Raw genomic sequence first — 43922 nt, forward strand, 5'->3', positions numbered from 1 at the left:
CGGGTCTGGACGCCCGCCGGGCGGAGCTGGCGGAGGCGGCCGAGCGGGAACTCGCGGCGGCCCGCCACGAGGTGGCCGAGGCCGAGGCGGAGGCCGGGCGCCGCGACGAGGAGGCCCGGGAGCGGGCGGCCGAGCTGACCGGGGCGGCCACGGCGCGGGCCCGGGAGAGCGCCCGGGAGACCGAGCGGGTGCTGCGCGAGCACGGGGAGCTCTGGGACGCGGTGCAGGCCGAGATGGACACCGTGCGGGCCCGCCTCCAGGCGCTGTCCGGCCGGGCGGAGGAACTGGCCGAGCGTCACCCCTGACACCCGCGGGACCTCCCCGGTCCACCGCCCCGGACGGTGGATTCTCCTTCTTCCGAAGGATTTTGACGTGACGTCAGGATGGAGGCCGGGTGCTACCGGCGGGGGAGGCGACCCCGAGACGAGGTACACCGAGGGGCTGACTGCCCCTAGGGGATGCTCCGTACTGCGGGTGGGGGAGAGGTCGTACCGGCGGAGGACGTGGGGAGGGCGGTGGTCTCCCTAGTCTGGTGACGCACGGCGGGGGGCGGTGAACCGGAGCCGCGGGGGTGGGGTTTTCCCCCGGTGAAGAGTGCGCCGAGCACCAGCGCGGAGGACCCCCCGCCCCCGGCAGACTCTTCCGTGCGGGGACGGGCCCGGGACACCACCGGGACGGCGCCCACCGCACCGCGGGACCGGACGGGACCGCCGCGCACGGCGGCGGCACCGGCCGGCGCCGCACCCCCCGGCCGCACCGGCCGGAAACGCACCGACCGGACCCCGGCACCGACCAGGCGCCGGCCGCACCGCCCGCGCGGAGCGGCCGGACGGCACCGGCGGCCCGTCGGACAACCGATATAGGAGACATGAGATGACATCGGCCGTGACCATTCCCAGGCAGGGGAGCACTGGAGGGCCTACGGCCGTCGCCGCGAGGGCCCGGCAGATAGTCAAGGCGTACGGCTCGGGGGAGACCCGGGTCGTCGCCCTCGACCACGTGGACGTGGACATCGACCGCGGCCGGTTCACCGCGATCATGGGGCCCTCGGGCTCCGGCAAGTCCACCCTGATGCACTGCCTGGCCGGTCTGGACACCGTGACGTCCGGCAGCATCCATCTCGACGACACCGAGATCACCGGCCTGAAGGACAAGAAGCTGACGCGGCTGCGCCGGGACCGGATCGGCTTCATCTTCCAGGCGTTCAACCTGCTGCCGACGCTGAACGCCATCGAGAACATCACCCTCCCCATGGACATCGCCGGCCGCAGGCCGGACCAGGCGTGGCTGGACCGGGTCGTGGAGACCGTGGGCCTGGCCGGCCGCCTCAGGCACCGCCCGAACCAGCTCTCCGGCGGCCAGCAGCAGCGGGTCGCGGTGGCCCGGGCACTGGCCGCCCGGCCCGAGATCATCTTCGGGGACGAGCCGACCGGCAACCTCGACTCGCGGGCCGGGGCCGAGGTGCTGGGCTTCCTGCGCCGCTCCGTCGACGAACTGGGCCAGACCATCGTGATGGTGACCCACGACCCGGTCGCCGCCAGCCACGCGGACCGGGTGCTCTACCTCGCCGACGGCCGCATCGTCGACGAGATGCACCGCCCCACCGCGGAGGCCGTCCTCGACCGCATGAAGGACTTCGACGCCCGGGGGCGCACGTCATGACCGTGGTGAGAACCTCCCTGCGCAACTTCTTCGCGCACAAGGGCCGCATGGCGCTGTCGGCGGTGGCGGTGCTGCTGTCGGTGGCGTTCGTCTGCGGCACCCTGGTGTTCACGGACACCGTCGGCACCACCTTCGACAAGCTGTTCGCCGCCACCGCCTCCGACGTCACGGTCCTGCCGAAGGACGCCGGGAACGACGAGGGGGCGCAGGGCCGGGGCAGGCCCGAGTCGCTGCCCGCCTCGCTGCTGGAGCGGGTCCGCTCCGTCGAGGGCGTCGCGTCCGCCGAGGGCGCCGTCGTCTCGATGGACGTGACCGTCGTCAACGGCGACAACAAGGACGTCGGCCCGACCAGCGGTGCCCCCACGATCGCGGGCAACTGGGGCAGGGGCGAGCTGCGGTCCATGAAGATCGAGTCCGGGCACGAGCCGCGCGGCCCGGGGGAGGTGATGGTCGACGCCGACACCGCCGACAAGCACGGTCTGGAGATCGGCGACGAACTGCGCACCATCGCGCAGACCGGCGACTTCACCGCCCGGATCGTGGGCGTCGCCGCCTTCAAGGTCACCAACCCCGGCGCCGCGGTGGTCTACTTCGACACCGCCACCGCGCAGCACCGCCTGCTCGGCGCCACCGACCGGTACACCCAGGTCAACGTCACCGCCGCGGACGGCGTCGACGACGCGCTGCTCAAGCGGGACGTCACCGCCGCCCTGGGCGCGGGCGCCTACGAGGTCCAGACGGCCGAGGAGAACGCCGACGCGAACCGCGCGGAGGTCGGCGAGTTCATGGACGTCATCAAGTACGCCATGCTCGGCTTCGCCGGGATCGCCTTCCTGGTCGGCATCTTCCTGATCGTCAACACCTTCTCCATGCTGGTCGCCCAGCGCACCCGGGAGATCGGCCTGATGCGGGCCATCGGCTCCTCCCGGCGGCAGGTCAACCGCTCGGTGCTGGTCGAGGCGCTGCTCCTCGGCCTGGTCGGCTCGCTGCTCGGCGTCGGGGCCGGTATCGGCATCGCCGTCGGCCTGATGAAGCTGATGGCGATGACGGGCATGGAGCTGTCCACCGACGACCTGACCGTCAGGGCGACGACCCCCGTGGCCGGCATGGTCCTCGGCGTGGTCGTCACCGTGCTGGCCGCCTACCTGCCCGCCCGCCGGGCCGGCAAGGTCTCCCCGATGGCCGCCCTGCGCGAGGCCGGCACCCCCGCCGACGGCCGGTCCGGGCTGGTCCGGGGCATCATCGGCCTGGTCCTCACCGGTGCCGGCGCCGCCGCCCTCTACGCCGCCGGCACGGCGGACTCGTCGAGCACGGGCGCGTCGATGCTCGGACTCGGCGTGGTGCTCACCCTGGTCGGCTTCGTGGCGATCGGCCCGCTGCTGGCGGGCGGGGTCGTCCGGGTGATCAGCGCGGTGCTGCTGCGGGCCTTCGGCCCGGTCGGCCGCATGGCCGAGCGCAACGCCCTGCGCAACCCGCGCCGCACCGGCGCCACCGGCGCCGCGCTGATGATCGGCCTGGCCCTGGTGGCCTGCCTGTCGGTGGTCGGCTCCTCGATGGTCGCCTCGGCCACCAGCGAGCTGGACCGCTCGGTCGGCGCGGACTTCATCGTCGAGGGCCGCCAGCCGATCGTGCCGCAGGCCGAGCGGGCGATGCGCGACACGCCCGGACTGGACCACGTCACCCGGTACAAGGTGATCGACGCCCGGCTGACCCTGGCCGACGGCCGCAGCGACGACGACGGCCTCACCGCCGCCGACCCGACGTACGCCGAGGATGTGCGCCGCGCCACCACAGGGGGCACCCTCGCGGACGCCTACGGCACCGACGCCATGTCGGTCGGCTCGGACTTCGCCGAGAAGTACGGGGTGCGCGTCGGCGACACCGTCACCGTCGCCTTCAAGGGCGGCGACACCGCGAAGCTGAAGGTCGCCGCGATCACCGACGACGACGTCGCCATCGACCAGGGGGCCCGGTACATCAGCATCGACACGCTGCGGAAGTACCTCCCGGCCGAGAAGGTCCCGCCGAACCTGATCATGTTCGCCAAGGCCGCGGACGGCCAGGAGACGCAGGCCTACGCCGCGCTGAAGAAGTCCCTCCACGACTACCCGCAGTACCAGGTGCGCGACCAGAGCGACTACAAGAAGGAGCTCCGGGACCAGGTCGGCCAGCTGCTGAACATGGTCTACGGCCTGCTCGCCCTGGCGATCATCGTGGCGGTCCTGGGCGTGGTGAACACCCTGGCCCTCTCGGTGGTCGAGCGGACCCGGGAGATCGGCCTGATGCGGGCCATCGGCCTCTCGCGCCGCCAGCTCCGCCGGATGATCCGCATGGAGTCCGTCGTGATCGCCCTCTTCGGCGCCCTGCTGGGCCTGGGACTGGGCCTGGGCTGGGGCACCACGGCGCAGAAGCTGCTCGCCATGGAGGGCCTGAACGTCCTCGACATCCCGTGGCCGACGATCATCGGCGTGTTCGTGGGCTCGGCCTTCGTGGGCCTGTTCGCCGCGCTGGTCCCGGCCTTCCGGGCGGGCCGGATGAACGTCCTGAACGCCATCGCCACGGACTGACCGCGGGGGTGCGTGAACGAGCCCGGCGCCGGGTCCCACGGGACCGGCGCCGGGCTCACGGCCGTCACGGGGCGGGTGCGGCGGTGCGGCGGTGCGGTGGCGGGGCCGGTGCGGTGGCGGGGGCGCCACGGGAGCGGCGGCGGGCGGGGGCGCCCCGGCCGGCCGGGGGCTGCCGGTCCCGGTGCCGGGGGGCGTGTCCCGGCGGACCCCGGGCGGCCCGGCCGCGGGGCGCGCGCCACGGGGCCCTGTCCGCGGGGCGGGTGCGCGGAGCCCTCGCCCGGCGGGGCGGGCGTCCGGGCACGCCGTTCCGCGGGGGCCGGGGGGAGTACGGCGGCACGGGGCGCGCGGCCCGGGGGAGCACGGCCGCACGGGGGTGCGCGGCCCCAGGGGGTGCCTACCGGAGCGGTAGGCCGCGGGGCGCGCGCCGGGGAGCCCGGCCGCGGGGCGCGCTCCGGGGGGCGGAACCCGTTCGCCGGACCCGGGCCCGGGGCGCGCGGTGGCGTTGTCCACAGGCCCCCGCGCCGGGGCGGGCGGCGTCGTACGCTGGAGAGCCCCCGGCCCCTTCATCCCGCGTCGGGTTCTTCGTGTTGTCCACGGACGGAAAGCGCCCCTTCATGAGCCTGCACGGTCTGCTCGACGCCGTCGTCAAGGACACCGCCCTCGCGGAAGCGATCGCGGCGGCCTCCGACGGCACCCGCATGCACGTCGACCTGGTCGGTCCGCCCGCGGCCCGCCCCTTCACGGTCGCCGCGCTGGCCCGCGGGACGGGCCGCCCCGTGCTGGCCGTCACCGCGACCGGCCGCGAGGCGGAGGATCTGGCCGCCGCCCTGCGCTCGCTGCTGCCCCCCGAGGGCGTCGTGGAGTACCCCTCCTGGGAGACGCTGCCGCACGAGCGCCTCAGCCCCCGCAGCGACACGGTCGGCCGCCGGCTGGCCGTCCTGCGCCGGCTGGCCCACCCGCGCCCCGACGACCCCGAGACCGGTCCCGTCTCCGTCGTCGTCGCCCCGGTGCGCTCCGTGCTCCAGCCGCAGGTCAAGGGCCTGGGCGACCTGGAGCCGGTCTCCCTGCGGACGGGGCGGCGCGCCGATCTCGGCGAGGTGGTCACCGCCCTCGCGGCCGCCGCCTACGCCCGGGTGGAGCTGGTCGAGAAGCGCGGCGAGTTCGCCGTCCGGGGCGGCATCCTCGACGTCTTCCCGCCCACCGAGGAGCATCCGCTGCGCGTGGAGTTCTGGGGCGACGACGTGGAGGAGATCCGCTACTTCAAGGTCGCCGACCAGCGCTCCCTGGAGGTCGCCGAGCACGGGCTGTGGGCCCCGCCCTGCCGTGAGCTGCTGCTGACCGACGAGGTCAGGCGGCGCGCCGCCGTCCTCGCCGAGCGCCATCCCGAGCTGGGCGAGCTGCTCGGCAGGATCGCGGAGGGCATCGCCGTCGAGGGCATGGAGTCCCTGGCGCCCGTCCTCGTCGACGACATGGAGCTGCTGCTCGACGTCCTGCCCGAGGGGTCGATGAGCGTGGTCTGCGACCCCGAGCGGGTCCGCACCCGGGCCGCCGACCTCGTCGCCACCTCGCAGGAGTTCCTCCAGGCGTCGTGGGCGGCCACGGCGGGCGGCGGCGAGGCCCCCATCGACGTGGGCGCGGCCTCCCTGTGGTCCATCGCGGACGTCCGGGACCGGGCCCGCGAGCTGGGCATGATGTGGTGGTCGGTGTCTCCGTTCGCCGCCGACGACGCCCTGGAGGAGGCCGACACCCTCACCCTCGGCATGCGCGCCCCCGACACCTACCGGGGCGACACCGCCCGGGCGCTGGCCGACACCAAGGGCTGGCTCTCCGACGGCTGGCGCACGGTCTACGTCACGGAGGCCCACGGCCCCGCGTCCCGCACCGTCGAGGTGCTCGGCGGCGAGGGCATCGCCGCCCGCCTCGACAAGGACCTCGACACCCTCGCCCCGTCCGTGGTGCACGTCTCCTGCGGCGCCATCGACCACGGCTTCGTCGACCCCGGGCTCGGGCTCGCGGTGCTCACCGAGACCGACCTGTCCGGCCAGAAGGCGGCCGGCCGCGAGGGCGCCCGGATGCCCGCGCGGCGCCGCAAGACCATCGACCCGCTCACCCTGGAGGCGGGCGACTACATCGTCCACGAGCAGCACGGCGTCGGCCGCTACATCGAGATGGCGCAGCGCACCGTGCAGGGCGCCACCCGTGAGTACCTCGTGGTGGAGTACGCCCCGGCCAAGCGCGGGCAGCCCGGCGACCGGCTCTACATCCCCACCGACCAGCTGGAGCAGATCACCAAGTACGTCGGCGGCGAGGCGCCCACTCTGCACCGCCTGGGCGGCGCGGACTGGACGAAGACCAAGGCCCGCGCCAAGAAGGCGGTCAAGGAGATCGCCGCCGACCTGATCAGGCTCTACAGCGCCCGGATGGCGGCCCCCGGCCACGCCTTCGGCGGCGACACCCCCTGGCAGCGGGAGCTGGAGGACGCCTTCCCCTACGCGGAGACGCCGGACCAGCTCACCACCATCGCCGAGGTCAAGGAGGACATGGAGAAGACGGTCCCGATGGACCGCCTGATCTGCGGCGACGTGGGCTACGGCAAGACCGAGATCGCGGTCCGGGCCGCCTTCAAGGCCGTCCAGGACGGCAAGCAGGTGGCCGTGCTGGTGCCGACGACCCTGCTGGTGCAGCAGCACTTCGGCACGTTCGGCGAGCGGTACGCGCAGTTCCCGGTGACGGTGCGGGCGCTGTCCCGGTTCCAGAGCGACGCCGAGGCGAAGGCCGTGCTGGAGGGCCTGCGGGAGGGCTCGGTCGACGTGGTGATCGGCACCCACCGGCTGTTCTCGTCGGAGACGAAGTTCAAGGACCTGGGCCTGGTCATCGTCGACGAGGAGCAGCGCTTCGGCGTCGAGCACAAGGAGCAGCTCAAGAAGCTGCGGGCCAACGTCGACGTGCTGACCATGTCGGCGACCCCGATCCCCCGGACCCTGGAGATGGCGGTCACCGGCATCCGCGAGATGTCGACGATCACCACGCCGCCGGAGGAGCGCCACCCGGTGCTGACCTTCGTCGGCCCCTACGACACCCGGCAGATCGGCGCCGCGATCCGCCGCGAGCTGCTGCGCGAGGGGCAGGTCTTCTACATCCACAACCGGGTGGAGTCCATCGACCGGGCCGCCGCCCGGCTGCGCGAGATCGTGCCCGAGGCGCGGATCGCCACGGCCCACGGCCAGATGTCGGAGCAGGCCCTCGAACAGGTCGTCGTCGACTTCTGGGAGAAGAGGTTCGACGTGCTGGTCTCCACCACCATCGTCGAGTCGGGCATCGACATCTCCAACGCCAACACCCTGATCGTCGAGCGCGGCGACAACTTCGGCCTGAGCCAGCTGCACCAGCTGCGCGGCCGGGTCGGGCGGGGCCGCGAGCGCGGTTACGCCTACTTCCTGTACCCGCCGGAGAAGCCGCTGACGGAGACCGCCCACGAGCGGCTGGCGACCATCGCCCAGCACACCGAGATGGGCGCGGGCATGTACGTGGCGATGAAGGACCTGGAGATCCGCGGCGCGGGCAACCTGCTCGGCGGCGAGCAGTCCGGCCACATCGCGGGCGTCGGCTTCGACCTGTACGTGCGGATGGTCGGCGAGGCCGTCGCGGACTACCGGGCCTCCCTGGAGGGCGGCGTGGAGGAGGAGCCGCCGCTGGAGGTGAAGATCGAGCTTCCGGTCGACGCCCATGTCCCGCACGACTACGCGCCCGGCGAGCGGCTGCGGCTGCAGGCGTACCGGGCCATCGCCTCGGCGGGCAGCGAGGAGGACATCGCCGCCGTCCGCGAGGAACTGGTCGACCGGTACGGGAAGTTGCCGGAGCCGGTGGAGAACCTGTTGCTGGTCGCCGGGCTGCGGATGCTCGCGCGGGCCTGCGGCGTCGGCGAGATCGTCCTCCAGGGCGCCAACATCCGTTTCGCGCCGGTGGAGTTGAGGGAGTCCCAGGAGCTGCGGCTGAAGCGGCTCTATCCGGGCTCGGTCATCAAGCCCACCGCCCACCAGGTGCTGGTGCCCCGCCCGAAGACCGCGAAGGTCGGCGGCAAGCCGTTGGTCGGGCGGGAACTGCTGGGCTGGGTGGGGGAGTTCCTGACCTCGATCACCGGGTCCTAGCCCCGGCCGGCCCCCCGGCACGTTGGCCCGGCAGGCTCTCCGGGTCGCGAGGCACCAACCGGTCTCCCCGGTCGTGAGGCGCCGGCCGGTCTCCCGGTCACGGGGCCCGTACCGGGTGACGGATGCCCGTACCGGCCGCCGGTGCCCGCGGCCCGTACCCGGGCCCGTCCCCGGCGTGACGGCCCGGGGCCGTACGGCGACGCGCACCGCCGTAGGGCCCCGGGAAGCCGCACCGGGGGCGGGCCCGAAGCCGTGCGGGGAGGTGGGTCCCCGCTCCCGGCCGTAGGGGGCGGGTCCGGTCGTCCCCGCGTGGTCCCGGAACGCCCGGCCCGTCCCGCGGGCCGGGCGGTCTCAGTGGTCGCCGGGCCGGTCCCCGCCGCGGCCGCGGTCCATGCCGAGCCGCTGCTCCGCCTTCTGCTGCGCGGTGTCGACCTGCTGCTCGTGCTTGCCGCCGGTTCTCTCGTTGATCTTCCGCTCGACGGCGTCGGACGCCTGCCCGGCCTTGTCCCTGGCGGCCTTGTTGTTCTTGAACCTGTCGAGGATGCCCATGCGGGGCTCCTTCCGGACGTGACTCCCTCCGACGATACGCCCGAGTCCCGGTGTATGCCCGTCAACGCCCTCTATGCCCTGGTCCGCTGGGAGGCTACGGTATTGCCGACGTTGATCGATCAGGGGAGGGGCACGCGTGAGGCGGCACCACAGGGCGGGCAGAATACGGCTGATGGGCACGGGGGCGGCGCTGTGCGCGACCCTGGCGCTGGTCACCGGCTGCGAGGGGCTGGACGACGACCCCTCGGCGGCGACGAGCGGCGGCGCCGCGGCCGCGCCCGGGGCACAGGACGGACGGGCCGTCAGCCCGCTGGTCAATCCCGACGGCACCAAGCCCGGCCTCGCCGTGCTCACCGCCGACGCCGACCGGTCCGGGGCGCTGGCCCTGATAGAGAGCGTGGGCACCAAGGGCCGCGGCCCCAAGACCGGTTACGCCCGGGACAAGTTCGGCTACGCCTGGATGGACACCGCCGACGGTGTCCCGCTGGCGCGCAACGGCTGCGACACCCGCAACGACCTGCTCCAGCGGGACGGCGAGAAGCTGCGCTTCCGCGAGGGCTCCAACTGCGTGGTCATCTCCATGACCCTGCGCGACCCGTACACCGGCACGACCATCGAGTGGCGCAAGGAGAAGGCGAGCGCGGTCCAGATCGACCACGTGGTGCCGCTCTCCTACAGCTGGCAGATGGGCTCGTCGCGGTGGGCGGAGGCGAAGCGCAAGCAGCTCGCCAACGACCCGCTCAACCTGCTGCCGGTCGAGGGCCGGGCCAACTCCTCGAAGGGCGACTCCGGTCCGGCCTCCTGGCTGCCCCCGGACAAGGGCATCCGCTGCGCGTACGCGGCCCGGTTCGCCCAGGTCGCCGTCAAGTACGCGATGCCGGTGACCACGGCCGACAAGGACGCCATGCGGGAGCAGTGCGCCGCCTGACGCCGTTCCGGGCGGGGGTGGCGGTCAGCCGCTCTTCTTCCAGTCGCCGCAGCCGGCGGTCTTGAAGTAGGCGTCGGAGGCACTGACCGTCACCACCGCCGTACCGCTCACGTTGTCGTTCGCCAGGATCGAGTCGAGCCCGTGCTCGGCGTCCTTGGTCCGCTCCCAGTAGCAGCCGTCGTCGGTGTTCCCGGTGGACCGGTAGGTCCCGGGCGCGATGTCGCGGCCCACGGCGAACATGCCCCCGTCGCCCGCCATGGTGGTGACGGGGGTGCCCTTGGCGGCCGGGTCGACGGCCTCCCAGTCGCGGCAGCCGCTGGACTTGAAGAGCTTGTCGCCGTCCTTGACGGTGACGTAGGTCGTGCCGGTCACGTTGTCGTTGGCCAGCAGCGAGTCCAGCTCGCCGGAGGCGTCCTTGGCGCGCTCCCAGTAGCAGCCGTCGTCGGTGTTGCCGGTGGAGCGATAGGTGCCGGGCTTGATGTCCGCGCCCACCCGGAAGTCGCCGTCGCCCCCGAAGGCCGCCTTCTTCTTCTCTTCCTTCTTCTTCCCGCCGGCGTCCCCGGAGTCCTTTCCGGTGTCCTTCGCGCCCCCCGCGCCCTTGTCCGCCGCCGCGGCGGGGTTGCGGTCGCCCGAGCCGCCGTCGCCGTCGTCCCCGCCGGCCACCGACACGGCGCCGATGACGACGATCCCGACGACGGCGCCCAGAGCGATCCTGCCCTTCATGCCCATGACGGATTCCCCTCCCGATGCGGCGACGCCTTCTGGACGGCCATCGCTCGTTCGCGAGGTCAATAACAACAGACCGTGTGAACCGAGTCAACACGGTTCACGTATGAGTGTGAGTACACGTGCGTGAATGGGTTGGGGCGGTGTTCCTCGGTATGCTCGGCGTCACACGGGGGACGGGCGCCCCGCACAGGGACGAGGGGAGCCGGGCCGGTGCAGGACAACGCGACAGAGGTGACCGCCGCCGGGATCGCACGGCTCGCGGGCGTCGGCCGCGCCGCCGTGAGCAACTGGCGCCGTCGCCACACCGACTTCCCCCGGCCCGTCGGCGGCACCGAGGCCAGCCCCTCCTTCGCCCTCGCCGAGGTGGAGGAGTGGCTGCGCGAGCACGGCAAGCTCGCCGAGGTCCCGCTGCGGGAGCAGGTCTGGCAGCAGATCGCCGGTCACCCCGACGGCCCCGTCACCGCCCTCGTCCACGCCGGCTGCCTGCTCCTGCTGCTCCACGACCGGCCCGCCCGCTGGCTGCGGATCAGCGACACCCCCGACGACCGGCTCGCCGGGGCGCTGGGCGAGGCGCTGGAGGACCTGCTCACCGCCCGCCTCGGCGGCCCCCCGGCGGACGGCGTCCCGGACGGCGCCGCCCCGGACGGCCACCACGGCCCGGCGGACCCCGTCGCCCCCGCCGTCCGAGTACCGGACCCCGACGCGCTCCGGGGCTCCCTGCCCCTGCTGCGCGGCACCGCCGAACTCGCCGCCGAGCAGGGCACCCGGCAGACCTTCGAGTTCCTGCTCGGCCGCCACCTCGACGCCAACCCCCGCCAGTACCACCTCACCCCCGCCGACCTGGCCGCCCTCATGGCCGACCTCGCCGGACCCGCCCGCACCCTCCTCGACCCCGCCTGCGGCACCGGCGCCCTGCCCCGCGCCGCCGACCGGCCCGGCACCGGCGCCCCCGGGCGCACCCTGTACGTCCAGGACGCGGCCCCCGACCTCGCCGCGCTCACCGCCCTCCGGCTCGCCCTGCACACCAGGGCCACCGTCCGCGCCGCCGCCGGGGACACCCTGCGCGCCGACGCCTTCCCCGGCCTGCGCGCCGACGCCGTGCTGTGCCACCCGCCGTTCAACGAACGCAACTGGGGGCACGACGAACTCGCCTACGACCCCCGCTGGGAGTACGGCTTCCCCGCCCGCACCGAGTCCGAGCTGGCCTGGGTGCAGCACGCGCTGGCCCGGCTGCGGGACGGCGGCACCGCCGTCCTGCTGATGCCGCCCGCCGCCGCCTCCCGCCGCTCCGGCCGCCGCGTCCGCGCCGACCTGCTGCGCCGGGGCGCCCTGCGGGCCGTCGTCGCGCTGCCCACCGGCGCGGCGCCGCCGTACAACCTCCCGCTCCACCTGTGGGTGCTGCGGCGGCCCGGACAGCCCCCCGCGCAGCCCGAACTCCTGCTCGCCGACGCCGGGCGGTTCGCCGGGGAGGGGCGCGGCGGCCCCGACTGGCGGGCCCTGCGGGAGGCCGTCCTCGACGCCTGGCGCGGCTTCGACCGGACCGGTCACCTCGACGAACGGCCCGGTCTGGCCCGCTCGCTGCCCGTCATCGACCTCCTCGACGACGACGTCGACCTGGCCCCGGCCCGCCATCTGCCGCCCCCCGCCGCCGGCGGCGGCACCGCGCGCCTCGCCGAGCTGCGCGACCGCCTCGGCGAGACCCTCCGGCTGACCACCGGCCTCACCCCCGCCCCGGCCGCGCCCGCCGGGCCCGCCCCCCGCCTGCCCCTGACCACCGTCGGCGAACTCGCCCGCGGCGGCGCCCTGCTGATGCGCACCGGCACCAGCGGCGGCCACGCCCGGGTGCCCGTCCTCACCGACCACGACGTCCTCGCCGGCACCGGCCCCTCCGGCACGCTCCCCGAGAGCGACGACGAACCCGTGCTGATCGAGGCCGGGGACGTCGTCGTGCCCGTCCTCGGCGGCGGCTCGGTCACCCGCGTCGCCGACCCGGCCACGGCCGGGGCCGCCCTGGGCCGCAACCTCGTCCTGCTCCGCCCCGACCCGGCCGCCCTCGACCCCTGGTTCCTCGCCGGGTTCCTGCGCGGCACCGCCAACAACCGCCGCGCCAGCAGCTACGCCTCCACCGCCACCCGGCTCGACGTGCGGCGGCTGCGGCTGCCCCGCCTCCCGCTGGACGCCCAGCGGCGCTACGGCGAGCACTTCCGCGCCCTGGACGAGTTCGAGCGGACGCTCAGGCTCGCGGGCCGCCTCGGCGAGCAGCTGGTCCGGGGCATGTACGACGGGCTCACCGACGGCACCGTGGCCCCCGACTGACCCCCGGGACACGGGACATGACCAGTGCCACAACGGTTCGGTACAACCCCGGGCCACCTGTCCGGGTCGCCCTATACGCTCGACGCGACACGTACGTCCCCCTCCCATGTTCCAGGAGCAGCCATGCACGGCCCCGGCTACCCGCCGCCGACGAAGCGGCCGCCCGCGACGGGGTGGCTGGTCCTCCTGCGCGTGCTGTTCGTGGCCATCGCGGTGTTCAGCATCGGCATGCTGGCCTGGGCGGCGATGCTGCGCCTGGCGATCGTCACCCGCCGGGCCCTGGACTGGTCCCTGTTCGTCGGCGCGTTCCTCGCCGACGGCGTCGCGCTGGTCCTGATCGGCCGGGAGCCCGGCGACGAGATACACACGGCCGCCGGATGGTCCGGGATGGCCCTGCTGCTGGGCACGATGGTCGCCGTCATCGCCTACTACCTGGCCGCCGACGTCCGCCACTTCCACCGGCTCCGCCACGGCGGCCCCGCCCCGGCCGCCCCGGCGTACGGCTACCCGCACCCCGCGGGGCCGTACACGGGCACCACCGTCCCGCAGACCGGCGGCCACCCCGCCGTCCCGGCGCCCGCCGCGCCGTACCCCCCGGCCCCGGCCCCGGTGTCCGCGCCCGCCGCGCCCCGCACCCCGCCCGCGCCGCACACCCCCGTGCCGCACGCAGCGCCGCCCGCCGTGCCCCAGGACCCGTTCGCGCCGCCCCGGATGACGCCCCCGGCCCCCATGGCCCCGCCCGCCCCGATGCGGCAGCAGCCGCCGGCCGCCCCCGGGGCGCCCGCCCGCATCGACCAGGTCCGCGCCGAGCTGGACGAGCTCAGCGACTACCTCCGCCGGCACGACTCCACCGGCGACGGCCCGCGCGAGGGCGGCAGATGACCGGCGCGACCGGCCGTGTCGTCGCCGGCCGCTACGCCCTGTCCACCGTCATCGGCCAGGGCGGCATGGGCCAGGTCTGGACGGCGTACGACCAGCGGCTCGACCGGCGCGTCGCCGTCAAGCTGCTGCGCCCCGACAAGGTGGCCGGACAGGAGGCGGACGAACTGCGCCGCCGGTTCGCCCGCGAGTGCCGGGTGACCGCGCAGGTCGACCACCCCGGCCTGGTCACCGTCCACGACGCGGGCAGCGAGGGCGAGGAGCTGTTCCTCGTCATGCAGCACGTCGACGGCGCCGACCTCTCCGACCACCTCGCGGAGCACCAGCCCTACCCGTGGCAGTGGGCGGTCGCCGTGGCCGCCCAGCTCTGCGCCGTGCTGAGCGCCGTGCACGCCGTGCCGATCATCCACCGCGACCTCAAGCCGCGGAACGTGATGGTGAAGCAGGACGGCACCCTCACCGTCCTGGACCTCGGTGTCGCCTCCGTCATGGACAACGACACCACCCGCCTCACCCACACCGGCTCGCCCATCGGCTCCCCCGCCTACATGGCCCCCGAGCAGGCCATGGGCGGCGCCGTCGGCCCCTACACCGACCTCTACGCGCTCGGCGTCCTGCTGCACGAACTGCTCAGCGGCGACGTGCCGTTCGCCGGGTCCACCGCCCTCGGCGTGCTCCACCGGCACCTGTACGAGCCGCCGCCCGCGGTGCGCCGCGTCCGGCCCGAGGTCCCCGAGGCGCTGGAGACCCTCGTCCTGCGCCTGCTCGCCAAGGACCCGCAGCACCGCCCCGCCTCCGCCCAGGAGGTCTACGAGCAGCTGGCGCCCCTGCTGCCCCCGCGCGGCACCCCCACCGGGGCGCCCCTGGACCCCACCCGGCCCTTCCTGCGCCCGCACGCCCCCTGGCCCGACCGGGCCCGCGTCCCCGCGCCCCGCCCGGCCGCCGCGCCGCCCGCCGCCGGGGACGGGAAGCCGGACGTCGCCCGCGCCGTCGACGACGTCAAGCGCCTCCTAGGGGAGGGCCTCATCACCCAGGCCGTCGACATCCTGGGCGCCATCCTGCCCGTCGCCGCCGAACAGCACGGGGAGCGCTCCCCGGTCGTGCGCACCCTGCGCAAGCAGTACGCCGCCACCCTCATGGACGACGGCCAGTACCGGCGCGCCCTGCCCGAGCTGCGCCGTCTCGCCGACGAGCGGGCCGCCGAGGCCGGTCACGCCGACCCGCAGGCCCTGCGCCACCGCTACGACGCGGCCCAGTGCCTGGAACAGCTCGGGGAGCCCGCCGCCGCCCTCGCCGAGTACCGCACCCTGCTCCCCTACTACGAGAACCGCTACGTGGCGGGGGACCCCGACCTCGCCCACGACGTGCGCCGCCGGATCGGCCACCTGCTGCTCGCCCTCGGCGACCGGGCCGCCGCCCACGACACCCTGGCCCGGCTGCTGCACGACGTGGAACTGCTGCACGGCCCCGGGCACCCGCTGGCGTCCGAGGTCCGCCGGACCCTCCAGTGGCTGGGCCAGGTGCGCTAGTGACCTGAGTCAGAGATATCCGGGTAGTTCTCGCGAGCTGCCCGGCGTGCCGGAGGCCGGATGTCAGCAGGCCGGGCCGCACCTGCCGGCCGCACGGCATCCGGCTGATGGCCGCGATCTGACGAAGAATCTCTGACTCAGGTCACTGGGGCCTCTCGTTCGGATCATGCCGGGCTCGCGGCCCTGGGGCCGCACCTCGCCGCGTTGTCGTCGGTCGCCGGGGCTCCGCCCCGACTCCCTTCTTCGCCTCGCGACGCACGGCGCCGGACCCCGCTCCCTGATCCGGCCCGATCCAAACGAAAGGCCCCAGCCGCCCCCAGCGGCCGGGCCGGGTGGGCCGGCCGCCCGGCGGGGCGGGTGCCCGGAGGGCGGCCCGGGGCCTCCGGACGCGGCCCCGGCACGGGGCGGACGCGGGGGATGGGCCGTTTGCTCCCGGTCAGCCCGGGATGCGCCGAAAGGGGCGGCCCGGACCCGGCGGTGCCCGAAGTCGGCGTGAATCGTTGGTCGAATGGGTTGGCCAGAGCTTGCCCACTGCCTACCATCGATCATCGCAAGACTTTGTGCACCGCCGCACAATCTCCTCGGGAGGTTTCCTTGCACCGCCGCCGTCGCACCGCGCTCCTTCTCACCGCCGCGATCGCCGTCGCGGCACCACTGCTCACCGCGTGCGGGAACGACGCGCATCCGGGGGCGGCGGCCGTCGTGGGCGACCAGCGGATCACCGTGGCCCAGCTGGAGAACCGGGTCGACGAGGTGCGCGAGGCGCAGCGGGCCGCCGTGCCGGACGAGGAGCAGTACCGGCAGGTCCTCGCCCGCACCGGCAGCCTCACCCGCGACACCCTGCACAGCATGGTCCTGGACCGGGTGCTGGACGGTGCCGCCCAGGAGGCGGGCGTGACCGTCACCCGCAAGGAGGTCCAGCGGATGCGGGCCGGCATGGAGCAGCAGGCGGGCGGCGCGAAGGAACTGGAGACGGCCTGGCTCCAGCAGTACGGGGTCGCCCCCGAGCGGCTCGACGACAACCTCCTGCTCCAGCTCAAGGCCCAGAAGCTCGCGCGCAGCCTCGGCACCGACACCGGCCAGCCGCAGTTCTGGAAGGCGCTCACCGAGGCGTCCGAGCGGCTCGGCATCGACATGAACCCGCGCTACGGCACCTGGGACGCGGAGCGCAGCGGACGCGTCGACGCGAAGACGCCGTGGCTGCGCGAGGTCACCGCGGCGGGGTCCGAGCAGCCGGTGTGACGGCGCCGTCCGGCGTCCGGTGATCCCGGGCGCGCCGGACGGTCCGGGAGGCGCCGGACGACGGCCCGGAGCGACCGGCGCCCTGGGGCGACCGACGGGCCGGGTATCCGACGGGCCGGGTATCCGACGGGCCGGGTGACCGACGGGCCGGTATGCCTGTCGGTCCGGGCCTGTGGACGGCCGGGGCCGGGGCCTGTGGACAACCCGGGGGCCGGTCGGCGGGGTGGGTTACGTTCTGATGGTGAACGCGACCAGTCCCCAGACCACCCCCGCCGAGGGCCGCATCGTCCTCCTCACCACCAGTCACCGTGTCGCCCCGGGGCTGCTCTCCTGGCCCGCCTGGCAGGCGCTGCGCGCGGCCGACCGCGTGCTGTGCGCCGACGGGACGCATCCGCAGCTCCCGTACCTGAGAGAGGCCGGCATCGAGGTCGAGCAGGCGACGCCGGACGCCGAGGAGCTGGTCGGCGCCTGCGCGGGCGGGCTCTCGGTGGTGGTCGTGGCGACCGGCGCGGGCGAGCCCGCCCTCACCGACGGCCTGGCCCGCCTCGCGGGCTCCGGGCGGGTGCGGATGCCCGAGCTGGAGCTGCTCCCCGCCTCCTACGACCTGCCGGGTGCCCGGCTGCTGGATCTCGTCCAGGTGATGGACCGCATCCGGGTGGAGTGCCCCTGGTCCTCCCGGCGCACCCATGAGGATCTGGCCAAGCACGCCCTCGAAGAGGTCTACGAGCTGGTCGAGGCGATCGAGGAGGGCGACCGCGAGGAGATGCGCGAGGAGCTGGGCGATGTCCTGCTCCAGGTCGTCTTCCACGCCCGGATCGCCGAGGAGCACCCCGAGGCGCCGTTCTCCGTGGACGACGTGGCGGGCACCCTCGTCGACAAGCTCGTCCACCGCCACCCCCATGTCTTCGGGGACGCGACGGCCACGACCCCCGAGGAGGTCCGGGAGCACTGGCTGCGCACCAAGGCGGTGGAGAAGCGGCGCACCTCGGTCACCGAGGGCGTGCCGATGGGCCAGCCCGCCCTGGCCCTCGCCGCCAAGCTGGCCTCCCGGGCGCGCACGGCGGGGCTGGACGTGCCGCTGCCCCGGGGCGAGGGCGTCGGCTACGAGCTGCTGTCCCTCGCCGCCCGCGCCGAGGCCGAGGGCGTCGACCCCGAGGCCGCGCTGCGCGCCGCCTCCCGCGCCTACCGCGACGCCATCCGGGGGGCCGAGGGATGACACCTCCCACGGACGGCCCGGCGGCCGACGGCCACGGGGCCGCGGCGGGCGGCTCCGGCTCCGGCTCCGGCGCGGGAGCGGGCGGCCGCGGCGCGGGGGCGGAGGACGGGGCGGGGCCCGGGGGCGCGGGGCGGGGTTCCGTACCGGCGCCCGGGCCGGAGCCCGAGCCCCGGTCCCTGACCGAGCCCCGGCCCGGTCCCGGTCCGGACGGGTGGCCGGAGTCCGGTCCCGGTCCGGACGCGGTGCCGGGGCCGGTCCCCGGGCCGGACGCGCCGGTGGAGTCCGGTCCCGTGCCGGGGTCCGGATGCCCGGTGACGGGTGGTGGCGCGGGCGCGCACGGAGCCGATGGTCCCGGAGCCGGAGCCGGAGCCGGAGCAGGGCCAGCCGCGGCGGGCGGCACCGGCACCGGCGCCGATACCGGTGCCGATGCCACCGGTCCCGTTCCCGCCCTGTTCAGCCGGGAGTTCGCCACCGACCCGTATCCGGCCTACGCCTGGCTGCGGAAGCACGCGCCCGTGCACCGGACCGAGCTGCCCAGCGGGGTGGAGGCCTGGCTGGTCTCCCGGTACGCGGACGCACGGCAGGCCCTCGCCGACCCCCGGCTGTCCAAGAACCCGGCCCACCACGACGAGCCCGCGCACGCCCGGGGCAGGACGGGCATCCCCGGTGAGCGCAAGGCCGAGCTGATGACGCACCTGCTGAACATCGACCCGCCGGACCACACCCGGCTGCGGCGGCTGGTCAGCACGGCGTTCACCCCGCGCCGCGTCGCGGAGTTCGCCCCCCGGGTGCGGGAGCTGGCCGACGGGCTCGTCGACCGGTTCGCCGGGACCGGCTCCGCCGACGTCATCCACGAGTTCGCCTTCCCCCTGCCCATCCACGCCATCTGCGACCTGCTCGGCGTCCCCCGCGAGGACCAGGACGACTTCCGGGACTGGGCGGGCATGATGATCCGCCACGGCGGCGGACCGCGCGGCGGTGTGGCCCGGTCGGTGAAGAAGATGCGCGGCTACCTCGCCGACCTGATCCACCGCAAGCGCGCCGCCCTGCCGGCCGGGCCGGTGCCGGGGGAGGACCTGATCTCCGGTCTGATCCGCGCCTCCGACCACGGTGAGCACCTCACCGAGAACGAGGCGGCGGCGATGGCCTTCATCCTGCTCTTCGCGGGCTTCGAGACCACCGTCAACCTGATCGGGAACGGCACCTACGCCCTGCTCACCCACCCCGGCCAGCGCGACCTCCTCCAGTCCTCGCTGGCCGTCGGGGACCACGCCCCGCTGGAGACGGGGGTGGAGGAGCTGTTGCGCTACGACGGCCCGGTGGAGCTGGCCACCTGGCGGTTCGCCACCCGCCCGCTGAGCCTCGGCGGACAGGACATCGCCGCCGGTGATCCGGTGCTGGTCGTCCTGGCCGCCGCCGACCGGGACCCGGAGCGGTTCGCGGACCCGGACACCCTGGACCTGACCCGTCGTGACAACCAGCACCTCGGGTACGGGCACGGCATCCACTACTGCCTCGGCGCCCCGCTCGCCCGGCTGGAGGGCCGGACCGCGCTGGACACCCTGTTCACCCGGCTCCCGGACCTGGAGCTGGCAGCGGACCCGGACGAACTGCGGTGGCGCGGCGGGCTCATCATGCGCGGACTGCGCACCCTGCCGGTGTCGTTCACCCCCGTCGGGCGGGCCGGGGACAACACCCCGCCCGCGCCGGAAAAGTGACAGCTGTTCAACTTTGTGATCCTCATGTGATCTGTGCGGCATGAACTTGTGACAAGTGATTGACTGCCTATACGTTCACGGATCAATGTGCGGCGGCAGAGCCGTTGTTCCGCCGCGCGCCCCTCGCTGTCTCGCGAAAGGTAGTCGCATGCTTTCCGGGAACGGTCGTCACCGTCGCCCCCGCCAGGCCCCGGCCCTCGTCGTCGCGGCCGGAGTGACCGGCTCCGCCATCGCCCTCCCGCTGCTCGGCGCCACCGGCGCCCACGCGGCCGACGGCGCGAACTGGGACCGGGTCGCGGAGTGCGAGACCGGCGGCGCATGGAGCCAGAACGGCGGCAACGGGTACTACGGCGGTCTCCAGCTCTCCCAGGAGGACTGGGAGGGCTACGGCGGTACGCAGTACGCGCCCAGCCCCGACCAGGCCAGCCGCGCCCAGCAGATCAGAGTGGCCGAGAAGCTGCTCGCGGACCGGGGCGTCGCCGCCTGGCCGACCTGCGGCCCGCAGGCGGGCCTCGGCAAGGGCGGGTCCTCGGAGGAGGGGACGGACAAGGACGGGAAGTCCCGGGGCGAGTCCCGGGACGAGGGCGGGTCCCAGGATTCGGACGCCTCCGGGGCGGACCGTGCGGAGGACGCCGGCTCCGACGCCTCCGCCGACCCCGGCTCCTCCGCCTCTCCCGGCGCCTCCGACACGCCCGGGTCGTCCGGGCGGTCCGGCGGGAAGGACCCGGCGCCGTCCGGGCGGGAGAGCGGGTCGCCCTCCCCGTCGGCGGCCTCTGACGGGACGTCGGCCGATGACCGGGACGAAACGCCTGATTCCGGCGCCTCGTCCGATCCCGGGGCGGCGCGGGACTCCGCGTCCGGCGCCGGCGGCTCCGAAGGCACCGGCGCCTCCGAGGGGACGGACGACCGCGGGTCGAATGCGGTCGAGTCCGGTGAATCGGACAAGTCCGGCTCCGGTGGGGGTGCTTCGGGCTCCGCCGGTGAGGAGGCGGCCGGCGGTGGGCGGCACCGCGGCGGCAGCGCCGACGAGGGCGCGGCGGACGGCCGCGCCGACGGCTCCTCCGGCCGTCACGCCTCGCGCGGCGGGAGCGCCGCCCGGGACGCCGTGGACGGCTCCTACACCGTCCGTCCGGGCGACAGTCTGTGGGGCATCGCGGACTCCCTCGGGGTCGACGGCGGATGGTCCTCCCTCTATGAGGAGAACAAGGACGTCGTGGGCGCCGACCCGGACTACATCCTGCCCGGTCAGGAGCTTGCCGTCGGCGGTGAATCGGAGCCCGGGCAGGGCTAGTTCACGTCATGGTTCGCGGCTGTATGTCCGTTTTGGATCTCGTGAGATATAGGTCTCATAAGCCGTGATCGTCTTTGAAAATCCGCGGAGCGCGTGGCTACGGTCAGGGTCGCTCGCCATCGCGGGCCCCGGTTGCCGCAACGCCGAATCCTGCCAGCGGCCCTCCGGGAACAGTCGTCGCGTCAAGCGCCGCAGGCAGGAGCGGGGGACCCAAGGTAAGTCGCCGCACCGGGCAGTTGAGCCGGAGCGGCTAGGGGTGGAGCCGAGTTCCGTGAGGAACCCGGCCGGGCAACTCAACCGGCCCGAACCCGACAGCTCACCTCGCAGGCGTCGGTGAGGGGATCAACCATGCTGTTTTCCGGCAAGGGCAAGCACCGTCGCCCGTCCAAGGCCACCCGCGTCATCGCCGTCGCCGGCGTCACCGGCGCCGCTGTCGCCGCCCCGCTGATGGCGGCCGGCAACGCCTCCGCCGCCACCGCCGCCGAGTGGGACGCCGTCGCCCGCTGCGAGTCCGGCGGCAACTGGTCCATCAACACCGGCAACGGCTACTACGGCGGTCTGCAGTTCTCCGCCTCCACCTGGGCCGCCTACGGCGGTACGCAGTACGCCGCCACCGCCAACCAGGCGAGCAAGGCGCAGCAGATAGAGATCGCCGAGAAGGTGCTCGCGGGCCAGGGCAAGGGCGCCTGGCCGGTCTGCGGTGTCGGCCTGTCCCGTGCCGCGTACACCGGCGGCGGCTCCACCGCCCCGCAGAGCCAGGGCGGCTCCTCGCAGAGCACCCAGCAGCAGGGCACCGGCTCCTCGCAGAACACCCAGAAGCAGAGCACCCAGAAGCAGAGCACCGGCACCTCCCAGAGCGCCCCGCAGCGCTCCCAGGGCACCTCGGACCGCTCCGCCGAGCAGAGGTCGACCCGCTCCGCCGAGCGTCCGGCCGCCAAGAAGACCGTCACCACCCCGACCGGCAAGAAGGTCAAGAAGGGCGACGGCGAGTACCGGGTCGTCGCGGGCGACACCCTCAGCTCCATCGCCGCCGACCACGGCGTCAAGGGCGGCTGGGCGAAGCTCTTCAAGCTCAACGGCGACATCGTCGAGGACGCCGACCTGATCTACCCGGGCCAGCAGCTCCACCTCAAGTAGGCCGCCGCTCCCCCCGGCCCCCGCCCCGGTGCGTGTTCCCCCGTACGCACCGGGGCGGGTTTTTTCGCGCCCGCGCGCCGGGCCGGGACCCCGCCCCGCGCCCCGTCCGGCCCGCGCCCCGGTTTCCCCGAACCGTTTTGTTCCGTTCGGAAACAATTTCCCGCCGGTTCTGTCCACGGGGTGGGCCGAAGGCCGACCGATCGCCCGGAGCCGGTTAGGCTCATCCCGCAGAGCAACACGGAACGGACCGCCAAGCCATCGCGGCCCGGCCGCCCGCGTCACACCCCAAGAAGGAGATGCTCGTGCCGTCCATCGACGTCGTCGTAGCCCGGGAAATCCTGGACTCCCGAGGCAACCCCACGGTCGAGGTCGAGGTCGGCCTCGACGACGGCAGCACGGGTCGTGCCGCCGTGCCGTCCGGCGCCTCCACCGGCGCCTTCGAGGCCATCGAGCTGCGCGACGGGGACCCCGGCCGCTACCTGGGCAAGGGCGTCGAGAAGGCCGTGCTCGCGGTCATCGAGCAGATCGGCCCGGAGCTGGTCGGCTACGACGCCACCGAGCAGCGCCTGATCGACCAGGCCATGTTCGACCTGGACGCCACCGACAACAAGGGCTCGCTCGGCGCCAACGCCATCCTCGGCGTCTCCCTCGCCGTCGCCCACGCCGCCTCCGAGGCCAGCGACCTGCCCCTGTTCCGCTACCTGGGCGGACCCAACGCGCACCTGCTGCCGGTGCCGATGATGAACATCCTGAACGGCGGCTCGCACGCCGACTCCAACGTGGACATCCAGGAGTTCATGATCGCGCCGATCGGCGCGGAGTCCTTCTCCGAGGCGCTGCGCTGGGGCACCGAGGTCTACCACACCCTCAAGAAGGTCCTGAAGAAGAAGGGCCTGGCCACCGGTCTCGGCGACGAGGGCGGCTTCGCCCCGAACCTGGGCTCCAACCGCGAGGCCCTCGACCTCATCCTGGAGGCCGTCAAGGAGGCCGGCTACATCCCGGGCGAGCAGATCGCGCTCGCGCTGGACGTCGCCGCGTCCGAGTTCTACAAGGACGGCTCCTACACCTTCGAGGGCAAGGAGCGCACCGCCGCCGAGATGACCGAGTACTACGCGGAGCTCGTCGACGCGTACCCGCTCGTGTCCATCGAGGACCCGCTGTTCGAGGACGACTGGGAGGGCTGGAAGACCATCACCGACAAGCTCGGTGACCAGGTCCAGCTCGTCGGTGACGACCTGTTCGTCACCAACCCCGAGCGTCTGGCGCGCGGTATCGACGAGGGCATCGCCAACGCCCTGCTGGTGAAGGTCAACCAGATCGGTTCGCTGACCGAGACCCTGGACGCCGTGGAGCTGGCCCAGCGCAACGGCTTCAAGTGCATGATGTCCCACCGCTCCGGCGAGACCGAGGACGTCACCATCGCCGACCTGGCCGTCGCCACCAACTGCGGCCAGATCAAGACCGGCGCCCCGGCCCGCTCCGAGCGCGTCGCCAAGTACAACCAGCTCCTGCGCATCGAGGAGATCCTCGACGACGCCGCCGTCTACGCGGGCCGCAGCGCCTTCCCGAGGTTCCGCACCGCCAACGACTGAGCGCCGCGGGAGACGAAGCCCGCGCGCCCACCGGAAGCGTCGTACGTACGTCCCCGTACTCGGTCCCGTACCGTGTGCGGGGACGTACGCACGTATGAGGACGCACGAACGCGGAGGCGGGCACATGGCGGTGAAGGACCGGGACCGTTTCTCCACCGCGACCAGGATCCGGCTGATCGGCGAGCAGACGGCGGCCCGGGTCTACCGTTCGCAGACCCGGCGCCAGGACCGCCGCTCCCGGCTGACCGGCCGCGCGGCCCTGCTGGCGATGGTGCTCTGCTCGCTCGTCGTGGCCCTCGCCTACCCGATACGGCAGTACGTCGCCCAGCGCGCCGAGATCGCGGACCTGCGCACCCAGCAGCGCGAGACCCGGCAACGGGTCGAGGACCTGCGCGACCTCAAGGCGCGCTGGCAGGACGACGCCTACGCCGAGCAGCAGATCCGGCTGCGGCTGCACTACGTGATGCCGGGGGAGACGGGCTTCGTCGTCGTCGACCCGGGCGCGGTCCGGCCGTCCCGCGGCGGCCTCGGATCGGGCGCCCGCCCCTGGTACCGCAACGTCTGGGACGGCGTCGACAAGGCCGACGCCGCCGGCCGGCCGTGAACCGGCCGTGCCGGCGGTGACTCAACAGGAAGACCAGCGGAAGACAGTCATGCAGAATCCCCCGCCGACCACCGAGCGCACCGCGCCCACCGACGAGGACGTCGAGGCGTTCCGGCAGCAGCTCGGACGCCCCCCGCGCGGACTGCGCGCCATCGCGCACCGCTGCCCCTGCGGCCGGCCGGACGTCGTGGAGACGGCGCCGCGGCTGCCCGACGGCACGCCCTTCCCCACGCTGTACTACCTGACGTGTCCGAGGGCGGCCTCCGCGATCGGCACGCTGGAGGCGAACGGCGTGATGAAGGAGATGACCGAACGGCTCGCCGCCGACCCGGAGCTGGCCGCCGCCTACCGGGCCGCCCACGAGGACTACGTCCGCCGCCGGGACGAGATCGAGGAGCTGACCGGCTTCCCGAGCGCGGGCGGCATGCCCGACCGGGTCAAGTGCCTGCACGTGCTGGTCGCCCACTCGCTGGCCGCCGGCCCCGGCGTCAACCCGCTGGGCGACGAGGCCCTCGCCATGCTGCCCGAGTGGTGGCGCAAGGGCCCCTGCGTGACCACCCCCGGACAGGAGGACGCCCAGTGACCCGGGTCGCCGCCGTCGACTGCGGAACGAACTCCGTCCGGCTGCTCGTCGCGGACGCCGACCCGGCCACCGGGGAGCTGACCGACCTGGACCGGCGCATGACCATCGTGCGGCTCGGCCAGGGCGTGGACCGCACCGGGCGGCTGGCGCCGGAGGCCCTGGAGCGGACCTTCGCGGCCTGCCGCGAGTACGCCGGGGTGATCCGGGAGCACGGCGCGGAGCGGCTGCGCTTCGTGGCCACCTCCGCCTCCCGGGACGCCGAGAACCGGGACGAGTTCGTCCGGGGCGTGGTGGACATCCTCGGAGTGGAGCCCGAGGTGATCACCGGTGACCAGGAGGCCGCGTTCTCCTTCACCGGCGCCACCGGCGAGCTGGTCGGCCGCACCGACCTGGAGCGGCCGTACCTGGTCGTGGACATCGGCGGCGGCTCGACCGAGTTCGTGGTGGGCGACGACCGGGTGCGCGCCGCCCGCTCGGTGGACATCGGCTGCGTCCGGATGACCGAACGGCACCTGGTGCGCGACGGGGTGGTGGCCGACCCGCCCTCCCCGGAGCGGGTCGCGGCGATGCGGGCCGACATCGAGGCCGCCCTGGACGAGGCCGAGCGCACCGTCCCGCTGCGCGAGGCGCGCACCCTGGTGGGGCTGGCCGGGTCGGTGACCACGGTCTCCGCCATCGCGCAGGAGCTGCCCGCCTACGACCCGGCCGCCATCCACCACTCCCGGGTCTCCCGCGGGGAGGTCCGCGCGATCACCGAGCACCTGCTGCGCTCCACCCACGCCGAACGCGCCGCCATCCCGTCCCTGCACCCGGGCCGGGTGGACGTGATCGCCGCGGGCGCGCTGGTGCTCCTCGCGATCATGGAGCGCATGGACGCCCACGAGGTCGTCGTCAGCGAGCACGACATCCTGGACGGGATCGCCTGGTCGATCGCGTAGGCGGAGGGGGCGGGGCGCTACAGGTCGCGGTGGACGTCCCGCCGGTCGTCCACCTTGACCACGAGGACGAGGAGTTCTCCGTCGTCGATCCGGTGGGCGACCCGGTGGCTCCCCGCCCCAAGGCGACAGAGGCCCGACGGGCCGGTGAGCTTCTTGACGTCCGCGTCCGCACGGTAGGGATCATCGCCGAGCGCGGTCGGCGCCGCCAGGATGCGCATGGCGTCGGGCCGACCGATGGCCCGGAGCTGTCGCTGCGCCGCCGTGGTGAAGCGGGAGGCGTACGTCACGCCGTTGCGTCGTCGTGCTCGGCGAACGGGTCGGCCAGGAGTTCCGCCATGGTCAGGGTGGGGCCCCCTTCGGCGAGGACCGCTTCCGCCTCACGCGCCAGCATGACGTCGGCGGCCTCCTCCGGCGCCTCGAAGTCCGCGATCGGGACCATCGCCGCCACGGGAGTGCCGTTGCGCGTGACGACTGTGGGAATGCCTTCCTCGGCCCGGTTGATGTGATCCGCGATATGGGCGCGGGCGTCCCGTACGGTCACGCTGTTCTCGGTCATGGGTGCGGTGTGCATCCTGGGATGTACACATGGGGGGGATCGAGGTCTTCCCCGGAGGTGCCCCCGGGGGGCTGCCGCCCGGTCGATCGCGCGGACGGGGAAGGCCCCCGGGAGTCGGTCCGGGTGGCCGGGGGCGAGCGGTCCGGGGCGTCCGTGACCGCTGTTGCTACCCATGGGTAGCCTTCTGCTGAGCAGGGCGGATGGCGTTTGAGCGGGGTCCGGAAGGGCCTTTCGGCCCCTCCCGGTGACGTCCCGTCGGGAAAGTTCGTGAAGTTCTTCACAAGGAAATGCGCTCCGGCGGGCGAGGAAAGTGAGCCGGCTGACCCTTTTGGGGGTTCAACTGCCCTTTGAACGTGTTCAGTACGGCGCCGGAAAAAGGCCTCGCGGCGGGCGGCGCCGGGGCTGGTCCAGCCCGTCCCGCGGGACGGAGCAGCAGCTCACGCGGCATTGACAACGGGGCAAGAGGGGCTCCGGTTCCCCCCTGTTCCATGATCCACGTCACGTGGGTCGCGGATGGTAGCACAGTGGCTGGTCGACCTTGTGAAGGGGCGCACGAACCACCCCCCCGGGGCAGGGGGATACTCGATGGCATGAGCACCACGGAGCGTCCCAGGATCCTCGTAGTAGGCGGTGGGTACGTAGGCCTGTACGCAGCTCGACGCATCCAGAAGAAGATGCGTTACGGCGAGGCGACCGTCACGGTCGTCGACCCGCGGTCGTACATGACCTACCAGCCCTTCCTCCCCGAAGCCGCCGCCGGCAACATCTCCCCGCGGCACGTCGTCGTCCCCCTGCGGCGCGTGCTTCCCAAGGCGGAGGTCCTCACCGGCCGGGTCACCACCATCGACCAGGACCGGAAGGTCGCCACGATCACGCCGCTGGTCGGCGAGGCGTACGAGCTGCCCTTCGACTACCTCGTCATCGCGATGGGCGCGGTCTCCCGCACCTTCCCGATCCCCGGCCTCGCCGAGCAGGGCATCGGCATGAAGGGCATCGAGGAGTCCATCGGCCTGCGCAACCACGTGCTGGAGCAGCTCGACAAGGCCGACTCCACCACCGACGAGGAGATCCGCCGCAAGGCCCTCACCTTCGTCTTCATCGGCGGCGGCTTCGCCGGCGCGGAGACCGTCGGCGAGATCGAGGACATGGCCCGCGACGCGGCCAAGTACTACAAGAACGTCTCCCGCGAGGACATGCGCTTCGTCCTCGTCGACGCCGCCGACAAGATCCTTCCCGAGGTCGGGCCGAAGCTCGGCCAGTACGGCAAGGAGCACCTCGAGAGCCGCGGCATCGAGATCTACCTGTCCACCTCGATGGACTCCTGCGTCGACGGCCACGTGGTGCTCAAGAACGGGCTGGAGGTCGACTCCAACACCCTGGTGTGGACCGCCGGCGTCAAGCCGAACCCGGCGCTGACCCGCTTCGGGCTGCCGCTCGGCCCCCGCGGCCACGTCGACGTCGCCCCCACCCTCCAGGTCACCGGCACCGACTACATCTGGGCCGCGGGCGACAACGCCCAGGTCCCGGACCTCGTCGGCCGCCGGGCGGGCAACGAGAACGCCTGGTGCCCGCCGAACGCCCAGCACGCGCTGCGCCAGGCCAAGGTCCTCGGCGACAACGTGGTCTCCGGCATGCGGGGCTTCCCGCAGAAGGAGTACAGCCACGCCAACAAGGGCGCGGTGGCGGGCCTCGGCCTGCACAAGGGCGTCGCCATGATCGTCATGGGCAAGATGAAGATCAAGGTCAAGGGACGCCTCGCCTGGTACATGCACCGGGGCTACCACGGCCTGGCCATGCCGACCTGGAACCGCAAGATCCGCGTCTTCGCGGACTGGACCCTCGCCATGTTCCTCAAGCGCGAGGTCGTCTCCCTCGGCGCGATCGAGACCCCGCGCGAGGAGTTCTACGAGGCCGCCAAGCCGGCCCCGGCCGCGCCGAAGGCCGCGGACACGAGCGGCCCGAGCGCCGCGGAGAAGACCGGCGAGAAGGCCAAGGCCTCCTGACCGGACCTCCCGTCCGACGACCCCGAAGGGGCCGCCCGCCATCCGTGGTGCGGGCGGCCCCTTCGCCGTGCCCGGCGCGGTGACGCCGCCTCACCCGCCGGGGCGGAGGCGACACGGTGACGCCCGTCGCCTCCGGCCGGGCGGGAGCGGCGCGGTGACGCCGCGTCACCGGGAGCGGCCGGGCCGGTCCCCCCGGCCCGGCCGAACGGCTGCGCACCGGCGCCTTCTTCGTTCTCGCCGCCGGGCGGGGCCTCCTCGCACGATGCCCCGGGGCAGGAACCTCGCGCGCCGGAACCCGCCTGTCCGAACCCGCGTGCCGGAACCCGCCTGTCCGAACCCGCGTGCCGGACCTCGCGCGCCGGACCTCGCGCGCGGGAACGTCCCGGACCGGCCGTCCCGGACCGGCCCCCGTCCCGGACCCCCGCCGGGCGGCCCCGCCGGAATGCTCGCCTCCGGGGGTCGCGGACCCGGCCCCCGCACCGCCTCCCGGGCCGGGCGCCGGGCGCGCGCCGCCGCAGGTGGCCGGGGGGTGCGGCCGGATGGCCGACACGCCGCGAACGCAGGGGGCGTGCGGGCATTTTGCCCAGTCGTGACGCGTGCCGGGGACTGTACGGGGCCCCTCCTGATGTTTACGTGGTATCGGACTTTTCCGGGATCACTTGTCACGGAGGTACGCCATGCCCGACGCCGCGCAGCGGCTGCAGAACCTCTTCGAGCAGTTGCTCGGAACGCCCCTCCCGGTGCGGATCCGCGCCTGGGACGGGTCGCAGGCGGGACCACCGGGCGCGCCCGCCCTCGTCGTCCGCAACCGCCGGGCCCTGCGCCGTCTGATGTTCAAGCCGGGCGAACTCGGCCTGGCCCGCGCCTGGGTGGCCGGTGACCTCGAGGTCGAGGGCGACCTCTACACCGCGCTCGACCTGATGGCCGGCTTCGTCTGGGAGCGCGACGAGGACGCCCCCGGCCTCCTGGCGTCCCTGCGCGACCCCGCCGTCCGCTCCGCCGCGCTCGGCCTGGTGCGGCTCGGCGGGCTGCCGCTGCCGCCCGCGCCGCCGCCCGAGGAGATCCGCCGTGCCGGGAGCCGTCTGCACACCCGGCGCAGCGACCGGCGGGCCATCAGCCACCACTACGACGTCGGCAACGACTTCTACCAACTCGTCCTCGGTTCCTCCATGGTGTACTCCTGCGCCTACTGGAGCGCCCCCGAGGAGGAGGGCGGCACCCTGGAGGACGCCCAGCGCGACAAGCTCGAACTGGTCAGCCGCAAGCTGGCCCTGAGACCCGGTCAGCGCCTGCTGGACGTCGGCTGCGGCTGGGGCTCCATGGCCGTCCACGCCGCCCGCGAGCACGGGGTGAGCGTCGTCGGCGTGACCCTGTCGCAGGAACAGGCCGCCCACGCCCGCAAGCGCGTCGCCGACGAGGGGCTCACCGACCGCGTCGAGATCCGCGTCCAGGACTACCGCGACGTCACCGACGGTCCCTACGACGCGATCTCCTCCATCGGGATGGCCGAACACGTCGGCTCCGAGCGCTACCTGGAGTACGCCGTCGACCTGCACCGGCTGCTGAAGCCCGGCGGGCGGCTGCTCAACCACCAGATCGGCCGCCGCCCGCGGCGCGACGAGGATGCCTACGACCTCGACGCGTTCATCGACGCCTACGTCTTCCCGGACGGCGAACTCGCCCCCGTCGGCACCACCGTGACCCAGTTGGAGCGCGCCGGGTTCGAGGTGCGGGACGTGGAGTCCCTGCGTGAGCACTACGCGCTGACCCTGCGCCGCTGGGTCACCAACCTGGAGGCCGACTGGAAGCGCGCGGCGGGCCTCGCCGGCGTCGGCCGGGCCCGGGTCTGGCGGCTCTACATGGCCGCCTCCGCGGTCGCCTTCGAGCGCAACCGCATCGGCGTCAACCAGGTCCTCGCGGTGCGCACCCCCGACTCCGGGGCGGCCGGGCTGCCGCTGCGCGCCCGCGCCTGGAACTGACCCCCGCACCGGCACCGACGCGCGAGGGACCCCGCTCCGACTCCCGGAGCGGGGCCCCGTGCGGGTGCGGCCCGTGCGTGATCCCGGCCCCGCGCGGGGCCGGGGCGGCTACTCCGCCTTGATGGCCAGCAGGGTGTTCAGCCGCGCCGCGCGGCGGGCCGGCCAGAGCGCCGCCAGGACGCCCACCGCGGCGGCCAGCAGCAGGAAGACGGCCATCCGGCCCCAGGGCAGGACCAGTTCGTAGGTCGCCAGCGTGGTGCCCATCAGCTCACCGGCGGCCCAGCCGAAGAACACGCCCAGGCCGATCCCGAGCACGCCGCCGAACAGGGAGATCACCAGGGACTCCAGGCGCACCATCCGCTTGACGGCCCGGCGGTCCAGGCCGATGGCGCGCAGCATGCCGATCTCCTGCGAGCGCTCGAAGACGGACATGGCCAGGGTGTTGATGACGCCGAGGACCGCGACGATCACCGCCATGGCCAGCAGGCCGTAGAGCATGTTCAGCATCATCGTGAACATCTGGGCGATCTCGTTGGAGATGTCCTTCTTGTCCTGGATCTTGATGGCCGGGTTGCTGCCCAGCGCCTTCTCCAGGGCCTCCTTGGCCTGTCCCGAGGTGCCGTCGGCCGTCTTCACCATGACCTGCATGTCGACGGGGTCCGACAGGTGCGGGGTGAGGGTGGCGTTGTCGACCATGATGCCCTGGATCATGGCGTTGCCCTCGTAGACCCCGGCGACGGTGAGACGCTGCTTCTTCCCGTCCTCGTAGGAGACGGTCAGCGCCGACCCGGCCTTCCAGCCGTGCCGCTCGGCGGTGTCGCCGTCCACGACGATCCGGGTGCCCGTGACGGTGAAGGTCCCGTCCTCGACGGCCAGGTCGGTGAGGGCGCCGATCGTGGCGCCGTCGACGCCGGTGAGGTACTCGGTCTCGCCGCCGACGCGGGAGGGGGAGTTGCGCAGCGGGCTGACGGCGGTGACGCCCTCGGCACGCCCCAGCTTCTCGCCGACACCGGGGGAGAGCGGGTTGCCGTTGGCCATGGAGACGACGTAGTCGGCCCGGATGGCGGACGACGCCATCCGGTCGATGGACTTCTGCAGGCTGCCCGCCATCACGGTCATGCCGGTGATCAGGGTGAGCCCGATCATCAGCGCCGAGGCGGTGGCGGCGGTGCGGCGCGGGTTGCGCACCGAGTTCTGCCGGGCCAGCTTGCCGGCGATGCCGAAGACGCGCAGCAGCGGAGCCGCGGCGGCGATCAGCGGACGGGACAGCAGCGGCGTCAGGATGAAGACGCCGATGATCAGCAGCACCGCGCCGAGGCCCATCGGGGCCTGTCCGTCGGATCCCTTCATGGTGGTCGCCGCCAGGACCACGGCGACACCGGCGGCCGAGAACAGGGCGCCGAGGGTGTTGCGCAGTACCAGGGACTTGGCGGTCGCCGTGGCGTGCACGCTGTTCATCGCCGCCACCGGCGGGATCCTCGCCGCGCGGCGGCCGGGCAGCCAGGCGGCCAGCATGGTGACCAGGACGCCGACCACGAGGGCGGCGGCGACGGTGCCGGAGGAGACCACCAGCGGGCCGTCGGGCAGGGTCCCGCCGATGGAGCCCACCAGCGAGCGGAGCCCGGCGCCGATGCCGATGCCGGCGGCGAGACCGGCGACCGCGGCGACGGCGCCCACCACGAACGCCTCGATCAGCACCGACCGCGTGACCTGGCCCCGGGAGGCGCCGACGGCCCGCATCAGGGCCAGTTCCCGGGTGCGCTGGGCGACCAGCATGGTGAAGGTGTTGGCGATGATGAAGGTGCCGACGAACAGCGCGATCCCGGCGAAGACCAGCAGGCCCTGCTTCATGCCGCTCATCGACTCGGCGATCACCTCCGCCTGGTCGTCCGCGAGCTGCCGGCCCGTGGTGGTCTCGTAGAGGCCCTCGGGCAGCGCCTTGTCGAGCTGCGCCTTGAGCGCGCTCTCGGTGACCCCGGGCTTCGCCTTGACGTCGATCTCGTCGAAGGTGCCGGGCTTGCCGAACAGCCGCTGGGCGGTGTCCGTGTCGAACAGGGCGAGGGTGCCGCCGGCGGCGACGGCGCCGTCGTCGGTGCGGAAGACACCGGTGACCTTCGGGGTGAGCACCGGGCCGTCGACCGACAGCCGCACGGTGTCGCCGACGCCGTAGCCAGTGCGCTCGGCGGTCTTCGCGTCGATCAGGATCTCACCGGCGCCCCGGGGGGCGCGGCCCTCGGCCAGGGGGTAGCGGGGGTCGTCGGTGCCCCAGTAGTTGCCGCCCTGGGTGCTCCAGCCGTCGCCGATCAGGCCGCCGTCCTTGTCGGCGATGGCGGTGAAGCCGCGGACCACGCCGATGGCGGAGGCGGCGCCGGGCACCCGGGCGCTCCGGTCGAGGACGGAGCCGGGCAGTTCGGGGACCTTGCCGGGGGCGTCCCCGGCGGCCTTCTGGTACGCGGGCCCGATGGCCACGTCGACATGGCCGAAGCCCTTGGCCGAGCTGTTCTGGAGGGCGCCGGAGACGGAGTTGGTGAAGACCAGGGTGCCCGAGACGAACGCCACGCCGAGCATCACGGCGAGCACGGTCATCAACAGCCTGGCCTTGTGCGCGAGAACGTTGCGCAGGGCGGTACGGAGCATGGGTCTTCTCTGTCGGTGGAGGAGGGCGGCGGCGCGGAGGCGGCGGCGGGGGAGTGCGGGGCGCGGTGTGCCCCGGCGGGAGCACGGGTCCGGGGTCCCGGGGTCGGGGTCCGGTGCCGGTGCCGGAGGTGCGCGGTCGGGTGCGGTGCCCGGTGCCCCGGCGGGGCGGGACCGGGCGGGGGATCAGCTCGTGCGGCCCTTGGCGTCGAAGCGCTTCATCCGGTCCAGCACGGAGTCCGCGGTCGGCCCGCGCAGTTCGTCGACGATGCGGCCGTCCGCGAGGAAGACGACGCGGTCCGCGTAGGCCGCGGCCACCGGGTCGTGGGTGACCATGACGACGGTCTGGCCCATCTCCCGCACCGAGTTGCGCAGGAAGCCCAGGACCTCGGCGCCCGAGCGGGAGTCCAGGTTGCCGGTGGGCTCGTCGCCGAAGATGATCTCCGGCCGGGAGGCCAGGGCGCGGGCCACGGCCACGCGCTGCTGCTGGCCGCCGGAGAGCTGGGCGGGCCGGTGCCCGAGCCGCCCGGACAGGCCCACCATGTCGATCACGGAGTCGAGCCACTCCTTGTCGGGCCTGCGGCCCGCGATGTCCATCGGCAGGGTGATGTTCTCCAGCGCGGTCAGCGTCGGCAGCAGGTTGAACGCCTGGAAGATGAAGCCGATCTTGTCCCGGCGCAACTTGGTGAGCTGCTTGTCCTTGAGGGAGCCCAGCTCCGTGTCGCCGATGCGCACGGAACCGGAGGAGAAGGTGTCCAGCCCGGCGACGCAGTGCATCAGCGTGGACTTGCCGGAGCCGGAGGGCCCCATGATCGCGGTGAACTCGGCGCGGACGAAGTCGACGGAGACGCGGTCCAGGGCCACGACCTGGGTCTCGCCCTGGCCGTAGATCTTGGACAGCTCCGTGGCGCGCGCGGCCACGGTGGTGGCCCGGTCGGCGGTGGGTGCGGTGGTCACGGGGGTGCTCCTGTCGGTACGGCGTGCTCGGCTACTCCTTCATCGTGCCGTGCGGAAGCGCCGCCGCCGTCAGCCCTTGTTCCGGTTCCGGGGGGCGACCTCGGTCGGACGGCACCGCCGGACCGTCCTACCTGAGGATGACACCGGCCCCGACGGGCACGGTTCACGAACCGTCCGACCGGGATGTCGCCCATGCAGGTTCGGGCGCTTCTGTCGAGACGGTGAAATTACGTCATTCCGTATGCGGGGTCCGTTCCCGCACGCAAGGCTGTTGGCAAGTGCGGATGGCCTGCCCACGGAGCTGATGCCCCCTCAGGCGCCAATAAAATAAGACAACATGGGTCCTCCCGGCCTCGGTCGGGACGAGCCGTCCCGATAGGCTCGGGACGCTCGATGCGGTGCCCATGGCCTGCCCGGATGGTGGAATGCAGACACGGCGAGCTTAAACCTCGCTGCCCCTGTGAGGGCGTGCCGGTTCAAGTCCGGCTCCGGGCACTCGGCGCTCCACGGCGCCTGACCAGCGAAATCGGCTGGCAGGCGCCCATCATCTTTCGTGGCGTGGGAACACGGTGGGAACACGCTGCCCTACGGTGCCGTCAGGGCATCAGTTGTGACCCGCCGGAGCAAGGCGGGGGTGGTCACGAGCCACCAGGTGAAGTGGCGCCCCGGCGGCGACCGTACGCGGCTCGCGGGTGGCTGCTGCTGGCCGCCATGACGAACACCCCCGCCACACCCGCCCCGTTCTCCCGGATCAAGATCCGGACCGGGGCACTGGTGTTCTGCGGCGGCGACGTCGCCCTCGTCCGCCGCGACCGCGCCGACTCCACCCACTACACCCCGCCCGGCGGCAACGTCGAGGACGGCGAAGACCTCGACGCCGCCCTCGCCCGTGAACTCGCCGAAGAACTCGGATTGGACACGGCACTCGCTGAAGGCGGGGACCTGATGTGGGTCGTCGATCAGCGCGTCACCCGGCCCGGCCCCACCCCGCCCCCGCGCAAGCTCCACCTGATCTCCGGCGTTCACGGAGGGCGGTGGCCGGGAGAGCGGAGGAGCTTCGGTGATGGCCACGGTCCCGGTGCCGGCGCTGTCGCCCGGCACGCTCCCGCCGCCCGCCGGGGCTGAGCGGGCGTGCTTGCTTCACGCAGCGGTGACGGCCGATGACAGAGCGTCGAGCCGGTGGGCCAGGCGCCGGGAGTTGACGGTGTCGATGAGCCGTTCGGCCTGGTTGAGGAGTTCCCGTGCGTGGTCGCTGTCGCCGCACCGGTGGACGGTGTCGGCTAGGTCGAGTGTGGCGTGGAGGTGGTCGCGCGGGTAGTCGGGTGCGGTCGCTTCGACGCGGCTGCGCAGGAAGGGGACGGCTCGTGAGGGCTGGTCGCATGCGAGCCAGGCCCGGCCGGTGGCGGCGTCCACGGAGTCCTTCGTGAGCCAGGTCGCCCACCACGGTGTGCGCTCGTCAGGAGAGCCGAGGTGGCCCAGGGCTTCGTCGCGGAACCGGAGGACTGCGTCGGGATCACGCCGCTGTCCTGCGGCGTAGACGCGCCGGTCGGCGATGACCGCAGCGGCTACCGACGGAAGATCTGGGGTCCGTGCGGCGATGTCGAGGAGTGCGGCGGCGTCGTTGTGGTGGCCCAGCCACGCGGCCTGGTATGCGGTGGAGGCGACGAGGTTGGCGGTTGCGTGACGGGTGGACAGTGAGGTGCCGCTTTCGCGGGCCAGGCGCATACCGGTGTGGTAGATGCGCTGCGCCTGCGGGTGCTGGCGGGCATCGAAGCACATCCAGCCGATCTGCTCGCTCAGTTCGATGTAGGCGGTGTGGAGGCGGTCGGCGAGGGCCCCTTGACCGCGGGCCTGTGCCACGACCCGGGAGGCGCTCTGCCAGATGCCGAGACCCCAGGTCAGATCGCCGCTTGCACTGCCAGTGGAGTCGTCGATCTCCCTCAGGTCGTGCACTGCCCTTTCGATGGACCCGACGAGCCGTTCGTTCAGCTGGCCGGAAGAGGCGGCGGAGGCTTCCGCTGCCGGGCCGAGCAGCAGCGCGAGGGCGGGGGCGGTGGCTGCGGCCCCGGTGAGCATGAGCAGGTTGCGGCGGTCCATCAGGTCTCCTTGGCTGATCTCCTGGAACAGGGCCTCAAGGGGGGCGTCGCCGGGCGCGTCGAGGTGGCGGTGGCGGGCCCTGGAGCGGGGAAGGTCCCATCCGGCATCGGCCGCGGTGATGCACCGTCCGGCCCTGGCGGTGAGGACGGCCAAGGCGTCCGCCTGGTTGTCGGGCTGCGGCAGCGAGGGGGTCTCGCGCAGCCAGGGGTAGGCCGCCTTCGGGCTGAGGGGGGAGCAGCCGCGGCGGGAACGCCGCTGGTTGATGCGGGCAATGAGCTGTTCCGGCCGTATCTCCAACTGCTGTAACAGGGCGCCGAGCGCGTTGGCCGGCGGGGCGTCAACCGCTGCTGGCTCCATGGGCACTCCAAGTCCGGCGGGGTCCTTGCCGGAAGGTACCACCGCCCGGGGGCCGCCAGAAGACGGGACGAATGGGGCCTGGTGTACGTACACCAGGCCCCAAAACCGGTTCCTGTACACCGACTTGGTGCATGCACCGGGTACACCGCGGCGACCTCTCCCGATCACGCCTCCGCCTCCGCTTGTCTGTCTCACATCGCAGAAACGTGGAGGTGAGGGATGCGAGCAGTGATCTTCGGTGCGTCCGGGCTCTTGGGCCGCTCCGTGATGCGGGCCTTCGGTGACATGACCGTGACGGGCACCGCTTTCAGCCGGGCCGTCGGCGGCCTGGTCGCGGTCGATGCGACGTCGGCCGACGCCATCGAGCGGCTGCTCGGCCGGGTGCGGCCGGACGTCGTCGTGAACTGCGTGGGCGAGCGCCGCCCCGCGGTGTGGGCCGGTTCACCGCAGAGGGCCCGCGCGGGAAATGTGGACGCGGCCCGGCTGATCGCCGAGGGCGCGCGCCGGTGCAGGGCCCGGCTGGTGCACATCTCCAGCGACTACGTCTTCGACGGGACAGCGCCGCCCTACCGGCCCGGCAGCCTCCCGAACCCGCTGAACGCCTACGGCCGGTGGAAGCTGCTGGCCGAGCACGCCGTGAGTGCCGCTTGCCCGGACGCGGCGATCCTGCGGCTGCCCGTGCTGTACGGGCCCGTGCGGTTCGCGGCCGAGACGAACCTGACCGAGATCGCCTGCCAGGTCGCCTCCGGTGCCCCGGTCGAACTGGACGACGTGTGTGTCCGCTACCCCACGCACGCGGACGAGGCCGCCGAGGTGTGCCGCCGGCTCGCCGGGGCCCTCCTGCAAGGGCAGCGCTTGGGCTCGGTCGCCCACTGGAGCGCTGAGCAGGGCCTGACCAAGTACCGGATGGCCCTGCTCATCGCGCACAGGTTCCACCTGCCCGCCGATCATGTCCGCGCCGGGGCGGCGGATGCGGAGTCCGGGGACCGGCCGGTCGACTGCCGCCTGGACTGCCAGGGGCCCGCGGCCCTGAGACCGGTCCGCCGCCTGTTCGACACCGAGTTCCCGCCCGTGGTCGAGCCCTGGCTGGCCCCCGCCGGGCCCGCTGCGGACCGAAGGAAGGACCCGTCGTGACCCCGCTTGTGTACAAGGACTTCGCCCACGCCTACGTGACCGAGGTGGGCGCCGCCGTCCGCCGCATGCTCACCCGCCACGCCGAGGCCGTCGACCTGCTGGCCAAGGCCACCGTCGCCGGCGGCGAGATCCGCGCCTTCGGCAACGGCGGCTCCTCCGCGATCGTCCGCTCGGTTCTCCTCCAGCTCCACGCGCAGGCCGGGGGACCGGTGAACGACGCGATGATGAGCCCGGCGACCCTGGCCTACAGCGCCCAGCGGGACGAGTACCGCACGGCCTTCGCGCGGTCACTCGCCAGAGGCATCGGCCGGGTGGACCTGGTCATGGTGGCCAGCGTCAGCGGCCGGTCGGCGAACATCCTTGAGGCCGCCCGGCTCTGCGTCGAACACCGCGTGCCGGTGCTGGCGCTGGTCGGCGGCGACGGCACCCAGATGGAGCCGGCCGACGGCATGGTCTGGGCGACCGGAACCACGGACCAGCAGATCAGTGAGGACGCCATGCTGACCGTGCTGACCCTGGCCGCCGCCACCGCACTCGGCCCCGGCACGGAGCCGCTGCCGGTCCGAGCGGAGCGGCACCTGAACGCCCTGGCAGCGGTGGACACCGAACTGCTGGGGGCCTTCCTGCGGGAGGCCACCGAGGCCGCCCGGGACGCGATCCGCAACCAGCGCCGCATCTACGTGCTGTGCCCGGATGGCGGGCCCCTCGCCCTCGTCGGCGAGCACTTCGCACACAACCTGCGCTGGGACGCGCCGCTCGGCGTCGAAGACGTACAGCCTCCGCTCGTCGTCTGCGACCCCTCGCTGGCCGACATGAGCGCGATCTACAACGACCACCCCGACCCCGCCCACGGCGTCCGCCACCAGCTCAGCAGCGCCAGCCCCCAGGACGTGGTCTTCCTCCTGGCCTACGACTCGGCAGGCAGGACGACCCGCGAGGCCGTCAACGCCGCCACCGTGGCGGGCACCCGGCCGTTCCTCCTGCACCGGGACGGCCCCAGTCGCTCCAGCGCCGGGCCGCGTGGCTTCCGGCTGCCGCGCGTCGACGACTTCGGCCTCGCGGCCCTGGTGCAGTCCCTCGCCCATCTGCTCTGCCGGACCACCCGCGCCGCCCTGGCCGCCGAGCAGGCCGGCGGGCTGTCGACCGACGACCTCATGGCCCGCGACCTCGCGCCGCTCCGCGAACTCTCCGACACCCCCTCCCTCTGAACGAAAGGCATCAACCATGCCCGTACGCGAGATCCGCACCGACATCGTCCGCCCCGCCCGCAGCGAGATCGCCGCCCTGTCCCGCATCCCGGTCGCCTCCATCGTGGACGCCCTCGGCAAGACCGGCACTCTCTCCCACTGCCTGCGCCTTCAGACCCCCGGCCTGGTCCTGTGCGGCAGCGCCGTCACCGCGCTGGGCCCGGACGTCACCGTGCGCCGCGCGGCGATCGACCTGGCCCTGCCCGGCGACGTCGTCGTGGTCGCTGCCGGCGGCGGCAAGGAACGCTCCTGCTTCGGGGGCGTGACCGCCGCGCACATGGAGACCCGGGGCATCGCCGGTGCCCTGGTCGACGGCATGGTCCGCGACCTCGCCGAACTGCGCCGCATCGCCTTCCCCACCGTCGCCCGCGGCGCCACCCCGCTGAACTACGACTACCCCGCCAGCCGCCATGACGGCGCGGTCAACGTCCCCGTGGACATCGACGGTGTCCGCATCACCCCCGGGGACGTCGTGGTCGGCGACGAGGACGGCACGGTGATCGTCCCCCGCGAGAAGGCCGCGGCCGTCATCGCCAAGGCCCGCGCGTCCCAGGCCGCCGAGGAGGAGAAGTGGTGGGCCCGCCGGGGCCAGAGCCTCGGCGCCGTGCAGCAGCTCGCCGACTGCGGCTACAAGATCGTCTGAGGAGACCCCCCGATGACCTACCGCACCCAGCTCGCCGAGACCTTCCGGCGGTTCGCCGACCAGCAGGCCGCCGGACCGTCCCCGCTGTACGCCGTCCTGTCTCGAGCCATCGCCCGCACCCCCGAGCTGCTCGACCTCGCGGCCCTCACCCAGCCGGGACAGCCCGCCCCCAACATGCTGCTCGGGGCCGTCCACCACATCCTGCGCCGCGGCGTGAAGCACACGCTCGCCCCCTACTTCACCGGCCGCGAGGACCTGACCGAAGACCGAGCCGCCGACCTGCTCACGGACTTCTGCCGCCACCACGCCGAAGCCGTCCGGCAGATCATCTCGACCCGGGCCGTTCAGACCAACGAGGTCAACCGCTGTACCGTCCTTCTGCCCGCCTTCGCCGCGCTCCAGCAGCAACTCGACGACGGCCGGCCGATCAGGATCGTGGACGTCGGCGCCAGTGCCGGGCTGGCCCTGCTCTGGGACCGCTACACCTACGACTACGCCGGGCAGCAGCTCACCCTGCCGGACAGTGACCCGGACACAGTCCTGCACTGTGAGGTCAGGGGCGGGACGCCGCCCCTGACACTGGACCCGGCGCGGTTCGTCCTGCCGGTCGGGATCGAACCGCATCCGGTCGATGTCACCGACCCCGTGGCCACCGAGTGGCTGGTCAGCCTCACCTGGCCCGAGCAGACCGGGCGGATGCGCACCCTGAACTCGGCCCTGGCGCTGGCCGCCCGCACTCCGCCGACGATCCTGTCCGGCACGGCACAGGACCATCTCGCCGACATCGTCGACGAGACCCCGGACGAGCAGCACCTGGTCTTCGTCTTCTCGTGGTCGATCTACCAGATCTTCGGCTCACCGAGCGGCCGAGAACGCCTCGTCGACACCCTCGCCGAGCTGAGCAGGCGCCGCCCGCTGCACGAGATCTCCATCGGGCACTTCAGCAACACCACCCCCCGCCTGATCATGGCCAGCCACGACGGCGGCGTGAGCCGCTCCCACACCGTGGCCCACTGCGACGTCTACGGAACCTGGATCGACTGGCTGGCCAACCCGCCCGCCCGGACGGGCGCCTGAAGACAGGGACTTCATGCCGCACACGATCAACAGGGCGGTCGTGGCCGCCGGCGGGGTCGGAACCAAGATGGACCCGATCACCCGCATCCTTCCCAAGGAGATGCTGCCCGCCGCGGGGCGGCCGATTCTGGAGCACCTCGTCCACGAGCTGCGGACGGCAGGGATCACCGACGTCCTGTTCGTGATCTCCTCGCACAAGCCGCAGATCCCGGCCTACTTCGGCAGCGGCACCGCGTACGGCATGGACTTCTCCTACCGGGTCCAGGATGACGGCGCCGGTCCCGGAGCCCCCGTTCTCGCCGCCGAGACATGGACCGGGGGCCAGCCATTCGTCCTCGCGTTCGGGGACAACCTGATCCGCGGCGCCGCCGACGGCGAGACACCGCTCAAGCGGCTCGTCTCCGGCACATCGGACTGCTCCGTCCTGACCCGCGTCTTCCCGACGGACAGCATCCCCGCGCACGAGACTCTCCTGGGCGCGGCCGACGCGCCCAGGAGCGGCCCCGGGCCGGTCGCGGTCGCCTTCGGCAGAGACCTTCTCGACCACGCCGGTGCCCAGTGGGTGCACGCCTGCGCCGCCCGCTGGGTGCTCGGCCCGTTCGTCTTCGACGCCCTGCGCACGTGCCCGCCCCGCCCGGGCGGCGAGCTATACCTCATCGACGCCGTCCGGCGCTGGATCGCCGCTGGCAACCACCTCACGGCGCTGCCGCTCCGTCCGGACGACCTCCGGTTCAACTGCGACAACTGGGAGACCTACCACGATGCCGTCGCCGCCCTCCGCCCATGAACACCTGCCCGCGGGCACCCGGTTGGTCCTTCTGGAGAGCCCGTTCCAGAGGCCCGGAACGCAGGTCACCCTGATCTGGCCCGAGCAGCCGGTGCGCAGGGTTGTGGTCGCCCTGCCCGTGGAGAAGGGCGACGGGCGCAAGTACGGTCACAGCCTTGCCGAGATCGGACGGCTCCCGGCTCACCTGCGCGAGGGAACCGTCTTCGCCGCACCGACGTTCAGCGAGTCGCCCTGGCTGGTCAACCACGCCACCCGGGCCGACTGCCAGCAGGAGGACCACCTCGTCCGCGTGGTCGTGCCGACGGTCCTGGCCCTGCTCGGCCCACAGGTGCGGCCTCCGGTGCACCTGCTGGGATTCAGCAAGGGCGGCTTTGCCGCCCTCAACCTGCTGACCCGGCACCCCGGCCTCTTCGCCGTCGCCAGCGTCTGGGATGCCTCACTGCTCAGCGACCGGCCACCCCACCCGCAGCTCGTGGACATCGCCGGCAGCACCACACAGCTCGACGAGTACGACGTGCGGCAGAACCTGCACCGCCGCGTCCAAGCCCTCCAGGGATCCCGCCGCATCGCGTTCGGGGGCATCGGCACGCTGGAAGCCGACTGGACCGCCGGCCGCCGGCTCCTCGAAGAACTCGGCATCCCCCACCACGCCTACCAGGATGCCCCGGCAGAGCACCGGTGGGACACCGCGTGGCTCGCCCCCGCCATCCGGCACCTGATCGCCCTCGAAACAGGATTCCTCCCGGGCGCTCGGACCCGGGAGGAGTGAAGGCGGGGAAAGGGCTCAGTCCTTCAGCAGCTCGTCGCGCACCGGGATCCAGTCCAGGGCGGAGCGGATGCCGTCCTCAAGGGACAGCCTCGGCGTCCACCCCAGCAGCTCGGCCGCCCGGTCGCTCTTGGTGTAGCCGCCGGCCACATCACCGGGCCGCGGATCGGCGTCGACGGTGGTCAGCGGGGTGCTGACGACGTTGTTGAACGCGGCGCACAGCTCCCGGACCGTGGTGCCGGAGCCCGTGCCGAGATTGATCGCGATCGAGCGCTTCGGCCCCGTGAGGACGGAGTCGAAGCGCTCGATCGCCGCGATGTGGGCCGCGGCGAGATCCCAGACGTGCACGTAGTCCCGGATACCGCTGCCGTCGCGCGTCGGGTAGTCCGTCCCCGTGATCGGGAACGGGCGGCCCTCCTGGTGCGCCTGGATCAGCACGCCCAGGGCGTGGCTGGGCCGCTTGAGCTGGAGCCCGGTACGCAGCTTCGGGTCGGCCCCGACCGGGTTGAAATACCGCAGCGACAGCACGCGCGGACCGGCCACGGCGATGTCGGCGAACATCTCCTCGCACACGGCCTTGGTCCGCGCATACGGGCTCTGCGGCGCCAGCGGCGAGTCCTCGTCGACGGGCGAGCCGTCCTCGGCCCGGTAGATGGAGGCCGAGCTGCTGAAGATGATGCGGTCGCAGCCGTTGCGGTGCAGGTGGCTGACGAAGGCGAGGCTCTTGGCCACGTTCGCCTCGTAGTAGCCGATCGGGTCAGCGACGGACTCCGGCACCACGATCAGCGCCGCGCAGTGCACCACGGCGGAGATGTCCGGGTGCTCCGAGAAGATCCGGTCGACCAGCTGACCGTCCGCGATGTCGCCCTCGTAGAAGGTGCGGCCCACGGTGAACTCGCGGCGACCCCGGACGAGGTTGTCGAGGAGCACCGGGGTGATGCCCGCGTCCAGGCACGCTGAGGCGACCGTGCTGCCGATGTAGCCGGCTCCTCCGGCGATCAGGACCTTCACCACGCTGATTCTCTCCCGGCCTCGTTCCAGCCCCAGTAGGCGACCGGGCAAGGCTAGCGGAGAACCCGGGCAGGGAGAGCAGCCCCGCCCCGGTGCCCAGTCAGCGGCTCCCGAAGAACCCGCAGGGGCCGTCAAGCCTGTGACCTGTGCGTTTCGACCGCAATCGCGGTTCGGGCCGGCTGAGGTCCGCTCGACCACCAGGGCTCTGAGGTCGACGTCCGGCCGCTGCCGTCGCTCATCGGGGTGATCCCGATCTCGTGAGCATGCATGCCGAACCGGTTGATCTGCTCCATCGCGAGGTCACGAGGCGGGAGCCCAGGGCCGGCGCTACGCAGGCGTCGGCTGGGGAGGCCCTCCCGCCAGGAGCGGGCGCCGGGGGACCCACAACTCGCGTGCACGTAGCTCCGCATGACGGACCGGGCTTCGCCACGGAACACTTTCCGGGGACTACTTCACGGTACCGTCCCGTACCGGCCCCGGCGGGAAGACAAGCCGGTCGAGCCGCAGGTCGCTGGGCACCCAGCGGGATGCCCGAGCGCCGAGGCCACGTCCAGTGCGCCCACGCCCGATCCGTCCCCACCGCTTGGGAGCCCAAGTCCCGCGCGCGCCAAGGGCCTGACGATCAGCTCATGGCGCCCGACTGTAGCGGCGCGTGGCCGTCCGCTCCCCTGGATTGCCCGCATACCGCCGGGCCCTGCCCTTGTGCGGGGCAGGGCCCGAGGCCACCCGGTCGGGACCCCCGTTCGATCGGCAGACCCCGTGGTCGGTACGGCAGCGGCTACTGACGGGGCGAGCGCGCCGGTGCGCCGACGGTTCCCGCCCGGGAGAGCAGGCATCGCGCCGATGTGTGCACCGGAGCACCGCGCCCCCGTCCCGTGGTGCGGGGCGGGGGCGTGGTGGGTGGTGCGGGGCGGGGAGGGTGCCCCGCGTGTTGGGGCCCGGTGGCCGTGGGGTTGTCGCGGTCACCGGGTCGGGGTGGCGGGTGTCAGGTGCGGCGTCGGCGTCGGGTGATGGCCAGGGCGGTGCCTCCGGTGATCAGGAGTGCG

The 43922-nt window shown here is 73.4% G+C and carries 34 protein-coding genes, 1 tRNA gene and 1 riboswitch (1 of these 36 only partly in view); of the genes, 27 read left to right on the forward strand and 8 right to left on the reverse strand.

The features are described from left to right. The 4 genes from ACZ7LB_RS25240 to mfd form a co-directional block, all read left to right on the forward strand. On the forward strand, window positions 1–305 hold the 3' portion of the coding sequence (locus tag ACZ7LB_RS25240) for a cellulose-binding protein (protein WP_471471409.1). Its footprint begins 598 nt before the window's first position; the window shows 305 of its 903 coding nt (coding positions 599–903); its start codon lies beyond the left edge, outside the window; it ends in the stop codon at window positions 303–305. Between the two features lie 568 nt (window positions 306–873). Beyond that, window positions 874–1662: an ABC transporter ATP-binding protein gene (locus ACZ7LB_RS25245; protein ID WP_471471411.1), complete on the forward strand. Its 789-nt coding sequence runs from the start codon at window positions 874–876 to the stop codon at window positions 1660–1662. Continuing rightward, a complete protein-coding gene (locus ACZ7LB_RS25250) occupies window positions 1659–4229 on the forward strand; it encodes an ABC transporter permease (RefSeq protein WP_471471412.1) in 2571 nt (856 codons plus the stop codon). Before ACZ7LB_RS25245 ends, ACZ7LB_RS25250 begins: the two co-directional genes overlap by 4 nt. A gap of 614 nt (window positions 4230–4843) precedes the next feature. Next, window positions 4844–8377: a transcription-repair coupling factor gene (gene mfd / locus ACZ7LB_RS25255; protein ID WP_471471414.1), complete on the forward strand. Its 3534-nt coding sequence runs from the start codon at window positions 4844–4846 to the stop codon at window positions 8375–8377. A 351-nt stretch (window positions 8378–8728) separates the two neighbouring features. Here mfd and ACZ7LB_RS25260 read toward each other — a convergent pair whose 3' ends face one another. After that, window positions 8729–8926, reverse strand: coding sequence for an antitoxin (locus ACZ7LB_RS25260; protein ID WP_471471415.1), 198 nt, complete (start codon window positions 8924–8926; stop codon window positions 8729–8731). Window positions 8927–9098: 172 nt separating this feature from the next. Here ACZ7LB_RS25260 and ACZ7LB_RS25265 point away from each other — a divergent pair, with 172 nt between their 5' ends. Then, window positions 9099–9854 carry an HNH endonuclease family protein gene (locus tag ACZ7LB_RS25265; protein WP_471471417.1) on the forward strand — a complete coding sequence of 252 codons (756 nt, stop codon included), beginning with the start codon at window positions 9099–9101 and terminating at the stop codon, window positions 9852–9854. A gap of 24 nt (window positions 9855–9878) precedes the next feature. On the opposite strand, the gene ACZ7LB_RS25270 is transcribed toward ACZ7LB_RS25265, so the two are convergent. Continuing rightward, the gene (locus ACZ7LB_RS25270) at window positions 9879–10583 is read right to left on the reverse strand and encodes a hypothetical protein (RefSeq protein ID WP_471471419.1); all 705 of its coding nucleotides are present in this window, start codon (window positions 10581–10583) and stop codon (window positions 9879–9881) included. A 210-nt stretch (window positions 10584–10793) separates the two neighbouring features. On the opposite strand from ACZ7LB_RS25270, the gene ACZ7LB_RS25275 reads away from it, so the two are divergent. The 12 genes from ACZ7LB_RS25275 to ACZ7LB_RS25330 all read left to right on the forward strand — a co-directional run bounded on the left by ACZ7LB_RS25275 (window position 10794) and on the right by ACZ7LB_RS25330 (window position 25628). Then, window positions 10794–12899, forward strand: a complete 2106-nt coding sequence (locus ACZ7LB_RS25275) for an N-6 DNA methylase (protein ID WP_471471421.1) — start codon at window positions 10794–10796, stop codon at window positions 12897–12899. Window positions 12900–13022: 123 nt separating this feature from the next. Beyond that, window positions 13023–13781 carry a hypothetical protein gene (locus tag ACZ7LB_RS25280; protein WP_471471423.1) on the forward strand — a complete coding sequence of 253 codons (759 nt, stop codon included), beginning with the start codon at window positions 13023–13025 and terminating at the stop codon, window positions 13779–13781. After that, window positions 13778–15307, forward strand: a complete 1530-nt coding sequence (locus ACZ7LB_RS25285; RefSeq protein ID WP_471471425.1) for a protein kinase domain-containing protein — start codon at window positions 13778–13780, stop codon at window positions 15305–15307. Before ACZ7LB_RS25280 ends, ACZ7LB_RS25285 begins: the two co-directional genes overlap by 4 nt. A gap of 594 nt (window positions 15308–15901) precedes the next feature. After that, window positions 15902–16549 (forward strand): SurA N-terminal domain-containing protein, encoded by a 648-nt coding sequence (locus ACZ7LB_RS25290; protein WP_471471427.1) that lies wholly within the window; start codon window positions 15902–15904, stop codon window positions 16547–16549. A 238-nt stretch (window positions 16550–16787) separates the two neighbouring features. After that, window positions 16788–17765, forward strand: coding sequence for a nucleoside triphosphate pyrophosphohydrolase (locus ACZ7LB_RS25295; protein WP_471471429.1), 978 nt, complete (start codon window positions 16788–16790; stop codon window positions 17763–17765). A 449-nt stretch (window positions 17766–18214) separates the two neighbouring features. Continuing rightward, window positions 18215–19483, forward strand: a complete 1269-nt coding sequence (locus ACZ7LB_RS25300) for a cytochrome P450 family protein (protein ID WP_471471485.1) — start codon at window positions 18215–18217, stop codon at window positions 19481–19483. A 148-nt stretch (window positions 19484–19631) separates the two neighbouring features. Next, window positions 19632–20774 (forward strand): transglycosylase family protein, encoded by a 1143-nt coding sequence (locus ACZ7LB_RS25305; protein WP_471471431.1) that lies wholly within the window; start codon window positions 19632–19634, stop codon window positions 20772–20774. Between the two features lie 177 nt (window positions 20775–20951). Further along, window positions 20952–21119: riboswitch (cyclic di-AMP (ydaO/yuaA leader) on the forward strand. Between the two features lie 3 nt (window positions 21120–21122). After that, on the forward strand, window positions 21123–21911 hold the full coding sequence (locus ACZ7LB_RS25310; RefSeq protein ID WP_471471433.1) for a transglycosylase family protein: 789 nt from the start codon (window positions 21123–21125) through the stop codon (window positions 21909–21911). A 302-nt stretch (window positions 21912–22213) separates the two neighbouring features. After that, the gene (gene eno / locus ACZ7LB_RS25315) at window positions 22214–23503 is read left to right on the forward strand and encodes a phosphopyruvate hydratase (RefSeq protein WP_471471435.1); all 1290 of its coding nucleotides are present in this window, start codon (window positions 22214–22216) and stop codon (window positions 23501–23503) included. A 124-nt stretch (window positions 23504–23627) separates the two neighbouring features. Next, window positions 23628–24107 carry an FtsB family cell division protein gene (locus ACZ7LB_RS25320; RefSeq protein ID WP_471471437.1) on the forward strand — a complete coding sequence of 160 codons (480 nt, stop codon included), beginning with the start codon at window positions 23628–23630 and terminating at the stop codon, window positions 24105–24107. Window positions 24108–24156: 49 nt separating this feature from the next. After that, the gene (locus ACZ7LB_RS25325) at window positions 24157–24690 is read left to right on the forward strand and encodes a DUF501 domain-containing protein (protein WP_471471439.1); all 534 of its coding nucleotides are present in this window, start codon (window positions 24157–24159) and stop codon (window positions 24688–24690) included. Further along, window positions 24687–25628 (forward strand): Ppx/GppA phosphatase family protein, encoded by a 942-nt coding sequence (locus ACZ7LB_RS25330; RefSeq protein ID WP_471471441.1) that lies wholly within the window; start codon window positions 24687–24689, stop codon window positions 25626–25628. The genes ACZ7LB_RS25325 and ACZ7LB_RS25330 overlap by 4 nt, the downstream gene beginning before the upstream one ends. A 17-nt stretch (window positions 25629–25645) precedes the next feature. Here ACZ7LB_RS25330 and ACZ7LB_RS25335 read toward each other — a convergent pair whose 3' ends face one another. After that, a complete protein-coding gene (locus tag ACZ7LB_RS25335) occupies window positions 25646–25915 on the reverse strand; it encodes a type II toxin-antitoxin system RelE family toxin (protein WP_471471443.1) in 270 nt (89 codons plus the stop codon). Continuing rightward, a complete protein-coding gene (locus ACZ7LB_RS25340; RefSeq protein WP_471471445.1) occupies window positions 25912–26184 on the reverse strand; it encodes a type II toxin-antitoxin system Phd/YefM family antitoxin in 273 nt (90 codons plus the stop codon). Before ACZ7LB_RS25340 ends, ACZ7LB_RS25335 begins: the two co-directional genes overlap by 4 nt. A gap of 590 nt (window positions 26185–26774) precedes the next feature. On the opposite strand from ACZ7LB_RS25340, the gene ACZ7LB_RS25345 reads away from it, so the two are divergent. Then, window positions 26775–28187 carry an NAD(P)/FAD-dependent oxidoreductase gene (locus ACZ7LB_RS25345; RefSeq protein WP_471471447.1) on the forward strand — a complete coding sequence of 471 codons (1413 nt, stop codon included), beginning with the start codon at window positions 26775–26777 and terminating at the stop codon, window positions 28185–28187. Between the two features lie 677 nt (window positions 28188–28864). Then, complete coding sequence (locus tag ACZ7LB_RS25350; RefSeq protein WP_471471449.1) at window positions 28865–30166, forward strand: class I SAM-dependent methyltransferase; 1302 nt, start codon at window positions 28865–28867, stop codon at window positions 30164–30166. A 108-nt stretch (window positions 30167–30274) separates the two neighbouring features. Here ACZ7LB_RS25350 and ACZ7LB_RS25355 read toward each other — a convergent pair whose 3' ends face one another. Continuing rightward, on the reverse strand, window positions 30275–32803 hold the full coding sequence (locus ACZ7LB_RS25355; RefSeq protein ID WP_471471451.1) for an ABC transporter permease: 2529 nt from the start codon (window positions 32801–32803) through the stop codon (window positions 30275–30277). A 183-nt stretch (window positions 32804–32986) separates the two neighbouring features. After that, complete coding sequence (locus ACZ7LB_RS25360; RefSeq protein ID WP_471471453.1) at window positions 32987–33757, reverse strand: ABC transporter ATP-binding protein; 771 nt, start codon at window positions 33755–33757, stop codon at window positions 32987–32989. A gap of 411 nt (window positions 33758–34168) precedes the next feature. Here ACZ7LB_RS25360 and ACZ7LB_RS25365 point away from each other — a divergent pair. Further along, window positions 34169–34252 (forward strand) — tRNA-Leu (locus ACZ7LB_RS25365). A gap of 216 nt (window positions 34253–34468) precedes the next feature. Then, the gene (locus ACZ7LB_RS25370; RefSeq protein ID WP_471471455.1) at window positions 34469–34882 is read left to right on the forward strand and encodes an NUDIX domain-containing protein; all 414 of its coding nucleotides are present in this window, start codon (window positions 34469–34471) and stop codon (window positions 34880–34882) included. Window positions 34883–34897: 15 nt separating this feature from the next. Here the strand turns inward: ACZ7LB_RS25370 and ACZ7LB_RS25375 are convergent, their stop codons facing one another. Further along, complete coding sequence (locus tag ACZ7LB_RS25375; RefSeq protein WP_471471457.1) at window positions 34898–36211, reverse strand: XRE family transcriptional regulator; 1314 nt, start codon at window positions 36209–36211, stop codon at window positions 34898–34900. A 219-nt stretch (window positions 36212–36430) separates the two neighbouring features. On the opposite strand from ACZ7LB_RS25375, the gene ACZ7LB_RS25380 reads away from it, so the two are divergent. From ACZ7LB_RS25380 to ACZ7LB_RS25405, 6 genes are read left to right on the forward strand one after another with little or no spacing between them, the layout of a single operon-like run. Continuing rightward, the gene (locus ACZ7LB_RS25380) at window positions 36431–37345 is read left to right on the forward strand and encodes a dTDP-4-dehydrorhamnose reductase family protein (protein ID WP_471471459.1); all 915 of its coding nucleotides are present in this window, start codon (window positions 36431–36433) and stop codon (window positions 37343–37345) included. After that, a complete protein-coding gene (locus tag ACZ7LB_RS25385) occupies window positions 37342–38553 on the forward strand; it encodes an SIS domain-containing protein (protein ID WP_471471461.1) in 1212 nt (403 codons plus the stop codon). The genes ACZ7LB_RS25380 and ACZ7LB_RS25385 overlap by 4 nt, the downstream gene beginning before the upstream one ends. A gap of 16 nt (window positions 38554–38569) precedes the next feature. Further along, on the forward strand, window positions 38570–39235 hold the full coding sequence (locus ACZ7LB_RS25390) for an RraA family protein (protein ID WP_471471463.1): 666 nt from the start codon (window positions 38570–38572) through the stop codon (window positions 39233–39235). A gap of 12 nt (window positions 39236–39247) precedes the next feature. After that, on the forward strand, window positions 39248–40312 hold the full coding sequence (locus ACZ7LB_RS25395) for a DUF2332 domain-containing protein (protein WP_471471465.1): 1065 nt from the start codon (window positions 39248–39250) through the stop codon (window positions 40310–40312). Between the two features lie 13 nt (window positions 40313–40325). After that, on the forward strand, window positions 40326–41099 hold the full coding sequence (locus ACZ7LB_RS25400; protein ID WP_471471467.1) for a sugar phosphate nucleotidyltransferase: 774 nt from the start codon (window positions 40326–40328) through the stop codon (window positions 41097–41099). Next, window positions 41074–41868: a hypothetical protein gene (locus ACZ7LB_RS25405; RefSeq protein ID WP_471471469.1), complete on the forward strand. Its 795-nt coding sequence runs from the start codon at window positions 41074–41076 to the stop codon at window positions 41866–41868. The genes ACZ7LB_RS25400 and ACZ7LB_RS25405 overlap by 26 nt, the downstream gene beginning before the upstream one ends. 15 nt (window positions 41869–41883) lie before the next feature. On the opposite strand, the gene galE is transcribed toward ACZ7LB_RS25405, so the two are convergent. Beyond that, window positions 41884–42876: a UDP-glucose 4-epimerase GalE gene (galE, locus tag ACZ7LB_RS25410; RefSeq protein WP_471471471.1), complete on the reverse strand. Its 993-nt coding sequence runs from the start codon at window positions 42874–42876 to the stop codon at window positions 41884–41886. Between the last annotated feature and the right edge of the window lie 1046 nt (window positions 42877–43922).

This window comes from Streptomyces sp. NPDC107521, from assembly GCF_055598485.1.

Excerpts from the sequence above, each read along its gene's own strand:
- ACZ7LB_RS25245 (WP_471471411.1), top strand. The coding sequence starts at position 874 with ATGACATCGGCCGTGACCATTCCCAGGCAGGGGAGCACTGGAGGGCCT.
- ACZ7LB_RS25250 (WP_471471412.1), top strand. The coding sequence starts at position 1,659 with ATGACCGTGGTGAGAACCTCCCTGCGCAACTTCTTCGCGCACAAGGGC.
- mfd (WP_471471414.1), top strand. The coding sequence starts at position 4,844 with ATGAGCCTGCACGGTCTGCTCGACGCCGTCGTCAAGGACACCGCCCTC.
- ACZ7LB_RS25260 (WP_471471415.1), bottom strand. The coding sequence starts at position 8,926 with ATGGGCATCCTCGACAGGTTCAAGAACAACAAGGCCGCCAGGGACAAG.
- ACZ7LB_RS25265 (WP_471471417.1), top strand. The coding sequence starts at position 9,099 with ATGGGCACGGGGGCGGCGCTGTGCGCGACCCTGGCGCTGGTCACCGGC.
- ACZ7LB_RS25270 (WP_471471419.1), bottom strand. The coding sequence starts at position 10,583 with ATGGGCATGAAGGGCAGGATCGCTCTGGGCGCCGTCGTCGGGATCGTC.
- ACZ7LB_RS25280 (WP_471471423.1), top strand. The coding sequence starts at position 13,023 with ATGCACGGCCCCGGCTACCCGCCGCCGACGAAGCGGCCGCCCGCGACG.
- ACZ7LB_RS25285 (WP_471471425.1), top strand. The coding sequence starts at position 13,778 with ATGACCGGCGCGACCGGCCGTGTCGTCGCCGGCCGCTACGCCCTGTCC.
- ACZ7LB_RS25295 (WP_471471429.1), top strand. The coding sequence starts at position 16,788 with ATGGTGAACGCGACCAGTCCCCAGACCACCCCCGCCGAGGGCCGCATC.
- ACZ7LB_RS25305 (WP_471471431.1), top strand. The coding sequence starts at position 19,632 with ATGCTTTCCGGGAACGGTCGTCACCGTCGCCCCCGCCAGGCCCCGGCC.
- ACZ7LB_RS25310 (WP_471471433.1), top strand. The coding sequence starts at position 21,123 with ATGCTGTTTTCCGGCAAGGGCAAGCACCGTCGCCCGTCCAAGGCCACC.
- ACZ7LB_RS25320 (WP_471471437.1), top strand. The coding sequence starts at position 23,628 with ATGGCGGTGAAGGACCGGGACCGTTTCTCCACCGCGACCAGGATCCGG.
- ACZ7LB_RS25325 (WP_471471439.1), top strand. The coding sequence starts at position 24,157 with ATGCAGAATCCCCCGCCGACCACCGAGCGCACCGCGCCCACCGACGAG.
- ACZ7LB_RS25340 (WP_471471445.1), bottom strand. The coding sequence starts at position 26,184 with ATGACCGAGAACAGCGTGACCGTACGGGACGCCCGCGCCCATATCGCG.
- ACZ7LB_RS25345 (WP_471471447.1), top strand. The coding sequence starts at position 26,775 with ATGAGCACCACGGAGCGTCCCAGGATCCTCGTAGTAGGCGGTGGGTAC.
- ACZ7LB_RS25350 (WP_471471449.1), top strand. The coding sequence starts at position 28,865 with ATGCCCGACGCCGCGCAGCGGCTGCAGAACCTCTTCGAGCAGTTGCTC.
- ACZ7LB_RS25355 (WP_471471451.1), bottom strand. The coding sequence starts at position 32,803 with ATGCTCCGTACCGCCCTGCGCAACGTTCTCGCGCACAAGGCCAGGCTG.
- ACZ7LB_RS25370 (WP_471471455.1), top strand. The coding sequence starts at position 34,469 with ATGACGAACACCCCCGCCACACCCGCCCCGTTCTCCCGGATCAAGATC.
- ACZ7LB_RS25375 (WP_471471457.1), bottom strand. The coding sequence starts at position 36,211 with ATGGAGCCAGCAGCGGTTGACGCCCCGCCGGCCAACGCGCTCGGCGCC.
- ACZ7LB_RS25380 (WP_471471459.1), top strand. The coding sequence starts at position 36,431 with ATGCGAGCAGTGATCTTCGGTGCGTCCGGGCTCTTGGGCCGCTCCGTG.
- ACZ7LB_RS25390 (WP_471471463.1), top strand. The coding sequence starts at position 38,570 with ATGCCCGTACGCGAGATCCGCACCGACATCGTCCGCCCCGCCCGCAGC.
- ACZ7LB_RS25395 (WP_471471465.1), top strand. The coding sequence starts at position 39,248 with ATGACCTACCGCACCCAGCTCGCCGAGACCTTCCGGCGGTTCGCCGAC.
- ACZ7LB_RS25400 (WP_471471467.1), top strand. The coding sequence starts at position 40,326 with ATGCCGCACACGATCAACAGGGCGGTCGTGGCCGCCGGCGGGGTCGGA.
- ACZ7LB_RS25405 (WP_471471469.1), top strand. The coding sequence starts at position 41,074 with ATGCCGTCGCCGCCCTCCGCCCATGAACACCTGCCCGCGGGCACCCGG.